The sequence below is a fragment of the Leisingera sp. UBA4491 genome, assembly GCF_002388965.1.
Classification (GTDB): domain Bacteria; phylum Pseudomonadota; class Alphaproteobacteria; order Rhodobacterales; family Rhodobacteraceae; genus Leisingera; species Leisingera aquaemixtae.
This window is the reverse complement of sequence record NZ_DGNN01000029.1, coordinates 169,780-225,106: the sequence shown is the minus strand read 5'-3', so window position 1 is coordinate 225,106 and position 55,327 is coordinate 169,780. Positions and strand designations below refer to the sequence as shown.

Genomic DNA, 55,327 nt, shown 5'->3' with positions numbered 1-55,327 from the left:
GTCCAACCCAGCCGACCGCGGCGCCTATACCATCTCGGTGCGGCGCGACGATCAGGGCCGCGGCGGCTCCAGGTTCATGCACACCAAGGTCAAGGAGGGGATGGAGATGGTGATCTCCAACCCGGTAAACCTGTTCTCGCTGGACCTGCGCGCGAAGAAACACCTGATGCTGGCCGGCGGCATCGGCATCACGCCATTCATGGCGCAAATGCATCAGCTCTCGATGATGGGCGGCCATTTCGAGCTGCACTACGCGGTCCGCACAGCCTCGCTCGGCACATATGCCAGGGAGCTCTCAGAGCGCTACCCCGGCAAGGTCCACATCTACCATGACGACCAGAACGAGGCGATTGATCTGAACACCCTGCTCGCCAACCAGCCGCTGGGCACCCATGTCTACGTCTGCGGCCCCAAGGGCATGATCAACTGGGTGCATGCCACCGCCGAGGAGATGGGCTGGCCGCGCGAGGCGGTGCACTCCGAGGAATTCCTGGCACCGGCCTCCGGCAAACCGTTTGAGGTCAAATGCGCGGTCTCCAACAAGATCGTGCAAGTCGGCGAACACCAGTCCTTGCTGGAGGCGCTGGAAGCAGCCGGCATCGACGCCCCCTACCTCTGCCGCGGCGGCGCCTGCGGCCAGTGCGAAACCAATGTCATCGGCTATGACGGCAAGTTCCTGCACTACGACCACTGGCTGACCGACGAGCAAAAAGCCGGCGGAAAACACATCATGCCCTGCGTGTCGCGCTTTGAAGGCAAGACACTGGTTCTGGACCGCTGAGGGAGAGAAAGATGACCATTCAATTCAACGACGAAACCTTCTACGGCGACTTCACCTTCAAGAACTCGGACTGGGCAATCAAACGCTTCCCCTTCCCGTTCCACGAAGACAGCTACATGTACTCCGTGAACATGGAGCCGCACAAATCCTACCGGCCCGGCTCGGTATTCGAACGCACCTTCGACGTGGATGAACACTACGTCTCGGAAATGAAGGACCGGGCCAGGGTGCTGGCCAATGACCCGCTGCGCTGCCAGTCGCTGCCGCATATGACGCTGGCGGGCTGGGATCTGGTCGAGCTGATCATGGAGGCCAAGGCGGCCGAATACCCGGACCTGTTCGAACTGCATAAAGACGGCAACCGCTGGCGCTGGATCAACAAGCCGCTGGGCATCGACGACACCTTCACCTTCCTCGATGAAAGCACCCTGCCCTACGGCCCGATGGAATATATCACCCGCCAGACCCAGGGCGACTTTGCGGTGCTCGACCAGCGCGATGACAACCTGTGGATGGACGCCGGCATGGTCACCACCCAGGCCGACTGGTCGCTGGACTTCGATATCGGCATGAACTTCTTCGAATGGCACGCCCCGGTCCCGAAGGCGCATGAGATGGGTATCTTCGTGCGCGCCCTGAAGTTCCTCCTGAACATCCAGCAGGGCCAGCCCGCCCGCCGCCTGAACTGGACGATGACCGTCAACCCGCTGCTCGATACCTCGCCCGAGAACTACCACAAATGGGGCGTGATGAAGCAAGGGCTGACGAGGGAGAACATCGGCGACAAGCAGCACCTGCGGGTCGAGCTGCAGACCTTCTTCCGGCTGCCGCGCTCCAACGCGCTGGTGTTCCCGATCCGCTGCTACCTGATCAGCTTCAACGATCTGGTGACGGTGCCGAAATGGGCCCGCCGCCTGCACCGGGTGATCCGCGACCTGCCGGAGGAGCTGGCGACCTACAAGGGCTTCATCGACAACCGCCCGCTGATGGTGGAGTGGCTCTCGCAATTTGACGACGGCAGCCCGACCTCGGACGGCATCTGGCCCGACGACGACTGATCCCGAGCGGACTTGCGGGCCGTCCCTACCCCTGTCACCTAGGCCCGCTTCACTGACTGCCGCTGCCCCTGGCTCCGGCAGTTTCTTTTTGCCCGCAGTGCGCGAAGCCCTCCCGCCCCCGCATCAGACGGCAGGCTGCGCCTGCCCCCTGCGCGGCGTTGGGCCGGGCAGCGCGCTTCGCGCACTGCGGGCGGCCCCGCAAGGCTTGCCGCAAAACGCAACTGCGCCGCGCATCGCGCGGCGCCGGGCCCAACTGTGCAGGGGCATCGTCAGATCGCCCGGAACAGGCGGGAGCCCGCCCCGCCGGTATCTCAGCTCGACTGCGGGTAGGAAATGACCGACAGATAACGCGCAGGCAGCTTGACCAGGCTTTCCGGCCCGTGCGGCGCATCGGCGTCGAAAAACAGCGTGTCGCCCGGCTTCAGCGCAAACACCTTGTCGCCGTGGCGGTAATCCACCTCACCTTCCAGCATGTACAGCATCTCGATACCGTCATGCTGGAAGGTCGGGAAGACATCCGACTCCTCGGTCAGGGTGATCATGTAAGGCTCCACCATCACGCCGGAGGCATTGGCGCCAAGATGGCCCAGAAGCTGATACTGATGCCCCGCCCGCGTGCCGGCCCGCTCGGTCTCCACTCCCGCGCCCGACTTGGTGTGCACCGCTTCCCGGGTTTCCTCAAACCGGCGGAAGAACGAGGTGATCGGCACGCTCAGCGCATTGGCCAGCAGTTGCAGCGTGGTCAGCGACGGAGAGGTGTTACCGTTCTCGATCTTCGACAGCATCCCGATCGACAAGCCGGTCAGATTGGCCAGATCCGCCACCGTGATCCCCTGCTGGCGCCGGAACGACCGCACTTCGCGGCCGATCGCCACCTCCAGCACTTTTTCGGAGCCCTCGCGGACACGGTGCGGATCTTGGGAAAGGTTATTTGCCACTGCGTCGGTATCGTCTTTGGGTTTAGCCACTGTGTTATCTTCCTTATTGACGGCCTCTGACAAGCGCGCAGCGGCGCATACGCAAAAACTTTTCCAGGCGCAAGAAACCACGCGAAAATTATTTTACTGCCGTTACAGGTTTTTCCCAAGCCCTTGCCGGGTGCGGAGGGAAAATAGTTGCCACGGGGCACCGGCCGGCATAGCCGCAACCGGCAAAACCCGGGCCATCCGGCCCGGGTTCCAGCGCCATGCGGCACAATCGCAGATTTAACTCAGCCGTCCAGCAGCAGCAGGCAGGCCCCCAGAACTTTGCGGGTGCCGTCAAACACCGTGGGCTTTTCGCCCCGCCAGCGGCTGGCGTGCCGGTGCAGCGCCGCCCGGCCCGAGGTCAGGTTGCGCAGCGTTTCCCCGGTCTCTGCCGCGATCCGCCCCACACGGGTTTTCAGATTGGCGTGGAACGTGTCGCGGTGCAGCGCCTCCATCCTCAGGTGAAACAGCGACGACCGGCTGCGCGGCGCAATCCGCATCGCCGCCACCTGCTCTGCCGCTCCGGCCCAGACCCGCAGGGCTCGCGCCTGCAGCCGCTCCGCCTCCGCCAGCGCACCGCGCCGGAAGTGCAGCACCGCCAGATTGGCAGGCGCCGCGGCCCGGCGCAGATCCGCGGCCGGAAATGCCGCCCGCGCCAGCAGATCCGCCAGCCGGAACAGGCGCATGGCTTGGCGCGAACGCCCTGCCGCGGCCGCTGCCAGCGCCCGTTCCATCAGCCGCTCCCAGGCCAGATCGGCCCGCGACCAGCCCGCCGCGCGCGCGGCCCGCAGCTCTGCAAATGGCCTAAAGCCCCAGATACGCGGCGCGGACGTGTTCGTTTCCGTGAAGCTCATCTGCAGGCCCCTCCATTGCTGCATTTCCGGTTTCCAGAACATAGGCGTAATCGGCCAGTTCCAGGGCCAGTTCGGCGTTCTGCTCGACCAGCACCACCGACAGGCCGTTTGCGTTGATCTCCTCAATAATCCGGGCGATTTCCTCGACGATGACCGGCGCCAGGCCCATCGACGGCTCATCCATCAGCAACAGCCGCGGCTTGGACATCAGCGCGCGCCCGATGGCCAGCATCTGCTGCTCGCCACCTGACATGGTCTTGGCCATCTGCGCGCGCCGCTCGCGCAGGCGCGGGAACCGCCTGAAGACATCCGCCAGATCCGCCTCGACCGCCGCTTTGTCCTTGCGCAGGAACGCCCCGGTGCGCAGGTTCTCCTCCACCGTCATATCCGGAAAGACCCGCCGCCCCTCCGGCACATGGGCAATGCCATTGGCCACCACCTTATGCGCGGGCAGATGGTCGATCCGCTTGCCTTCGAATGTGATCTCGCCCGCGGCGACCGGCAGCATCCCCGACATCGCCCGCAGCGTGGTGGTCTTGCCCGCCCCGTTGCCGCCGATGATGGTGACGATCTTGCCCTCTGGCACCGCAACCGAGATGTTCCGGATCGCGTTGATCTTGCCGTAGTTCACGGCGATGTTTTTCATCTCAAGCAACATGGCGTGCGCCTCCCAGATAGGCCTCGATCACCGCCGGATGGTTGCGGATCTCCTGCGGGCCGCCCTCGGCCAAGAACTTGCCAAAGCTCATGCAGGTGATGGTGTCGCACAGCCCCATGATCGCCTGCATGTCATGCTCCACGATCAGGATGGTGATCCCGTCACCCTTCAGCCGCTCCATCAGGCCCATCATCTGCCGGGTTTCCTCCGGGTTCATGCCGGTAAACGGCTCGTCCAGCAGGATCACGTCCGGATGGCTGGCATAGGCCACCGCCATGCCCAGCGCCCGCTGGTGCCCGTGGCTCAGGTCCCCGGCCCGTTCCCGCATCAAGTGATCCAGGCCGAAGAACTCCAGCGCCTCCCTGGCGCGCGCCTCAGCCCCGCTGCGGTCCTCCCGGTCCCAGCCGATGATCGCGGCAAAGATATTGGGGCGGAACGGCATATGGGTGCCGACCAGCGCATTCTCCAGAACCGTCAGTTCCGCAAACAGCGTTGAATGCTGGAAGGTCCGCACCACCCCGCGCCGGGCCACCTCATGCATCTGCAGGCCGGAGATATCCTCCCCGCGCAGCAGCACCTGCCCGCCGCTTGGCTTGTAGAAGCCCGAGATCATATTGAACGTCGTGGTCTTGCCGGCCCCGTTTGGGCCGATCAGGCCGTGGATCGTGCCATGCGCCACCTTGAACGACAGGCTGTCCACCGCCGTCAGCCCGCCGAACCGCATGGTCAGGTCTTTGACTTCCAGAAAATCGGTCATTCTGCCGGGCTCCGTTCCCGCGCGCCGTCCGGGGCGCGTCTTTGAGTGAATTTCTGCACGATGCTTTCCAGACCGTTGGGCAGGAACAGGATCGACAGGATCATGATGGCGCCATAGACCAGCGGCCGCATCTGCTCGAGCCCAAGCTCGCGCAGCACGATCTCGTTCAGCACCGTCAGCACCACGCAGCCCAGGATCGGCCCGTAGAAGGTGGCGGTGCCGCCGACAATCGCCCAGGTCAGCACAAAGACCATCAGGTCGATATCAAACGCGTTGGGATTGATGGTGCCGACATAATGCGCCAGCAGCGCGCCGGAGATCCCGGCAAAGCCCGAGGCGATGGCAAAGGCCAGCGTCCGGTAGGCGCGCACATTCACGCCCGAGGCCTGCGCCAGCTTGTCCTGCCAATGAACCGCATGGAAGGTAAGGCCAACGGGCGACTTCTCGATCCGCCACAGGATCCACAGGCAGAAGGCAACGATGACACCAGCAAAATAGTAGTAGGACGTGGGCTCGAAAAAATCGAACTGGTAAAAGCCGATTGAGAAATCCGGCATCGGGTCGATCCCCTTGATGCCCTTGGCGCCGCCAAACGGATCGCGGAACCGCTTCCACAGCAGGCGGATGATTTCACCGGCGGCAAACGACCCGATCAGGAAATAGAACCCTTTCATCCGGAACAGCGGGAACGACAGCAGCACTGCAATCAGTGCCGCAATCACTCCGCCCAGCAGCATCGAAACCGGCACATAGACCCCCAGCTTCTTGGTCAGCAAGGCCGAGGAATAGGCCCCCACCCCCATGATCACCACATGGGCCAGCGACCATTCACCGGTCAGCGTCAGCAGCCGGTAGCTGGCAACCAGCAGCACGTTGATGGTGAGGAACACCAGGATTTCCTGCTGCGAAAAACTGAGGCCATGCGGCAGGGCAACCAGCGCGGCCAGCGCCGCGGTCCAGATCAGGAACTTAGGCACGGTCCGCACTCCCGAACAGGCCGGTCGGCTTGACGATCAGCACAACCAGCATCAGCGACAGACCCACGATGTCGGCCAGAACACCGTCCCAGAAGGTGGTCACGAAGGTATGCACCAGCGCATAGGCGACAGAGGCGACGATGGCCCCCTCCAGCGAGCCGACCCCGCCGACGATGATCACAATGAACGCGGTGACGATCACCGAATGCCCCATATGCGGATTGACCGAGACCAGCGGCGCCGTAAGTGCGCCGGCAATCCCCGCCAGCCCTGCACCGATGAACATCGCGATGCGCGCGGTCTGGGTGATCGAAATCCCCTGCAGCGCCGCCGCCTCAGGATCCTGCGCCGAGGCCCGCAGTGCCCAGCCGAACCTGGTCCGCTTGAGGAAGTACCACAGCGCCGACAGCAGCGCGATTGCGGCAATGATCACATAGAGCCGCGCCACCGGCAGCCGCACTTTATCGCTGAAGGCAATCACCTCCTGCGTGACCGGCGGGATATGCACCATCCGCACGCCGAACCCCATCACCGCCAGCGCCTGCAGGATCATCAGGAACCCGATCGAGGCCACCAGCCCGCCCAGAGGATTATCCTTCAAAGGCCTAAACAGGGCCCGCTCCATCAGAAGGCCCAGACAGCCCACAAACAGAAGGCCCGCTGCCACGGCCAGAAAGAACGGCACGTTCAGCCCGGCATAAAGCGCCACAATCGCATAGGCACCCGCCATGAACAGTTCGCCATGGGCAAAGTTGATCACGCCCATGACGCCAAAAATCAGCACAAGCCCCACAGCAACAAGGGAAATATAGCTCGCAGCATACACGGCGTTGAGGCCGGTCTGCGCCAGAAGGTCCAGCATCGGATTGTCTCTTTGTTCGGTCGCTCTCGCGGTGCGGGGTCAGGTCCCGCACCGCCTGATGGCCCGGCTTGCAGGTCAGCTGCGCTGATCCCACATCTGGTCATAGGCCTTCATATGCTTGATCAGCAGATCGCCGTGCCTGGCGTACCAGTCGGGGATGGAGCGGAAGTCCTTGATCCGGGCCTTGCCCTTTTCGATGGCAACCACCGGCCAGTCGCCGACCAGCGCATTGTCGATGCCAAACAGCTCAGCGCCCCACCAGTCCGCATCGCCAAAGGCATGTTTGCCCTTGCCCTCCTTCAGCGCAGCCGCCACTGCATCCGGGCTGGCCGATCCGGCCTTTTCGGCGGCCGCCTTCCACAGATCCATGATCGAGGCATATTCCCAGCTCACCGCGCCCCACTGGCCCGGATGCCGCCTGTTGAACTCCTCGTAAAAGCCGTTCGGATCGGTGAAGTTGATGTTATCGCCATTCAGCGCCGGATCGTCGAAATCCGGGAACTGGAAGACAAAGCCTTCCATGAATTCCTCTGAGGTCTTGGCGATCATCTGGTCATAGAAATCCGCGGTGCAAGAGATGATCTGCCCCTTGAAGCCCTGCTGGAACAGCTGTTCGGCAATCGGATGCACATAGTCGCTGTAGCAGGTGTCCAGGCAGACAATATCCGGGCTCTTGCTGATCAGCCGGGTCACCACCGGCGCAAAGTCGGTGGTGGCCGGATCAAACAGCAGCGGCTCATCCAGCATCTCGATGCCCGCCGCCTCAAACGCCGCCAGATAGGTCGCGACGGACGGCAGCCCCAGCGCGTCATCCTGGGCGCACATCACCGCGGTCTTCAGCTCCGGCTTGTTCTCGGCCAGCCACTCGACACCGGTCACGTTGTAGATCGGATGCACCTCGGCCGGCGCGATCAGGGTGCTGGTGTCTGGCGACAGGTCCGACGGCAGCAGGGTGGAAAACAGCATCCCCGTCTTGTCCGCCACCGGCTGCACGCCCGGCCAGGTGTCGCCGCCCAGCATCATGATAAAGCTCACACCATCCTCGCGGATCAGCTTGGTCGCCCCGGTGCGCGCCTTGGCCGGATCGTATTCATTGTCGTAGGAGACGAACTCGACGCTGTAACTGCCGTCGCCCAGCGTGATGCCGCCCGCCGCGTTGACCCGCTCTGCCCAGATCTGGCAGCCGTCCAGCCCCGGCTTGCCCCAGGCCGCAACCGCGCCGGTCAGCGGCGCCAGAAAGCCGATCTTGATGGTCTTGCCCGCCGCCAGCGACGCGCCCGGCAGCCCGGCGCTCATCGCGGTGACCGCTGTCGACTTGAGGAACGTCCTCCGGGTCAGCCCCGATTTCACGATCTTGGAAATCATTTTCATCTCCCATGTTGGACCCGCCTGTTTCTGCGGCGGTGTGTTCTTCGGGATGGCCCCGGTGCGCTTCCCTGATACCGGCTCAAACCCACTGGACCAGTTGACGCAAATTGGACCCATCCTGGACCAAAGCTAGCAGCCAGATGGTTCACCTCCAAGAAATTTTCTTTCACCTTGCACACCAAAAAGGCACCAAAATAGGACCGGATGGATCGCTTTACGGCAAAAATCGCGTCAAAAACGGCATCAAAACATGATCTTACGCCTCACCTTAAAAACACGGCCGGAAAACCAATTTAAGAACCAATTCCCTCTGTTTTCTTGCCGTCCGGCGCAGGAACCGGTAGGCTCACAGCAAGTTTAAGCTGAGTCAGATGGTTGCGCACCGGCCGCCAAAACCGGTATTTGCACCCTTGGCACAGTGATCAGGAGCAGGGGATTCTCCCGCTCGTCCGGCCTGGAAAACAGATATGAGCTCAGCGGAAGAGACGACTTCGCAAATCCTGACCACGCATTCGGTGGGCGCCACCGTGCAGGTGGTGATCGACACGCTGTTTGCCCGCATAAAGGCAGGCACCTATCCGGTCGACACCCGCCTGCCATCCGAACGGACGCTGGCCTCGGAACTGGGGGTTGCCCGCAACACCGTGCGCGAAGCACTGGATGTTCTGGCCAGCCAGAACGTGATCCACCGCCGCCCCGGCTCCGGCAGCTTTGTCAAATTCCGCTCCGACCCCAAGCCCGAAACCTCCTATTCCTCGCTGGCCAAGGAAGTGTCGCCGCTCGACCACCTGGTTGTGCGCGGCATTCTGGAGCCGGAGATGATCCGCCTGGCGGTGATCAACATGACACCGCGCCAGATCGAGGAGCTGGATGAGATCCTGTCACGGGTCGAGGCCGTGCGCACCGATCCCGGCGACTTCATCGAGGCGGAGGAGGATCTCTACCGCAAGATCGCCGAGGGCACCGGGAACCCGCTGCTGCACTCCTGCTACGAGCTGACGATCGAGGCCTGCCGCCTGTCCTACCGCACCGCCCTGCGCCGCCGCCACCTGACGCCGCAGCGGATTCAGGACTACCAGAAGCGCTACAACACGCTGTTCAACGCCATCGCCTCACGCGATGTGGAATCCGCGGTGGAATTCATCAAGCTGCACCTGATCGACGAACAGAAGCTGCTGCTGCAGGATATCTGACCCCGCGCCGCTGCCGCCCTGCGCCTCCCGGCCGGGCACGCCAGCCACCCCGTCAGACTTGCACGGCGCGCGAGCCGACCTGGCTGCCCGGTGCGCCGCTTTCCAGACGCTGATGCCACAGTTGCCCCAGCGCCTCCATCTCTGCCTTCAACAGATTGGAGTGCTGTGCCAGCCAGGCAGGGATCGACCTGAACCCGGCGATCCGCGCCTTGCCGTCCTGGATGGTGACCACCGGCCAATCGCCGACCAAAGCATTGGAAATGCCGAAGATATCCTCGCCCCACCATTCCGCGTGGCCGAAGGCATGGGTGACATGGCCCAGCTGTTTCATCGCCGCCAGCACCGACAGCGGCTCAACCGATCCCGCCTTTTCCACCGCGCTGTGCCAGATATCCAGGATCGCCACATATTCCCAGCTCACCGCGGACCAGCTGCCCGGGAAGCGGCGGTTGTACTCCTCATAGAACACATGCGGACGGTTGAAGAAAAACGCCTTCTCCCGCAGCATTGGATCGTCGAAATCCGGGAACTGGAACACCACCCCTTCCATGAATTCGGCTGAGGTTTTCTCCACCAGCTGGCCGTAGCCATCCATGGTGCAGCTGATGATCTGCCCCTTGAACCCCTTGGCATAGGCGTATTGCGTCATCGCATGCACCATCGGCGCATAGGACGAGCACCAGCACAGGATATCGGCGCCGCTCTCCAGCATCGGGTCCACCACCGGCGCCGGATCGCTGGCGGCCGGATCATACTGCACTTCCCGCAGGATCTGCTTGTCCGCCGCCTTGAACGCCGCGCGGTAGACGGCCTGCGCGGGCAGCCCCAGCAGATCGGCCTGGCTGCACAGGGCGACGGTTTTCAGCTCCGGCCGGTTTTCCGCCAGCCATGCCACCCCGGTCACATTCTGGATCGGGTGCGCCTCGCTGGGCGCAATCAGATAGGGCGTGTCCGGCGACAGATCCGTGGGCAGCAGGGTCGATGTCAGCACCTTGTTGCGCATCAGAAAGCCGCGCACCGCCGCAAAGGTGTCCCCGCCCAGCATCAGCATCAGCTTGACGTTATGCTTCTGCACCAGCTCCACCGCGCCCTCCAGCGAGCGTTCGGGGTCATGGCCGCAGTCGTAAGAATGGATGCGGATCGGGTAACGGCGGCCGCCGATCAGCAGCCCGCCCGCCTTGTTCAGACCGTCCTCCCAGATCCGACAGCCGTTCAATCCAGGCAGCCCCCAGCTCTCGACCCGGCCCGAAAGCGGACCCAAAAAGCCGATATTCACTGATTCTGTCATCCCCACCGACAACCGGGGCAGCGCCGCGCGGGCGGCCAGCTGGTGCGCAAAACTCGTCGTCTTCATGTTCTGAATCCTAACGATAAATCTCCGCCCTGCCAGTCCAATCAGGGAAAAATAGTATTCCCTCCGTGAAAATATGTTGACTCGGCGGTGCAATTTTGGACCTTATTGGATCAGACCAAAAGAACCAAACAAACATATTGGTCCATACCAATGGGAGAGCCACATGACCAAGAAACGCATTGCCATCATCGGCGCCGGCCCCTCCGGCCTGGCCCAGCTGCGCGCATTCCAGTCTGCCGCCAACAAAGGCGAAGAGATTCCGGAGATCGTCTGCTTTGAAAAGCAGGACGACTGGGGCGGCCTGTGGAACTACACCTGGCGCACCGGCCTGGATGAAAACGGCGAGCCGGTGCACTGCTCGATGTACCGCTACCTGTGGTCGAACGGCCCCAAGGAAGGCTTGGAGTTTGCCGACTATTCGTTTGAGGAGCATTTCGGCAAGCAGATCGCCTCCTACCCGCCGCGCGCCGTGCTGTTCGACTATATCGAAGGCCGGGTGAAGAAGGCCGGCGTGCGCAAGTGGATCCGTTTCAACTCTCCCATCCGCTGGGTCGACTACAACGAGGACAAGGGCAATTTCACCGTCACCGTGCACGACCATGCCAAGGACAGCACCTATAAGGAAGACTTCGACCACGTGATCTGCGCCTCGGGCCATTTCTCGACCCCGAACGTGCCGTTCTACCCCGGCTTCGACACCTTCAACGGCCGCGTGCTGCACGCCCACGACTTCCGCGACGCCCGTGAGTTCAAGGACAAGGATATCCTGATCCTCGGCGCCTCCTACTCTGCCGAAGACATCGGCTCGCAGTGCTGGAAATACGGCTGCAAATCCGTCACCTCCTCCTACCGCTCGGCGCCGATGGGCTTCAAATGGCCCGACAACTGGGAAGAAAAACCGGCGTTGGAATCCGTCAGCGGCAACACCGCCACCTTCGTCGACGGCACCCAGAAGCAGGTCGACGCGATCATCCTCTGCACCGGCTACAAGCACTTCTTCAACTTCCTGCCGGACGATCTGCGCCTGAAGACCGCCAACCGCCTGGCCGCCGCCGACCTGTATAAAGGCGTGGTCTACGTGCATAACCCCAAGATGTTCTATCTGGGCATGCAGGATCAGTGGTTCACCTTCAACATGTTCGACGCCCAGGCCTGGTGGGTCCGCGACGCGATCATGGGCAAGATCGAAATCCCGTCGGACAAGGACACCCTGCTGGCCGACGTGAAAGAGCGCGAGGAGCGCGAAGAAGCCTCGGACGACGTCAAATACGCGATCAAATACCAGGGCGATTACGTGCTGGAGCTGATCGAGGAGACCGACTACCCGACCTTCGACGTGGCCGGCGCCTGCCAGGCCTTCTACGAATGGAAGGGGCACAAGGCCCAGGACATCATGGCCTTCCGCAACAACTCCTACAAATCAGTGATCACCGGCACCATGGCGCCCGTGCACCACACTCCGTGGAAAGACGCCCTGGACGACTCGCTGGAATCATATCTGCAAAACTAAGCAGATCCGCCCGCGCCGTTTTCCCCTTCCTGTACGGCGCGGGCACCCTTTCGCTGCTGTGCGAATCCCCTTTCGCAAGCTAAGATCAACCCCATGCAGCGCGACAACACCATGACTCTCGGATTTCTGATTTTTCCCGGCTTTCCAATGGCCTGCCTGACATCGGCCATCGAACCCCTGCGGGCGGCAAATGAAATTGCCGGCACCGAAACCTTCCGATGGAAACTGATCTCCGAAACCGGCGCCAGCGTGAATGCCTCCGCCAATGTGGCGTTCCAGCCCGACTGCTCCCTGGACCAGACCGAAGACATCGACACCCTGTTCCTGCTGTCCAGCCCGCAAGGCAAGTTTGAGGACCCCAAGGGCTCAAACGGCAAGCTGCGCCACCTGGCCCGCCACGGCACCAAGATGGGCGCGGTCTCCGGCGGCGTGTTCCCGCTGGCCCGCTCCGGCCTGCTGGACGGGCACAGCTGCTCTGTCCACTGGTGCTACAAGGCCGCCTTCACCGCCGAATTCCCGTCGCTGGCCACCGTTGACGACGTCATGGTGCTGGACCGCCGCCGCTTCACCGCCAGCGGCGCTGCGGCGATGTTCGATCTGTCCCTGAAACTGATTGAACAGACCCTGGGCGATGCAGTGATGACCGAAGTCGCCTGCTGGTTCCAGCACCCGATGGTCCGGGCCGAGGGCGTGCGCCAGAAAATCCCCGCCTTCAAGACCGACAGCACCGCCGACAGCCTGCCGCCGCCGGTCGCCAAGGCCGTCGAACTCTTTGCCGACAATCTGGAGCATCCGGTGTCGATCCGCGATGCCGCCAGCGAAATCGGCGTCTCGCCGCGCCAGCTGGAGCGCAGCTTCAAGGCCGCCACCGGCCAAAGCCCGGCGATCTATTACCGCACCCTGCGGATGAATGCGGCGCGGCAGCTGGTGATGTATTCCCGCGACTCGATCACCTCGATCGCCAATGCGGTGGGCTACGCCACCTCCTCCACCCTGTCGCAGCACTACCGCGAAAGCTTTGGCGTCACCCCGCAGGAGGAACGCCGCAAGGTGAACCTGTTCCGGGTCCAGGACAACCGGCCGATCCCGTCGGTCTGACGCCGCGGCCCTTTCTCGAAATAGCCCCTAGCAGCCGCAGAATGTCTGCGGCTGTTCTGGTTCTTTTCATCTTTCTGAAAATACTCCCGCCGGAGGCATCCGCCCCCTGCACGCAGGCCAGCCAGTTCCTTTGACCGCCTCCGGCCGCCAAAGGCAAACCGCCCGGCACTACGGCCGGGCGGCTTCAATCGTCGTGCAGATTTCTCAGATCACCGATTTCGCCGCCGCCACCAGTGCATGATGCAGCGATGCCGCCGAGGAACGCGGGCCGATGATCGAATATCTCTGCCCCGGCGCATGGCACAGCAGAAATACCCCCAGATGCTCCACCGAGGTGCGGGTGGCATCCCCCGCCTTGCCCGCACGAATATTGGCGTTGCACAGCCGCTCCAGCACGTCAAAGCAGCGCGGGCCTTCCATGCCGAAACAGCACCAGCCGTCGGTCTGCTCCACCACGGAGCCCGCGTCGCCGACTGCCTGTTTCAGCTCAGCCGCCAGCAGCTCGTGGCTGTCATGCGGGGCAGAGACCATCCACAGATCCGGCCCCATCCACCAGGCCGCAAGCTCCCCCGCCGCGCTCCAGCGGGCAGGCTCCGGCAAGAGACCGCCCAGATGCGATGCAGCCGCGGCTTTCACCGCCTCCGCCTGCCCCTGGCGTGCCGCCAGCGAGGCCAGCGCCCGGTCGGTGACTTCCCGGATCAGGAGGCCGGTGAAGGCATCCGCCCGCGGCTCATGCCCGCCCAGCGGAGAGATGGCTTTCAGCCCATGCTGATCAAACTTACCCACGGAGACGCTCCCCTTCCGGATCCACAAAATGCGCGCTGACAACCTCGACCCGGGTTTCCTTGCCCTCCAGCGGGTTGACTGCGCGGATCACCTCGCCCATCCGCGCGTCGCCGCGCTTCAGGAAGCCGATCCCGATCGAACAGCCCAGCACCGGAGAATAGGCGGCAGAGGTGATATAGCCCTGATCGGTGGCCGCGCTGACCTCGCCATCGGCGTTCATCAGATGCGCCCCGGCCTGCACCGGATCACCAGCATTCACAGGCCTGAAGCCCACCAGCTTCAGCGCGTCGTCCTGGTTCATGCCCGGCCGCTCACTCAGCACATTGCCGATGCAGTCCTTCTTCTTGCTGACCATCCGCCCCATGCCCAGGTTCAGCGCCGAGGTTGTCCCGTTCAGCTCGTTACCTGCCGCATGGCCCTTTTCGATCCGCATGACGCCCAGCGCCTCGGTGCCATAGGGAACAGCGCCGAACTCCTCGCCCGCCTCCATCAGCTTGCGGATCATCGCATCGCCGTACCGGGTCGGTACCGCGATCTCATAGGCCAGCTCGCCCGAGAAGGAGATCCGGAACAGCCGCGCCCGGCAGCCGCCCGCCACGGTCACTTCACCGCAGCCCATGAACGGGAACGCCTCGTTCGAGATGTCGAACTCGGGGTCCACGACCTTTTGCAGCAGCTTGCGGGCATTCGGACCCGCCACCGCGAACTGTGCCCAGGCCTCGGTGGTCGAGATCAGCTGCACATCCATGTCAGGAAACAGGCACTGGCGCGCAAATTCCATGTTGCGGTAGACCAGAACTGCGTTGGCGGTGGTGGTGGTCACCACGAAATGATCCTCGGCAAACCGCGCCGCGGTGCCGTCGTCATAGGCAATGCCATCTTCGCGCAGCATCAGCCCGTAACGGACCTTGCCCACCGGCAGCTTGGCAAAGGCATTGGCATACATCATGTTCAGGAACTCGGCAGCATCCTTGCCCTGCACATCGATCTTGCCCAGCGTGGTCACGTCGCAGATGCCGACCGAATTGCGGGTCTGCAGCACCTCGCGGTCCACCGACTGGCGCCAATGGGTTTCGCCCGCTTTGGGGAACCACTGCGCCCGCAGCCACTGGCCGACCTCGACAAACACCGCGCCCTGCTCCTCAGCCCATTTGTGGCTGGGGGTCTTGCGGGTCGGACGGAATTCCTCACCCACCGAGCGGCCAGCCATCACACCGAAAGACACCGGCGTGTAGGGCGGGCGGAACATGGTGGTGCCGACCTCGGGGATCTGCTTGCCCGCCAGTTCAGCCATGATCGCCAGACCGCCCATGTTGGAGGTCTTGCCCTGATCGGTTGCCATGCCCAGGGTGGTGTAGCGCTTCAGGTGCTCGACAGAGCGGAAGTTCTCCTGATGCGCCAGTTTCACGTCCTTGACGGTGACGTCGTTCTGCTGGTCCAGCCAGGCGCGGCCCTTGCCTTCCTTCACGTACCAGAAGGGGGTCACGTTGACGGGCGCGTCCTCGGCCTCGGGCAGATCACTCGCCTTGGCCTCGATCCCCAACTCCGACAGCGCAGCCACCGCGCCCTCGGCACCGGCCCGCAATGCGGCAGCGGTGGAGAGATCGCCATTGGCAGCTCCAGCCACGGACATGTTCTGCGGCAGCTCACCTGCGGGAACAAAGGCGGCAATATCCTCGCGCCAGGCCGGGCGGCCGCGCTGGTGGCAGGTCAGATGCACGTTGGGGTTCCAGCCGCCGGACACTGCCAGCGCGCCGCAAGGCACGTCGCGGGTGGTGCCGTTTGCCAGGCGCACCTGCGCCCATTCCAGACCCAGCCGGCCCTTCGTGTCGATCACCTGCGCCCCGGCAAACAGCTCGGCGCCTTCAACCTTGGGCGCATCCGCGCGGGTGTCGATCACCGCCGTGACCTTAACGCCCTTGGCAATCAGGTCGGCGGCGGTGCGGTGGCCATCGTCGTTGTTGGTGAAGACCGCAACCGTCTGATCCGGCGTCACCGCCCAGCGGTTGGCATAGGCGCGCACCGCACCCGCCAGCATCACGCCCGGACGGTCGTTGTTCTCAAACGCGATGGGACGCTCGGTGGCACCCGCCGCCAGCATTGCCCGCTTGGAGTAGATCCGCCACAGGATCTGCCGCGGCTTGCCCGTTTCCGGCGCCAGCACATGGTCGGCCACCCGCTCCACCGCGCCATAGATGCCGTGGTCAAAGGCGCCGATGATGGTGGTGCGCGGCATCACCCGCACATTCGGCATCGCCGCCAGTTCAGCTTGCACCTGCGCAACCCAGGCCGCGCCGGTCAGGTTACCGACGCCGAATGTCTCGGCATTCAGACGCCCGCCCAGCAGGAAGTCTTCATCCGCGATGATAACCTGCGCCCCGGCCCGGCCCGCGGTCAGCGCCGCCATCAGGCCGGTGGGACCAGCCCCGATCACCAGAAGGTCGCAATGCAGGAAGCCCTTGTCATAGGCATCCGGGTCGGCCTCGAAACTGATGCTGCCGAGGCCGGCCGCCTTGCGGATGATCGGCTCATACACCTTCTCCCAGAACGCCGCAGGCCACATGAAGGTCTTGTAGTAGAATCCCGCGGTCAGGAAGTTCGAGAACCGGTCATTGATCGCCATGAAGTCATGCTGCAGCGACGGCCAGCGGTTCTGAGAATTCGCCTCCAGCCCGTCATACAGCTCCGCCACGGTCGCTCGGGTGTTCGGCTCCTGCCGCCCGCCGCTGCGCAGCTCGACCAGCGCGTTCGGCTCTTCAGAACCAGAGGTCAGCACACCGCGCGGACGATGGTATTTGAACGACCGGCCCATCAGCCGAACGCCGTTTGCCAGGAGCGCCGAGGCCAGCGTGTCGCCCTCATGCCCTTCATAGCGCTTGCCGTCAAAGGTAAAGCCCAGCTTCCGGGCGCCGTTGATCAGCCCGCCGTCCAGACGGTTGACCTGCACCCCCTTGCGGGTGCCATTGCTGCCATCGGCGCGGAACGCCATGGCGCCGGCATTGATCACTGCGTCAGTCATTTGCTGCGCCCCCTTGCCCGGGCCACATCGCGGGCCAGTTCGACAGTCAGGATTTCATGGGTCACGGTGTTGCGGGTCACCACCAGCCAGGAGCGGTCGCCCTGCTCATGGAACCACAATTCGCGGTGCTCGCCCGCCGGGTTGTCGCGCAGGTACAGGTAATCGTGGAACTGGTCCGCCGCGTTTTCGGCCTGCCAGTCCGGCCGGTCGATCAGGCTGGCGTCCCCCAGGTAGGTGAACTCCTGGCTGTCCCGCGGCCCGAGGATCGGATGGTTGATAATCATCGTGTGCTCCTTTCCTCAGTGCAGGTTCGGCTGGGCGCCCTGGCCCTTTTCGTCGATCATGCAGCCGCGCCGGAACCGGTCGAGCCGGTAGGCCGCCGCCACCTTGTGCGGGGTATCAGTCGCCAGCAGATGCGCATAGCACCAGCCCGACGCCGGGGTCGCCTTGAACCCGCCGTAGCACCAGCCGCCGTTGAAATAGAGCCCGTCGATATGGGTCTTGTCGATGAAGGGGGAGCCGTCCATCGACATGTCCATGATGCCGCCCCAGCTGCGCAGCATCCGCACCCGGCCCAGCATCGGCATCAGCGCCATGCCGCCTTCCATCACATCCTCGACCACCGGCAGGTTGCCGCGCTGCGCATAGGAATTGTACATGTCCAGGTCACCGCCAAACACCAGCCCGCCCTTGTCCGACTGGCTGACATAGAAATGCCCCGCGCCGAAGGTGACAACGCCATCCAGCACCGGCTTTAGCCCCTCAGAGACAAAGGCCTGCAGAACATGGCTTTCGATCGGCAGGCGCATCCCCGCCTTCTGCATCACCCGGCTGGAGGAGCCGGCCACGCAGCTCGCCACCTTGTTGGCGCCGATGAAGCCCTTGGTGGTTTCCACACCCAGGCACTTACCGTTCTCGATCCTGAAGCCGGTGACTTCGCAGTTCTGGATGATGTCCACCCCGCGCAGGTCCGCTCCGCGGGCATAGCCCCAGGCCACCGCATCGTGCCGGACAGTGCCGCCGCGGCGGTGCAGCAGCCCGCCCTTGATCGGAAAGCGCGCGTCGTTGAAGTTCAAGAACGGGTACATTGCCCGCACGCCTTCGGTGTCCAAAAGCTCCGCGTCCGAGCCATTCAGGATCATCGCATTGCCCCGGCGCCGCGCCGCATCGCGCTGCGCATCGGTGTGCACCAGGTTCAGAATGCCGCGCTGGCTGACCATGGCGTTGTAGTTGAAGTCCTGCTCCAGCCCTTCCCACAGTTTCAGCGACAGCTCGTAAAACGGCTCGTTGCCGTCCAGCAGATAGTTGGAGCGGATGATGGTGGTGTTGCGGCCCACATTGCCGCCGCCGATCCAGCCCTTCTCGATCACCGCGACATTGGTCAGCCCATGGTTCTTGGCCAGGTAATAGGCCGTCGCCAGCCCGTGCCCGCCGCCGCCAATGATCACCACATCGTAGCTTTTCTTGGGTTCCGGATCACGCCAGGCGGGGCGCCATCCCTTGTGGCCCGTCAGGGCCTCCTTGATCACTTTCAGGCCGGAATACCGCATGATGTCCTCATCAACTGTCCTTGCAACAGTTGTTGAGAAACGCCGGTCTTCACAGAGCGATTTCGGACACCGGCCGCGCCATTTGCGTCAGCAGCGCGAATTCGCCCATTCAGCTGCAGCGGGACAACCGGCACCCAGAGGCTTCCATGCAAAATCAAGCAACTGATTTTATTCATAAAATCAAGAAACCACAGACAGGCACCGGAAAATTCTTACGCTGCCCGGTTTGCGTCACCCGCCCGGACATCCGCGCCAGATGCGGCAGCAGCGACTCACTCCGTCAGATCAATCTGGTCCAGCTCATTCAGCAGGTCCAAAAGCGCCTCATAGCGTTCAGGCCCCATCTTGGCCCGGGTCCGGTTCATCAACTCCAGACTCGCCTCGATGTTGTCGGCGATGACCTTCTCGCCCGCAGGCGCGATCCGCACCACCTGGCGGCGGCGGTCCTCCTTGTCGCGCACGCGGCTGATCAGCTGCTTTTCCTCCAGCTTCTGCAGGATCCGCGTCAGGCTTGGCAGCAGCAGGCAGGCCTTGTCGGCGATCTGGGTCGGGTCAATCGGCCCGTCTTCCTGCACCACCCGCAGCACCCGCCACTGCTGCTCGGTCAGACCCGCGCCGCTCAGCAGCGCCCGGATCGGACCCATCACACGTTCCCGCGCCCGGAGCAGAGCAATTGGCAGCGAACGGTCGGTGGCCGGCATCATCTTGGTCATAGCCGATTATCACCCCGCTGCAGGCTAAACGCAATTGCTGCTTGGATTTCTTCTGCTTGACCGGCGGCCCTCATTTTGCTACACATGTTAAGCAATTCAGGAGGACACTGGATATGCCGCACATCACGCTGGACTACTCCGCCAACATGGAGGACCGCACCGACATTGCCGCGCTCTGCCGCCATCTGCGGCAGGCGGCAGCGGAAACCGGCGTGTTCCCGCTGGCCGGGATCCGGGTGCGCGCCTTTGCCGCCAGCCATGTCTCGATTGCCGACGGCGATCCGCAGCACGGCTATATCGACATCTCCATCCGGCTGCGCGCCGGGCGCGATCTGGACACCCGCAAGCGCGCCGCCAAGGCCGTGTTCGCGGCAGCACAGTCCTTTCTGGAACCGGCCCTGCAGCAGCACTCCATCGCCCTGTCGCTGGAAATGCGCGACATCGACCCGGAGCTTTCCCCGAAATGCGGCACCATCCGCGACCACATGCAAAAGGCGGACCCGTGATGAGCGATCTGGACACCAACACCGAAACGCTGAACCGCCATCTGGCCCGCTTCCGCGAGACCGGCATTTTGAACCTGATCAACGGCGAAACCCGCCCCTCCGCCTCCGGCGCCTCCTTCGAAACACTCTCGCCGGTGGACGAAAGCGTGATCTGCTCCGTTGCCAAAGGCAGCGCTGAGGACATCGGCACTGCAGCTCAAGCCGCCAAGGCCGCCTTTCCCGCCTGGCGCGACATGCCGGCGCTGGAGCGCAAGAAGATCCTGCACCGCATCGCTGATCTGATCGTCGAACGCGCCGAGGAAATCGCGCTGTGCGAATGCTGGGACACCGGGCAAGCCATCCGTTTCATGTCCAAGGCCGCCCTGCGCGGCGCCGAAAACTTCCGCTTTTTCGCGGATAAGGCCGCATCCGCCCGCGACGGCCAGCAGCTGCAATCGCCAACGCTGATGAACGTGACCACCCGCGTGCCGATCGGCCCGGTGGGCGTCATCACCCCCTGGAACACGCCCTTCATGCTGTCCACCTGGAAGATCGCCCCCGCGCTGGCGGCGGGCTGCACCGTGGTCCACAAACCGGCCGAGTTCTCCCCCCTTACTGCCCGCATCCTGGCCGAAATCGCGCATGAGGCCGGCCTGCCTGCGGGCGTCTGGAACCTTGTGAACGGCTTCGGCGAGGACGCAGGGCGCGCGCTCACCGAACACCCGGACATCAAGGCCATCGCCTTTGTCGGCGAGTCGAAAACCGGCTCGATGATCATGAAGCAGGGCGCGGACACCCTGAAGCGCGTGCATTTCGAACTGGGCGGCAAGAACCCGGTGGTGGTCTTTGACGACGCCGACCTCGACCGCGCGCTCGATGCCGCCATCTTCATGATCTACTCGCTCAATGGCGAGCGCTGCACCTCCTCCTCGCGCCTTCTGGTGCAGGACAGCATCGCGGAGGCGTTCGAGGCCAAGCTGATCGAGCGCGTCAACAGCATCAAAGTCGGCCACCCGCTGGATCCCGCGACCGAGGTTGGCCCGCTGATCCACAAGGTGCATTTCGACAAGGTCACGTCCTACTTCGAGACCGCCAAACAGGACGGCGCCACCATCGCCGCCGGCGGCATCCGCGCAGGCGACAAGGGATGGTTCGTCCGCCCGACGCTGTTCACACATGCCACCAACGATATGACCATCGCACAGGAGGAAATCTTCGGCCCGGTCCTCACCGCGATCCGCTTCAAGGACGAGGAGGAGGCCCTGACACTGGCCAACGGCACCCAGTACGGTTTGACAGGCTATGTCTGGACCAACGACCTCACCCGTGCCCTGCGCTTCACAAACGCGCTGGAGGCCGGGATGATCTGGGTGAACTCGGAAAACGTCCGCCATCTGCCCACCCCCTTTGGCGGGGTCAAGTCCAGCGGCATCGGCCGCGACGGCGGCGAATGGTCGTTCGAGTTCTACATGGAGCAAAAGCACATCGGCTTTGCCACCGGCCGCCACAAGATCCCGCGCCTCGGCGCCTGATCCGCTCTTCTTCTGGCTCAAAATATCCCGGGGAGCGCGAGGGGCCGGCCCCTCGCTCCCGCACCCGGCCTCAAGCGAAAGGTCCAAACCATGCCCGTTCCCGCCCCGAACCTCTACCCGCCCTTCAACATCGTGCGGCTCAGCCATGTGGAATACGCCGTCACCGACCTCACCGCCTCCCGCGCCTTCTATGTGGATACCCTCGGCCTGCAGGTGACGCATGAGGACGACAGCCGCATCTATCTCCGCGCGATGGAAGAACGCGGCCACCATTGCATCGTGCTGGTCAAGGCGGACACGGCGTCCGTCGGCGTCCTCGGCTTCAAACTCTACGATGCGCCGGACCTGGACAAGGCGGCAGACTTCTTCACGTCCAAGGGTCTGCCGGCGGAATGGGTTGACCGCCCGCACATGGGCCGCACCTTGCGCACCCGCGACCCCTGGGGCATCCCGCTGGAATTCTACGTCAAAATGGACCGGCTGGAGCCGATCCACCAGAAATACAGGCTCTATAACGGGGTAAAACCGCTGCGCATCGACCATTTCAACATGTTCAGCGCGGATGTGGATGCCTCCGTCGCCTTCTATAACGAGATGGGGTTCCGCGTCACGGAGTTCACCGAGGATGACGACAGCGGCAAGATCTGGGCCGCCTGGATGCACCGCAAGGGCGGCGTGCACGACGTGGCCTTCACCAACGGCCTCGGCCCCCGCCTGCACCACACCGCCTTCTGGGTGCCGAACCCTTTGAACATCATCGACCTCCTGGACCTGATGTCGACCACCGGCTACGTCGGCAATATCGAACGCGGCCCCGGCCGCCACGGCATCTCCAACGCCTTCTTCCTGTATGTGCGCGACCCCGACGGCCACCGGATCGAGATCTACTGCTCCGACTACCAGACCGTCGACCCGGACCTGGAGCCGATCAAATGGTCGCTCACCGACCCGCAGCGCCAGACCCTTTGGGGTGCGCCTGCGCCGCGCAGCTGGTTTGAGGAAGGCTCGGTGTTTGAAGGCGCCACCCCGAAACCTAGCGCCTTGAACGCGCAGCCGATTATTGCACCCTGATGAAAAGGATCGCGCCCGGCCCCCGGCCGGGCACACTCCCAAAAGAACAAGGTAAGAAGAATGAAATGGGATGACTTCTCCGAATGGGGCCGCAGGGTCGCGGACTGGACGCAGGACTATCACCTGACCGTCGGCGACCGCCCGGTGCGCGCCAGGACCGAACCCGGCGAAGTGCTGAGCGCCCTGCCCCAGACCCCGCCCGAGGACGGCGAGGGGATGGAGGCGATCTTCCGCGATTTCGAGGACATCGTGATGCCCGGCATCACCCATTGGCAGCACCCGCGCTTCTTTGCCTATTTCACCTCCAACGCCGCCGCGCCCTCGGTGCTGGCGGAATTCCTCACCTCAGCCATCGCGCCGCAATGCATGCTGTGGCAGACCTCTCCCGCGGCGACGGAGATGGAGACCCGGATGATGGACTGGCTGCGCCAGGCGCTGGACCTGCCTGACCAGTTCCAGGGGGTCATCCAGGACTCTGCCTCCTCTGCCACCCTCGCCGCAGTGCTGACCATGCGGGAAAAGGCGCTGAACTGGCAAGGCAACAGCCAAGGCCTGTTCGGACAGAAAGCGCTGCGCATCTACTGTTCTTCTGAGGTCCACACCTCCATCGACCGCGCCATCTGGGTCGCGGGCATCGGCCAGCAGAACCTGATCCGGATCCCCATCAAGGGCGACTGGCGCGGCATGGACCCGGCAGCACTCGAAGCCGCCATCGAAGCCGACCTCGCCGCTGGCCATCAGCCCGCGGGCGTGATCCTCTGCGTCGGCGGCACCGGCGTTGGCGCCACCGACCCCGTCGATCAAGTGCTGGACGTGGCCGAAAAATACGGCCTCTACACCCATGTCGACGCCGCCTGGGCCGGCTCCGCGATGATCTGCCCGGAGTACCGCCATTACTGGCCGGGGGTGGAGCGCGCCGACAGCATCGTCTTCAACCCGCACAAATGGCTGGGCGTGCAATTCGACTGCTCCGCCCATTTTCTGAAGAACCCGGATGACTTGGTGCGAACCCTCGCCATCAGCCCGGAATACCTCAAAACCCACGGCCATGACGGCATCATCAACTATTCCGAATGGTCCGTGCCACTGGGCCGCCGCTTCCGCGCGCTGAAAATCTGGTTCCTGATCCGCACCTACGGGCTGGAGGGCCTGCGCCAGCGCCTGCGCAATCACATCACCTGGTCCAGCCAGCTGCATGACAAGCTGAAAGCCGAGCCTGATTTCCAGATCACCACCCCGCCGATGTGGTCGCTCTGGTCCTTCCGCTACGCGCCCGAGGGTGCCGCGAATCTGGACGATCTGAACCTAAGGCTGGTCAACGCCATCAACGATGACGGCCGCATCTACCTGACCCAGACCCGCCTCGACGGCGAGCTGGTGATCCGCTTCCAGGCGGGCCAGTTTGAAACCACCGAAGCGGACGTGATGATGGCTTTCGACGTCATCACCGAAATCGCAAGGAACCTGACCTGATGCGCTTTGCCACCTACTCCGCCGATGGCGAGACCTTCTATGGCGCTGTGACAGACGCAGGCATGATCGCCCTATCGCCGCATTTCCCGGACTGGCCCACCCTGCGCGAGGTGATCGCCGCCCAAGGCCTGCCCGAACTAGCCGAAGCCGCTGAGGGCAAGCCCGTCACACACACGGATTTTGTCTATGAGATCCCCATCCCCAACCCGGAAAAGATCCTCTGCGTCGGCGTCAACTTCCCTGACCGCAACGCGGAATACAAGGACGGCTCCGCCCAGCCCAAGCATATGTCCCTGTTCCCCCGCTTCCCGCGCTCCTTCACCGCGGCGGAGCGCCCACTGATCCGCCCGCCGGAAAACCACACGCTGGATTACGAGGGCGAGGTCGCCGTGGTGATCGGCAAAGCAGGGCGCCGGATCAAACCGGAAGACGCCTACGATCACATCGCGGCGCTGACGCTGGCGAACGAGGGCACCATCCGCGACTGGGTCCGCCACGCCAAGTTCAACGTCACGCAAGGCAAGAATTGGGACAACTCCGGCTCGATCGGCCCCTGGCTGGTGCCCTTCACGGATGCTGCCCAGCTGGATGAGGCGCGCATCCTCACCCGCGTGAACGGAGAGGTCCGCCAAGACGACACCCTGAGCCGGATGATGTTCCCGATCCGCGAGGAGATCGCCTATATCTCCACCTTCACCACCCTGCAGCCGGGTGACGTGATCATCACCGGCACCCCCACCGGGGCAGGCGCGCGGTTTGATCCGCCGAAATACCTGGTCCCCGGCGATGTGGTCGAGGTTGAGGTGGAGGGCATCGGCATCCTGCGCAACACCGTCGAGGATGAGTTCAACGGGGGGCAGGCATGACCCCCGAGCAGCACGAGGACGCCGCCGAAGTCCTGCTGAAAGCCGAGCAAACCGGCCAGCAATGCGGTCTGCTCTCACTGGCCTATCCCGGCATGACGCTGGACGATGCCTATGCGGTGCAACAGGCTCTGATACGGCGAAAACTGGCTTCCGGGCGCAGGAAAATCGGCTGGAAAATCGGCCTCACCAGCCGCGCCATGCAGCAGGCGCTGAACATCACCACCCCCGACAGCGGCGTGCTCTTGGATGACATGGCGTTCGAAAACGGCGGCACCGTCCCCGCAGGCCGCTTCATCCAGCCGCGGGTGGAGGCGGAGATCGCCTTTGTCATGAAATCTCCCCTCGCAGGCGCAGCCTGTACCCGCGCGGACGTGCTGGCCGCCACGGATTATGTAGCCCCCTCTCTGGAAATCCTCGACACCCGCATCCTGCGGGCGGACCCGGCAACTGGCCAGGCCCGCATCATCACCGACACCATCAGCGACAACGCCGCCAATGCAGGCGTCGTGCTGGGCGCGGAGCGCCACGCCGTGGACGCTCACGACCTGCGCTGGGTGGGTGCCATCGCCGCCCGCAACGGCACAGTAGAGGAAACCGGCCTCGGCGCGGGTGTTCTGAACGATCCTGTCACCTCGGTCCTGTGGCTGGCGCGGCGGATGGCGGAATATGGACAACAGATCGAGGCCGGGGATATCGTGCTCTCAGGCTCTTTCATCCGCCCCATCGAATGCCCGCCGGGCACGGAAATCGCCGCAGATTTCGGCCCCTTCGGTTCCGTATCCATCAATTTCGCCTGACAGGAGGCCCAGCCCATGCCCGCGCCCAAGAACACCTTCAAACAGGCTCTATCACAGGGCAAACGCCAGATCGGCTGCTGGATGAGCTTTGCCGACGGCCAGATCGCCGAGATCATGGGCACCTGCGGCTTCGACTGGCTGGTGATCGACGGCGAGCACGCGCCCAACGATATCCGCTCGATCCGCGACCAGCTGATGGCGCTGGCGGCCTCGCCCAGCCATCCGGTGGTGCGGGTGCCGGTAGGGGAGACCTGGATGATCAAGCAGGTGCTGGATGCCGGCGCCCAGACGGTTCTGGTGCCGATCGTCGAAAGCGCAGACCAGGCCCGCGAGCTGGTCCGCGCCTGCCACTACCCGCCCAAGGGCGTGCGGGGCGTCGGCGCCACCGCCGCCCGCGCCACCCTGTTTGGCACTGTCAGCGAATACATCCAGACCGCCGATCAGGAGGTCTGCCTGCTGGTGCAGGTGGAAAACCGCGCCGGAATGGCCGCGCTGGACGAGATCCTTCAGGTCGAGGGCATCGACGGCGTGTTCATCGGCCCGGCGGATCTGTCCACCGACATGGGCCATCAGGGCAACTCCGCCCACCCGGAGGTGCGCGAAGTGATCGCCGATGCCATCGCCCGCATCAAGGCGGCAGGCATCGCCCCCGGCATCCTCGGCACCACGGATGAGGCCACCCAAGCCTACGCAGACATGGGCGCACAGTTTCTTGCGGTCGGAATCGACGTGATGGTGCTGGCCAGAAACGCCCGCGATCTCGCCGCCAAGTGGAAGGCAGACTAAAGCCGAAGCGCCAGCCGCAACAGGCAGCCCTCCCGCGCCCGCCCGCAGCCCTGGCTTCGCCAGCGCAGCGGCAGCGGCCTTGGGCGTGGCACCGCGCCTTGCGCGGTGCCACGCCCAACGGGAGGAAGGTATTTCCAATACCTGACGACGGGCGGGAGCGTTCCCCTGCCGCTAGGCGCCGCGCCCGGATCAGGCCCGGATCAGGCCACGATCAGCGCAGCACCATGCCTTCGGGCCAGTTCAGCGTGGTGTCCAGCCGGATCGTGCGGCTTTCACCCGCCGCCAGTTCCAGATCCCAGGCCAGAATGCCGCGCTGCTTCTCCACATCCTCCTCCGCAGGCCTCGGTTTGGCGCTCCAGCCGATCTCCAGATCGTCCTGCTGCGAATAGGGCACCCGGTCCAGCACCCGCACCGCCCAGTCCTGCCCGGTCAGGTTCTCCACCTCGATCTCCACCGCCTGCACCTGCTGGCTGCTGCGCGAGATCAGGCCCTGGCCGCCTTCGCTCTGATCCAGCACATCGCGGCGCAACTGCAGGCCTTCGACCGGGCCGAACCCGGCCTCCATCTCCGCACCCGGCGCCAGCCCCGCAAACCGTTCCACCGCAATCAGCTTGCCATCGGCAAAGCGCGGCACCTCAGCCGCGCCCAGCAGCTGCTCGCCAAAGCTGTTGGTGAATTTAACCACCCTGTAGGCGGTCTCGTCCCGCAACGGCACTGCCACCGCCCTCAGCTCAGCCGCGGCAGTCAGGCTGTCCATCTCCAGCCGCAGCAGATCGGCGCCGGAGGCCACGGTGACAGGCGCGCCAAACCGGTAAGTGACGGCGGCACCGCTGCGATCCGCGCTCCACTCAAGCGCCTCCTCCGCAACCGCGGCCGCCTCTGCCGCCGGCGCCGCCAGCGCGCCAAGTTCAGAGTCGAACGATTGCAGCCGCTTCTGCGGGCGCGGCAGCTCCGGCGCTTCAACCCGGCGCAGCCAGGGATGCAGCGCGGAGGGGCTGCCCTGCCCCGAAGGGGCTGCCGTCGACAGCGTCAGCGCCACATCCTGCCAGTTCTCGCCGGTGTCCTGAACCAGCAGCACCGCCCGCTTCAGGGTGAGTTCAGCCTCACCCGCGGCCTCACCCATTGTGCTGAGGTGCATTTCATAAGACGGCTGCCAGCCGATGTTTCCGGCCCCTTCCGTGAGATAGCGGACCGTCACCGCGCCGTCTCCCGCCTGCTCTGCCTCGATATCCACCGCAATGAACAGCCGGTCCCGGTCTTCCAGCGAAATCGCCGCCAGCGCCGCGCGGGCCTCTGCCAGGTCTTCCTCCAGATCCTCCAGCTGCAACCCGATCCGCCGCGCCTCAGCCTCGGCGGCCACCGCCGCCTGGCTGGCGCCCGCGGCCTCCTCCGAAATCATCCGGGCAATCGCGCTCAGCGCCGCGGCATCGGCCTGCGCCAGCCCCTCGTTGCCGCCCAGCTGCTGCAGGAAACCGATCGAGGCTTCCGCCGCCCGGACGCCGGCCCGCGCCCGCTCCGCCTCATCGCGGACCGCAGCGATGCGGGCCTCCGCCGCGCGGACACGCGCCTCGGCGGCCTCGATCTCCGGGTCATTGGCATCGCGCGGCGGCGCGTAATCCTGGCGCAGCTGCGTGGCAATGCGGCGCGCCCCGGCAATCTCAACTTGCAGGGTGCTCAGCCGCGCAGAGTGCGGCACGTTCTGCAGGATCAGCCGGTGCCGCCCTTGCTTCAGCGTCAGCGCTGCGCTGCGGGTCACTTCGGCCAGGCCCGGGTAAAGCGTCACTTCAGACACCCGGCTGCTGACCGGAATTTCGTCCGCCGCCGCCGGTGCGGCAGCCAAGGCGCAGCAGGACAAGGCAAAAGCCATCAAGGAAAATCGCATTGGCATCTCTCACTCAGGAAATGAAGGCGGGCAAAAACGCCCGCCTGGTGCCAAACCTATCCTTCCGTCCCCGGCGTGGCCAGCACGCTCAGGCCGCCTGGGCAGAGGGCCGCTGCGGCTGCGACGGGCCAAAGCGCAACTCCAGCTCCATCGGGTCGATCCCCAGATCCTCGCAGGAGGAAATCGCGGTGAGGCTGGCCGCATCGAACAGCCACAGATCCTCGCCGCGCATCCGCAGGCACAACCCCTTGCGGCGCAGCGCGCGGCACAGTGTGAACCAGTCTCCGGCAGCGCTGAACGCGCTGGCGACATGCTGCTTCAGTTCCGCCGCCGTCACGCAGCTCAGCCCGGGCCTGCGTTCGGGCTCAGGGCGCGCAGCGGCCGCAGACCGCTGCGGCAAATGCATTGGGGCAAAGGACGGAAGCATCTGCGTTGCGGGGGTGGCGGTGCTGAAGTCCTGCAGTGCGATCATGGCGTTTTCCTCTGTCTGCGGCGGCTGATTAACTCTCCATTTGAAATTACCGGACCCGTGCGCGCCCCGGCAGCCGTGCAAAAGAAAAGGGGCCGTCTCTTCCGAAGCGGCCCCCTCACCAAAAGGATATAAGGCTCAGCCTTTCTTCAGGACCTCGCGGCCCAGCAGCTCGGCAATCTGCACCGCGTTCAGCGCCGCGCCCTTGCGCAGGTTGTCGCTGACGCACCACAGGTTGATGCCGTTGTCGATGGTCGAATCCTGACGGATGCGGCTGATGAAGGTGGCGAAATCGCCAACGCATTCCACCGGGGTCACGTAGCCGCCGGCTTCGCGCTTGTCGATCACCATGATGCCGGGCGCCTCGCGCAGGATGTCGCGGGCCTCGTCCTCGTCCAGGAAGTCCTCGAACTCGATGTTGATGGATTCGGAGTGGCCGACAAACACCGGCACCCGCACGCAGGTTGCGGTGACCTTGATCGACGGGTCGACGATCTTCTTGGTCTCGGCCACCATCTTCCACTCTTCCTTGGTCGAGCCGTCGTCGAGGAAGACGTCGATATGCGGAATGACGTTGAAGGCGATCTGCTTGGGATAGACTTTCGGCGGCACGTCCTGGGTCGGGTTATAGACGGACTTGGTCTGGTCCCACAGCTCGTCAATCGCGTCCTTGCCGGAGCCGGACACCGACTGGTAGGTCGACACCACAACGCGCTTGATCCGGGCGCGGTCATGCAGCGGCTTCAGCGCGACAACCATCTGCGCGGTGGAGCAGTTGGGGTTTGCGATGATGTTCTTGTTCTTGTAGCCGTGGACCGCCTGCGGGTTCACTTCCGGCACGATCAGCGGGATTTCCGGGTCGTAGCGGTACAGCGACGAGTTGTCGATCACCACACAGCCGGCCGCTGCCGCCTTGGGCGCGTATTTCTTGGTCGCGTCAGAGCCGATGGCAAACAGCGCCATGTCCCAGCCGGCAAAATCGAAGGTGTCCAGATCCTTGGTAGTGAGTGTCTTATCGCCAAAGCTGACTTCAGTGCCGAGAGACTTGCGGCTTGCCAGCGCAGCGACCTCGTCCACGGGGAACTGGCGCTCGGCCAGGATGTTCAGCATTTCGCGGCCCACGTTGCCCGTGGCGCCGACAACGGCGATGCGGTAACCCATTTTTCTGTTTCTCCAGTATTGCCCGGCCCCATGGCCGGCGCGGGAGTGATAATGCCTCCGGGCAAAAGTTTAAAGGGGGCGGATCAGTCCATGCTGTCGCGGCTGAGCAGATAAACCGCGCACCCCGCCGCCAGGCACACCAGAAAGAAGCCGAAAATGCCGGTGTAGGGCAAAGCCGGATCGGCTCCCGCCATTTCCGCGTGAATGCGCCCGGTCGCAAACTGCATGATTCCCACCCCGCCAATGCCGAACAGGTTCAGCAGGGTCACCCCGCGCCCCGCCAGATGCGGCGGCACAAAGGCCCGGCCATGCGCCATGATCACCGGGAAGGAGGCTCCGAAAAACCCCACCGCCGCCATCATCGCAACCGGCACCCAGACCGGCGCGCCGGTGGCCATAATCAGCCCCCCCAGGGCAAGGCAGGCCAGCAGGTTGCCGCCCAGGATCACCCATTTGCGGGTGCCCAGCATCCGGTCCAGCGGCCCATAGGCAAAGGTGCCCGCAATCATCGCCGCGCCCATCACCAGCGTCGCCAGCCCCACGGCCTGGGTGCTGAGCCCGTAAAGATCGCTCAGATAGGGTCCGATCCACAGCCCCCGCAGCGCGCCCGAGGGCGCATAGGCCACCAGCATCAGCGGAAAGACCGCCCACATCGCCGGCATCTTCAGCAGGTCAAAGACCGATCCCTTCAGTTCGCCATCGGGCTTGTCCGGGTCGCTCACGGTCACGAATATCCCCGCCGCCACCGCAACCGAGACCGCCGCCAGCCCCGCCAGGGTGCCGCGCCAGCCGAACAGGTCCACCGCCAGCGCGGTCGGGTAAGAGGCCACCAGATTGCCTGCCGACCCCACCCCCAGCATCAGCGCCGCCAAAGTGGCAAATCGGGCGGGCGGGTACTGGCGGGCAAAGATGTAATAGGACGCCATCAGCACCGGCGAGCAGCCAATGCCGATCAGGAACATCGCGATGCTCACGTGCAGGGGCGTGGTGGCCGCGGCAAACAGCGCCGCGCCGCCGCCGCCGCCCAGAAGCAGCAGCACCGCCGCCGTCCGGCGCGGGCCCGCATGGTCCAGCGCCCAGCCCACCGGCAGCTGCATCGCCGCAAAGGACAGGAACCACATGCCCGAGGCAAACGCCAGATCATCCGGCGCCGCGCCGATGTCCTGCCCCAGCACCCCCGACAGCACCGCCAGAAAGGCGCGGAAAAACTGGCTCAGCACATAGGCCAGGCACAACAAGACCAATCCCGCCTGCATTTTCCCTCCCCGCTTTTTTGTGTCTGCCGCACAGCTTGCATGTTTGGCCCCGGCGCACAATTTGTTTAGGTAGAAACCGCAGGTCACACGGCCAGACCAGTGGGCCAGACCAGTGGGGCACGCCATTGGTGCAGATCACTGTGGCAGGCCACTGGGGCCAAGGACCGGAGCGGAACCGCATGACGACGGACAGTTTCTATACCAGCCTCCCCAGGGTCCGCAGCTTTGACAGCTTGTCCGCCCCGGAGGCATTTGTGCCGCTGCCGCCGGACTGGCACCTGTGCTGCACCGATATCGTCAACTCCACCGCGCTGATTGCGGCGGGCCGCTACAAGACCGTCAACATGATCGGCGCCGCGGTGATTGCCGCGATGCGCAATGCGCTGCAGGGCGAGGCGTTCCCCTATATCTTCGGCGGCGACGGCGCCGCCTTTGCGGTGCCGCCGCGCCACCGGGAGACCGCACAGCGCGTTCTGGCCTCCTTGCGCAGCTGGACCGGGGCGGAATTCGGCGTCCCCCTGCGCGCCGCCATGGTGCCGCTGCGCTGGATCCGGGCAGAGGGGCTGGACGTCACCATCGCCCGCTATGCGGTGTCGGATCACGCCGATTTCGCGATGTTCAGCGGCGGCGGCCTGGCCTGGGCCGAGTCGCAGATGAAAGCGGGCGCCTTCGAGGTGCCGCCGGACCCGCAGGCCGCACCGCCCGATCTCTCCGGCCTCTCCTGCCGCTGGAGCAACACGCCCGCCCGCAACGGCATTATCCTGTCGGTGGTCGTGCAGCCTGCTCCGGGCGCGGACCCGCGGGCGTTTGCCCGATTCTCCTCCCGCCTGCTGGCTCTGGCAAGCGAACTGAAAGACAACGGCCACCCGGTCCCCGCCACCGGGCCGAAACTGGGCTTTCCGCCTGCCGGGCTGGCGCTGGAAGCGCAGTCGTCGCGCGGCAAAACCCCTCTGATTTTACGGAAGCTTTATCTTTTGGCGCACAGCGCCCTCGCCGGGCTGATCTTCCTCGCCAAACGGCGCGCCGGCGGGTTTGACCCGGTGCATTACCTGTCCGTGCTCAAGGCCCATTCGGACTTCCGCAAATTCGATGACGGGCTGAAGATGACGCTGGACTGCACCGCGGACATCCGCGACCGGATCCGCCGCCATCTGGAGCGGGCGGCAGAGGCCGGGCTGGTGCAGTTCGGCCTGCATGAACAGGACGCCGCTCTTGTCACTTGCATCGTGCCTTCCCCGGTTGAGGACAGCCACGTGCATTTTGTCGACGGGGCGGCGGGCGGCTATACGCAAGCAGCCGCCAATCTGGCGGCCGCATTCGGTTCCGGCAAAGGCCAGGCTTAAGCTCAGACCGGCAGGAAGGCCCCGGCCTTGGGGTCATAACATTCCAGCCCGCCCTCGCCGATATCGGTCCACAGCCCGTGCAGGCTCAGCTCCCCGGCCTTGACCGCCGATTCGATGAACGGGAAGGTCATCAGGTTTTCCATCGACGCGACAACGGCTTGGCGCTCGAACTGGCGCGCCTGATCCACCGGGTCCTCGATATCCGCCACCCCTTCGAACTTGGGCTTCAGGATCTCCATCCAGCGGCCCACAAAACTGGTCTTCTGTTCCAGCTCCGGCGCCTGGCCCTTGCACATGTCGATGCAGCCCTGCACACCGCCGCACTGCGAATGGCCCAGCACGATCAGATGCGCCACCTTCAGCGCGGTCACCGCGTATTCCACCGCCGCCGAGGTGCCGTGATGGTCGCCGTCGGGCGCATAGGGCGGCACCAGGTTGGCGATATTGCGGTGAATGAAAAACTCGCCCTGGTCGGCCCCGAAGATCGAGGTCACATGCACCCGGCTGTCGCAGCAGGAGATCACCATCGCCCGCGGCCGCTGGCCCTCGGTTGCCAGGCGGCGGTACCAGCCCTGATTCTCCTCATAGGATGTGGCCTTCCACCCATGGTAGCGGGTCACCAGATAACTGGGCAGGGGTTTGGCAAATTCCATTGTCATGTCCTGTCAACATTCGTGTTGCCGGGCTTGATACCCTGCATTGTCCGCAAATTCGAGAGATTTGAACACCCCGCCGGAAACCTTTTGAAAACCTGTGGGGCGCACATTGGCAGACGTGCCGTGGGGGCATAAAGAATTTGGGTGAAAGTGGTGGCCAATATACTAACAGTAATGCACTCCGAAACAGTGCGCCTCGATCCTGACAAACTCACCGCGCTGTATGAGCAGCTTGGCGAAACCGGCGCCGAGGACGTCGTGTGCCGTGCGGTCGAAGAAATGGCTGTCCGCCTGACGCATTGCGAGCGTCTGTGGCGGCAGAATGAAATGGCGAGCCTGCGCAAGAGCGCCCGGTCGCTGATCGCGATTGCCGATCAGATCGGCATGACGGCGCTCGCGTCGATTGCCAGCGATGTGACCGCGGCCATCGACGCCGAGGATGCGCCGGCGGTTGCCGCGATTCTGTTCCGGCTGATGCGGGTGGGGGAACGCTCGCTGACCGCGGTCTGGGACCAGCAGGACATGACGATCTGATCTCAACGCAACCCGCAGGGCTTGCAGGCCGCGCTGCGGCGGCTACTCTGGCGCATCAGAACCGATTGCAACCGGAGTATTTCGATGCCGCCAGTCTTTGCCGCACCCGGCGCGGACGCCTGCCCTGTGCATGTGATCGCAAGCGACACTTTCGACAGCTGGCTCTCGGGCCAGCCGCAGCGCGTTCAGGCCTGGGCAACGGCGCATGGGTTTACCGGCGCCTGCGGCCAGGCGCTGGCAGTGCCGGGCGCCGATGGCGCGGTTGAAATGGCCTTGGCCGGATACGGCAGCGCCGCCCAGCGCGCGCGCCGCCGTTTCGTGCTGGCCGAAGCAGCGCAGAAACTGCCCGCGGGCCAATACCGGATCGCCTCCGGCCTGCCGCAGGCGGACGCCGCGGCTGAGGCCCTGGGCTGGCTGCTGACCGGCTACCGCTTCGGCCGCTACAAGGACGGCAAGGACACCGGCGCCGTGCTGGCGGCCCCCGATGGGGTGGATGCCGCCGCCGTCGAATCGCTGGCCGCCGCCGAATGCCTGACCCGCGACCTGATCAACACGCCCGCCTCCGACATGGGCCCGGCAGAGCTTCAGGCCGCGGCGGAAGCCCTGGCCGAAGAGTTCGGCGCAGAGGTGTCGGCGATTCTCGGCGAGGACCTGCTGGCGCAGAATTTCCCGCTGATCCACACCGTTGGCCGCGCCTCGGACCGCGCCCCGCGGCTGATCGAGATGCGCTGGGGCAGCTCCGGCCCCAGGCTCACCCTGGTGGGCAAGGGCGTCTGCTTCGACACCGGCGGCTTGAACCTGAAACCCGGCAGCAGCATGGCGCTGATGAAAAAGGACATGGGCGGTGCCGCCAACGTCCTGGGCCTTGCCCGCATGATCATGGCCGCCGGGCTGGAGTTGCAGCTCAGGGTGCTGATTCCGGCGGTGGAGAATTCCGTCTCCGGCCCCGCCTTCCGCCCCGGCGACGTGCTGACTTCGCGCAAGGGGCTGACGGTGGAGGTCAACAACACCGACGCCGAGGGCCGGCTGGTGCTGGCCGATACGCTGGCCCTGGCGGCAGAGGACGCGCCGGACCTGCTGATCTCCATGGCCACCCTCACCGGCGCTGCCCGGGTTGCGGTCGGCCCGGACCTGTCGCCATTCTACACCGACCGCGACCCCGACGCCGCGGCGCTTGCGGCCAGCGCCGCCCGCACCGCCGACCCGGTCTGGCGGCTGCCCTTTCACGAGCCTTACGAGGCCATGATCGAACCGGACATCGCCGACCTCGACAACGCGCCTTCCGGCGGCTTTGCCGGGTCGATCACCGCCGCCCTGTTCCTGCGCCGCTTTGCCGGTGACACGCGCTACATGCATTTCGACATCTACGGCTGGACCCCCGCCGCCGCGCCGGGCCGGCCCAAGGGCGGCGCCCTGCAGGGGGCCCGCGCCCTCTTTGCCGCGCTGCCCGGCATGCTGGCGCTGTGATCCGATGACGGACCGCCGCCGCTTGCCGATGAACGCCCGCGTGGCTGCCGCGCATCTGGAGAACGCGCCGGAAGATCTTGAGAAAGTAACAGGCACCGCCGCCCGCATCGGGGTGCCGGTGGCGGACCTTGCGCGCGCGCCGGACGGCGCCCGCGACCGCCAACTGGTCTATGGCGAGCCGGTCACGGTGTATGAGGACCGCGGCGGCTGGTCCTTCCTGCAAGCGGCCAAGGATGGCTATGCGGGCTATGTGCCCAGCGCCAGCCTGACGGCCCCGTTCGAGGCGACCCATTGGGTCAGCGCCCCCGCCACCCATGCCTACAGCGCGGATGACTTCAAATCCCCCGAAACCCATGCCCTCAGCCACGGCAGCCGGGTGCAGGTGCTGGGCGGCACAGGCCGGTTCCTGCAAACCAACCTGGGCTTCATCCCGGCGTGCCACCTCGCGCCGCTGGGCGTCCATCCGGGCGATCCGGCGGCAGTGGCGGAACTGTTCCTCGGCACGCCCTACCTCTGGGGCGGCAACAGCCGCTTTGGCATCGACTGCTCCGGCCTGGTGCAGGCGGCGCTGCTGGCCTGCGGCACCCCCTGCCCCGGCGACAGCGACATGCAGGAGGCCGAACTGGGCAGCCCGGCACCCGCCGCAGACTACCAGCGCGGCGACCTGCTGTTCTGGAAAGGCCATGTGGCCCTGGTGCGCGATGCTGAGACGCTGATCCACGCCAATGCCCATGACATGGCTGTGGCCATTGAACCGATCGCGGCGGCCATCGCGCGGATTGAAGCCCAGGGCGACGGCCCGGTCACTGCGCATAAAAGGCTGGGGTGACACCCGCCCGCCGCCGCAGGCGGCAAAAATCTTTCAAAGATTTTTGGCCGGAAAATTTGAATTTTCCGGTCCCCGCTCCGCCGCAAGACTTGCGGCTACTCCACGGAGCGGATCAGCTTGCGCTCCAGCACCCTCAGCACGGTCTTCAGATCCGCCCCGCGCTTCAGGATATGCCCGTCCATGCCGACCACCGAATACTGCCCCTGCCGCTGCCGCAGCTTGGGGCGCTTTTCGATCCGGTAGAGCGGATGCTCTGCCGTGCGCCGGAAGACGGAGAAGACTGCCAGATCACGCAAGGAGGATATCCCGTAATCGCGCCATTCCCCCGCCGCCACCATCCGTCCGTACAACGTCATGATGACCGACAGTTCCCGGCGGTCAAACGCGACTTGCTGAGGTATGGGAGATCCGGGAAAAGGCTGCACCTGATCAAAGCTCATAATTAAAAGGTTGCGTCTTTCCCCCCGCAAATCAAGGTTTTTAACATTCGATTTTTGCTGTGATGCAGCAGGCGCACAGGCGCGGCAGGCCTGTCTTGGCCGGTTTTCACACCGCTCAGGCCTCCGCCAGTGTGCCGCACTGCAAGCCCAGAATCTGCTCCAAAGCCACCCGCCCCGGCGCCGTCAGCATCAGCCCGCGCTTGTGCCGGTGCCGCTTGACCCAGCCGCTGTCCAGCGCGTGGTCCAGGATCTGCCGCCCCATTGGCCCGGCGACATGCAGCTTGCGCTCGGTCCAGTCCAGGCAGGGCCGGGCAAAGGGCTGGCGGCCCGGCCGCTCCGGCAGCACCACCCCCAGTTTCAGCCACTGCGCGGCGGGTTCGGCGCGAAAGGCGCCGTGCGCCTCCACCAGCATCCCCCGGTCCAGCAAGGCCCGGGTCATCGCCACCGCCAGCGGGCCGGCCAGATGGTCGTAACAGCTGCGCAGCTGCGCCAGCCCGCCCGCTTTGCGCTGCTGGGCGCGGTGCAGGCTGTCCGCGGGCGCAATCGCCGCCAGCTGCTCCAGCGCATGGGCCACCTCTGCGCCAGCCAGCCGGTGGTAGACGCAGCGGCCGCGCTTCTCCGCCACCACCAGCCCAGCGTTCTGCAGCAGCCGCAAATGGGCCGAAGCGGTCTGCGGCGTCACCCCGGCAGCCGCCGCCAGCTCCTTGTTGGTATAGGCGCGGCCCTCCATCAGCTCGCACAGCATCTGCGTGCGGCTGGCGTCGCTGATGGCCTGGCCCAGAATGTCAAAGCGCGGTGTGATCATGGCGCCACTCTACGCGCGTCCTTGTTGCCGGCCCAAGCAAAACCCTTCGCCGCGCAGCGAACTGTTGCGCAGCCCCTCACGCAAACGAGCCATGACAGAACCAGCCCGGCGACAGCGCGCCGCCATGGGCGAAGAACAGCCACAGCCGCGTGCCGCAGTCCGTCACCACCACCCAGTAATCGCGCACGCCGCTGCGCCAGGCCGGATCCTCCAGCCACCACTCGGGCGCGATCCGCTCCGGCCCCTCCGCCTCTGCCAGCTGCCAGTCGCGGCCGCGCCAGCGGAAGCGCTCCGGCACCTCAGGCCGCTCCGGCGCATGGACCAGCTCGGGCTGCCAGATCAGCAGCGGCCGCGGCCGCGGCGGCAGCGGCCATGCGCCGGCCGCAGGCTCCGACCAGGCGGCGGCCTGCACGGTGAAGGTCTTTTCCGGAATGTGGCTCTCCGCCGGGTGATAGCGGGTGATCGCCTCCAGCCCCAGCCGCGCGCCCAGGCGGCCGATCAGATCCTCCAGCGCCGCGCCATCCTCCTGCCGTGCCCGCGCTGCGGCGCCCGCTTCGGCATGGCCCGCAGGCGTGCGGGCGTGGATCGCTTCCGCCTGCAGCACCTCCAGCCGCAGCATGTCGATGCCATAGCCCGCATCAATCTGCTCCAGCTTCATCTCCAGCAAGGGCCGGATGCGGTCCGGCGCGCGGCTGGCGCGGGCCAGGCCCACGGTCACCGCTTCCATTGCCTGATCGCAGCGGTGCGCCTCCAGCCGCAGGACACGGGCGCCCTTGCCGCGCGCCTCCAGCCGGGCGCACAGCCGCGGCAGCATCCGGTCGATCCCCGCCAGCAGATCCTCCATCAGCCCGATCGGCTCCGGCAGGGTCAGCCGCACCGCGAAATGATCCGGGCTGCGCGCGGGCGAGACCGGCTCCGGCGCGCTGCCCATCGCCTGATCCAGCCGCAAGACCAGCCCGCGCCCGAACCGGCGCGCCAGACTGGCCCGCGGCTGCCCCAGAAGGTCGCCGATCCGCCGCAGCCCCAGCCGGTTCAGCTGTGCCACCGTGGCGCCATCCAGCCGCAACGCCGCCACCGGCAGCGGGGCCAGCGCGCCATAGGCCTGCCCGGGTTCGGCAATCCGCCCCAGCTGCGGCACCACCGCCTGCAGCTGCGGCGCGGCGCCGCCCCGGGTCCAGTGGCGGCGCTTAACGCTCTGGCGCTTCTGCGCCCGGGCGCGGGTGGCGCGCGCCTCCTGGTCGATGGCGTCGCCGCTGCGGTCCGGCGCCGCCTCCTCGCCTGCGTAACGCGCCAGCGCCCAGGCCGCGCCCAGGGTATCGGCCAGCCCCATCTGCACGCTCAGCCCCATTTCCGCGCAATCGCGCCCCGCCGCCTCCATCAGCGCCGCCTCGCTGCCGAACAGATGCGCGCAGCCAGTGAGGTCGATGGTCAGCCCGTCGCGTTCCGCCTCCGCCACCCAGGGGCTGAACTTGCCCGCCCAGCGCCTCAGCGCGGCCAGGAACGCCGCCTCCGCCGCCGGGTTGCGCGGCCGCACCGTCAGACCTGCGCACATCGCATGGGCATCGCGCAGCGGCTGGCCGGGCTGCAGCCCCTCCGCCAAAGCGGCGGCGTTTAACGCGGAAATAACCTGCGTGTTGGAGACTTCCTCGGCAACGGCCAGCGGCCCGCCGATGCCGCCGCGCTCTGCCCGCAGAATACGCTCCGCCCCAAGGCGCGGAAACCAAAGCGAAAGAATGCGGCGGTGGGGCATGGCAGCAGGCGCAGGGCAACGGTCAGGACAACAGGGCAGGCAAGGGGCAGCAGGGCCGGAAGGCCGCCAGATAACGGGAGGCACATACGGCGTGTTCTTATTTTGTTCTCATTTCTCGATTCGGTCAATCCGTGCGGAGGCATCGTGACATCTTTCCGCCTGCACAAAGCCGTGGCGCTGGTCGTGGTGATCATCGCCCTGGCCATCGGCAGCACCGCCCCGGTGACCGCCCGGGACAGCAGCAGCACCAGCAAGCATGTGGCCAAGCGGATTGCGCTGATGACTTCGCAAAAGGCCGCCATGGACGTGCTGACCGGCATGGCTGCCGGGCGCAGCACCTTTGACCGCAGCCAGGCGCGCGCGGCCCGCAAGCAGCTGATCCGGTCCACCGGCAGCATCCGCAAGCACTTCCGCAAGCCGCATCTGGACCCGCGGTCCAACGCCCGGCCGCTGATCTGGCACGCGTGGAAGGATTTCAAGGCCCGCGCCGGCACCGCCGAAGCCGCGGCCAAGGACCTCAACACCGGCTCGCTCAGCGGTCTGCGCCGCACCCTGCCCGGCCTGATGCAAAGCTGCCTCAGCTGCCACGAAACCTATCGCAGCACGCCCAACAGCTTCACAACCCACTGACCGGACCGCCGCCCCCGCGGGGCCGGTCTCTCAGGCGCCGAACCGCGCCAGGAACGTGTCGATGGCGCCGCTGATCACCCGCTCGCGCTCGGCCTCGGTGAACTCGGTGTCGATCTTGAACAGGAACCGCAGGAAAACATCCGCCTTGCAAAGCTCGATGAATTGCGCGGCGGCCAGATCCGCATCCTCGATCTTCAGCTCGCCGCGCGCCGCAGCGGCCTCCATATAGTCCTGGATCTCCCCGTGCAGCGTCATCGGACCGCTTTCGTAGAACATCGGCCCCAGCTCCGGGAACCGGTCGGCCTCGGCCACGAAGATGCGGAACAGCTGCAGGCTGAAGCCGCCCAGCAGCACCCCGTGCACCCGCTCCGCCGCCGCCCGCAGCACCTCCCGCGGCCCGCGGCTGCCCGGCGCCAGCTCCAGCGAAGCGTCCGCCTGCTGCACGCAGGCAGAGCGCACCACCTCCATGAACAGCACCCGCTTGTCGGGGAAATAGCTGTAGAGCGTCGCCTTGGAGACCCCCGCCGCCCTGGCGATGTTGTCGACGCTGGCGCCTTCAAATCCATCCGCCAGGAACACCTCGCGCGCGCCCTCCAGGACCTGGTCGAATTTCCGGCCGGTGCGCAGGACGCTGGCTTGCTGGTTCATAAGGGCTCCTCGGGATAGGGGCTGCGGCTCGCAGGATCTGTCTCTAATGTAATCCGCACCGCCTCTTTGCAACAAGGCTGGCGCGCCATCTTGCGGCGGCACAGCGATCCGCTATATTTAGAATAATTCTAAAAGAGGGCGGATTATGCGGTTTTTCACACAGCGCAAGCACTTTTCGGACCTGACCGGGCAGGAGGTCCTGGCCCTGGCGATTGCCTCCGAGGAGGACGATGCGCGCATCTATCGCAGCTATGCGGCGCGGCTGCGGGCGGACTACCCGGCAACCGCGGCGATGTTCGACGGCATGGCCGCCGAGGAGGACGAGCACCGCGCCCGGCTCATTGCCCTGCACGAGGACCGGTTCGGCCCGGCGATCCCGCTGATCCGGCGCGAGCATGTGGCAGGCTACTACGCCCGCCGCCCGGTCTGGCTGATGGAGAACCTGAGCCTCGACCGCATCCGCGACGAGGCCCGCGCGATGGAACGCGACGCCGAACGCTTCTACACACACGCCGCCGCCCGCACCCAGGACGCCGCCACCCGCAAGCTCCTGGGCGACTTGGCCGCGGCTGAGGCCGGCCATCAGGCCCGCGCCGGCGCGCTTGAGGAGGCGCATCTGGACGCCGATACCCGCGAAGATGAAGACCGCGCCGCCCACCGCCAATTCGTGCTGACCTGGGTGCAGCCGGGGCTGGCCGGGCTGATGGACGGCTCGGTCTCCACCCTGGCGCCGATCTTCGCCACCGCCTTTGCCACCCAGGACACCTGGACCACCTTTCTGGTCGGCATGGCGGCCTCGGTCGGGGCCGGCATCTCGATGGGCTTCACCGAGGCCGCCTCGGATGATGGCGAGCTTTCGGGCCGCGGCTCTCCCATTAAACGCGGGCTGGCTTCCGGCATCATGACCACCGTGGGCGGCCTTGGCCACGCCCTGCCCTATCTGATCCCGGAATTTTGGACCGCCACCACGCTGGCCCTGCTGATCGTGTTTGTGGAGCTGTGGGCGATCGCCTGGATCCAGAACAAATTCATGCAAACCCCGTTCTGGCGCGCCACCATGCAGGTGGTGCTGGGCGGCGCCCTGGTGCTGGGCGCAGGCGCGCTGATCGGCAGCGGCTAGAAACGCAGCGAGGCCCTCCCGCCCGCTCCGGAGCAGCCAAAGGCTGCCCCTCCCCGGTTGGGCCCGGCAGCGCTGACGCGCTGCGGGGGCGTATTCCCCCACTGGGCTTTCTTGGGTCAAGGGCGGCGCCGCCGCCGCGCCTTAGCGCGGTTCACCCTTGACGCAGGAAAGCCCGGTCACACAATTGACCAGGCGCTCTCAGCAAAAACCCTGCCCCGTGCGCAGCACGGGGCCACGCCCAACTGCGAAGGGCATTCTTCGAATGACCATGAACAGGCGGGAGCACGCCCCTCGCCTGCTCAAAGCCAGCTTAAAAAACAGCCTTTGCCAATTGGTCAGCCCTTGTTACCAATCCCCCATGGCCGAGATCTTTTTCCGCACCCTGCCCTTCTTCGCAATCATCGGCCTTGGCTACTGGGCCGGGCGCAGCCGCTTCTTCACCGAAGACGCCACCGCCTATCTCACCCGCTTCGTGTTCTACTTCCCGCTGTCGGCGATGATCTTCGGCTTTGCCGCCAACCTGTCCTTTGCCGAGGTCTTCGACCCCACGCTGATCCTCGGCTATCTGGCGGGCACCCTGGCGGTCTACCTGCTGGTGACGGCCGTCGCCGTGATCCGCGGGCTGGACGTGCCCACCGCCGCGGTGGAGGCGCAATGCGCGGCGATCGGCAATGTGGGGTTTCTGGGGCTGCCGATGATGGCGATCCTGTTCGGCCCGGCCTCCGCGGCGCCGATGATGGTGGTGCTCAGCGTCGATCTGGTGGTGTTCTCCTCGCTGATCGTCATTCTGATCAACGCGGGCCGCGGCCAGGGGCTTGGTCTGGCGACCCTGAAACTGGTGGGGCTGGGCCTGCTGAAAAATCCGATGATCCTGTCCATCGTTGCGGGCCTTGCCTGGTCAGCCTCCGCGCTGCCGATCCCGGAGCCTGCAAACGATTTCCTCACCATCCTCGGCGGCGCCGCCACGCCCGGAGCCCTCTTCGCCATCGGCGCGTCGCTGGCCTCGAAATCGGCGGAGCGGGTGCAGGTCGCGGGCTGGCTCAGCTTTGCCAAGCTGGTGCTGCACCCGGCCTGCGTCGCCCTCGCGGTGCTGTGGCTGATCCCCGCCGCACCATTCTCAGCCGCCGTTGCCATCGCTGCTGCATCGCTGCCGGTGGCGGGCAATGTCTATATGCTGGCGCAGCACTACGGCGTGGCCCCGCACCGGGCCTCCGCCGCCATCTTCATCTCCACCATTCTGTCGATCGTCACCGTGCCGGCGGTGATCGCCTGGGTTTCCTAAAGCCGGATCACATAGTCCTTGCGGGTGGTCTCGATCACCTCCCAGGTGCCGCTGAAGCCGGGCCGCAGGATGAAGCTGTCGCCTGCCGCCAGCGGGTATTCGGTGCCGTCGTCGCTGGTGATCACCGACCGCCCCGCCAGGATCCGGCAGTATTCCCATTCGTCATAGGATATCCGCCACTTGCCCGGCGTCGACTGCCAGATGCCGCAGTACAGCCCGTCTAGCTCCTCCGCGTTCCAGGTGGTGAACACCGGATCGCCCGCAAGCACCTTCTCCGGCGACGGGCGCTCCACCTCCGCCTCCGCAGCCTCCGGTGTCAGCCTCAGAAAATCGCTCATGGCCCTTGGCCTCCCTGTTGTTCTGGCGGCAGACTGTCCCGGTTTTCGCCGCCGCTGTCCAGAACCCCAGGCGCGGCGGCTGCCGCCGCCAGCCGCCCAAAGCCCCGGATGTTTGCGGTTTCGCAAGCCTTCTGCCGCAAAAACCGGCCTTGCCGCCGCCCTCCCGCTGGACGCTGCGGCAATCTGCGGATAGCGATAGGGCTAACAGATTTGAGGAGCCTCACCCATGGAAACCGTTTCCGAGAACCGCGCCTTTGGCGGCACCCAGGGCGTCTACAAACACGCCAGCAGCGCCACCGGCGGCGACATGACCTTCGGCCTGTTCCTGCCGGAGGAGGCCAAGGACGGCCCGGTGCCGGTGCTGTGGTATCTCTCGGGCCTCACCTGCACCCATGAAAACGCGATGACCAAGGCAGGCGCCCAGGCCTGGTGCGCCGAGCAGGGCATCGCCATCGTCTTCCCCGACACCTCCCCCCGCGGCGAGGGCGTGGCCGATGATGAGGCCTATGATCTGGGCCAGGGCGCAGGCTTCTACGTGAACGCCACGCAACAGCCCTGGGCGCCGCATTTCCAAATGTGGGACTATGTGGCGGAGGAACTGCCGGCACTGCTGGGCGACACTTTCGCAATCGACCTGGACCGCCAGGCGATCACCGGCCATTCCATGGGCGGCCACGGCGCGCTGACCCTGGCGATGAACCTGCCGGGCCGCTACAAATCGGTCTCTGCCTTCGCGCCGATCTCCCACCCGACCCAGTCGGACTGGGGCCGCAAGCAGCTGAACGCCTACCTGGGCGACGATGAATCCGCCTGGGCCAAGCACGACGCCACCCTGCTGATGCGGGACAAGGGCTTTGACGGCCCGCTCCTGATCGACACCGGCACCTCCGACCAGTTCATCGACCTGCTGAAGCCCGAAGCGCTGGCCCATGCGGTGGCCGAGCGCCGCCAGCAAGCCATCCTGCGGATGCAGCCGGGCTATGACCACAGCTATTTCTTCGTGTCGACCTTCATGGAGGAGCATATCTCCTTCCACGCCGACGCGCTGTACCAGAACTGAACACAAGGAACGCGGCCATGAGTGACGAATTTGATTATGACCTGATCATCATCGGTTCCGGCCCCTCGGGCCGCGCCGCCGCCATCCAGGCGGGCAAGCTGCACCGCCGGGTGCTGGTGATCGACCGCAAGGACCGGCTGGGGGGCGTGTCGGTGCACACCGGCACCATCCCGTCGAAGACCCTGCGCGAAACCGTGCTGAACCTCTCCGGCTGGCGCGAGCGCTCGTTTTACGGCCGCTCCTACCGCGTCAAAGACCAGATCGGCGCCGAGGATCTGAAGGCGCGCCTGCACATGACCCTCGATTACGAGGTTGACGTGCTGGAGCACCAGTTCAACCGCAACCACGTCGACACCCTGAACGGGCTGGCGAAATTCATCGGCCCGAACGAGGTCGAGGTGGCCACCGAGGCCGGCGAATCCACCCGGCTGACGGCAGAGAAGTTCCTGATCGCTACCGGCACCCGCACCTACCGCCCGGACTACGTGCCCTTCAACGGCAAGACCGTCGTCGACGGCGACGAGTTCCTGGAAATGGCCGGGATCCCGCGCTCGCTGGTGGTCATTGGCGCCGGCGTCATCGGGGTGGAATATGCCACCATGTTCTCCGCGCTGGACGTGCGCGTCACCCTGATCGAGCCGCGCGAGACCTTCCTCGACTTCATCGACAAGACCCTGATCCAGGACTTCACCCACCAGATCCGCGAAAACGGCGTCGACCTGCGGCTGGGGTCTGCGGTGGAAAGCATCGAGGACGCGGGCGAGCATATCGAGGTGTCGCTGGCCAACGGCCGCCACGTGCGCGCCGAAATGCTGCTGTTCGCGGCCGGCCGCATGGGCGCCACCGAGGCGCTCAACCTCGATGCCGTGGGCCTCAAGACCGACCACCGCGGACGCCTGTCGGTCGACCGCAAGACTTACCAGACCGCGGTGCCGCATATCTACGCCACCGGCGACGTGATCGGCCACCCGTCGCTGGCCTCCACCTCGCTGCAGCAGGGCCGCGTCGCCGCCTGCCACGCGCTGGAAACCCCGACCCTGCCGGAAAGCCCCTGGTACCCCTACGGCATCTATTCGGTGCCGGAAATGTCCACCTGCGGAATGTCCGAGGAAGAGCTGAAGGAGCGCGGCATTCCTTACGAGGTCGGCGTCGCCCGCTTCCGCGAAACCTCGCGCGGCCACATCATGGGGCTGGAGCACGGCATGCTGAAAATGCTGTTCTCGCTGAAAACCCGCCGGGTGCTGGGCGTGCAGATCGTCGGCGAAGGCGCGACAGAGCTCATTCACATCGCCCAGGCCGTTCTGAACCTCAAGGGCACGGTGGATTACTTCGTGCAGAACACCTTCAACTACCCGACCCTGGCCGAGGCCTACAAGATCGCCGGTCTCGACGCCTTCAACCGGATGCCAATCCCGGAGGAATTCAAGGTCAGGAAACCCGCCCGCAAGGCCAAACCGGCCTCCAAGGCAGAGGCTAAGGCAGACGCCAAACCCGCGGCTGACAAAAAGGCGGCAGAGTGACCGCCCTCTACATCGACGCCGACGCCTGCCCGGTGAAGCAGGAGGCCGAACGGGTCGCCACCCGCCACGGGCTGCGCATGTTCGTGGTCTCCAACGGCGGGTTGCGCCCCTCGCAGAACCCGCTGGTCGAAAATGTGATCGTGGCCGAGGGCGCCGATGTGGCCGACATGTGGATCGCGGACCGCTGCGGCCCGGGCGATGTGGTGGTGACGGGTGACATTCCGCTCGCCGCCAAATGCATCGAGGCCGGCGCCCGCGTGCTGCGCCACAACGGCGAGCGCTTTACCGAAGCCAACATCGGCCAGCAGCTGGCAATGCGCGACCTGATGGCCGACCTGCGCGCCGCCAACCCTCTGGGCGCAGGCGGCAGCGGCAAGGGCTTCACCAAGGCCGACCGCTCCCGCTTCCTGGATGCGCTGGAGCGTGAGCTGCGCGCCGCCAAACAGGCCTGATCCCGGGTCAAGGCTCCGCGCCAGCGGACCGTGCGCAGCACGGCTTGGCCTTGAGGCGGGCGCAGGCCGTCGAACACTCGGGCAGGCGCGTTCGGGGGCAGACCTGCCCCTGAACCGCTTCTCAGCAAATCACTAAGCCTTTTCCCACAGCTGCCACTCAGCGTTCTGCGGCCCAAAATTCCGGCCCGGAATTTTGCCCGGAAAAATTGCATTTTTACGCCCCCTCCCATTGCCCGGCCACACCAAATCCGCCACTGATCAAACTCAGGGAGCAGGAGGCGGCACAGATGAACGCAGAGGTCAAAGTCAGCGTCCCCGGCCTGTTTGCCGCGGCAGGCGCAGGCATTGCCTTCTCCGTCATCGACATGATCTTCAAATTCCTGTCCGGCGATTACCCGCTGTACGAGGTCGTCCTGTTCCGCTCCGTCATCGCGGTGGCAGTGATGCTGGCCATCATCGTGCCGCTTGAGGGCGGCTACCACCTGTTGCGCACCCACCAGCCCAAGCTGCACCTCGCGCGCTGCCTTGTGGTGTTCTTTGCCAACATCTTCTTCTTCACCGGAATCGCCATCCTGCCGCTGGCCGAGGCTGTGGCCATCGCCTTTGCCACCCCGCTGATCGTCACCGCCCTGTCAGCGCTGTTCCTGGGCGAGCGCCCCGGCCCCTGGCGCTGGGGCGCGGTCTTTGCCGGTTTTCTGGGCGTGCTGATCATCATGCGCCCCGGCCCCGGCAGCTTCCAGCCCGCCGCCATCCTGCCGCTCCTCGGCGCCTGCGGCTATGCCACCCTGCACGTGCTGACCCGCCGCGCAGGCGGGACAGAGGCCGGCGCGACGCTCGCCTTCTACCCGATGATGGGCTTCCTGATCCTCAGCGCCCTGGCCGGGCTGATCTTTGGCGACGGCCGCTTTGCCACCGGCGGCAGCCCCGCCTTCGGCTTCCTCCTGCGCGCCTGGATCTGGCCTGCCCCCCAGGACTGGCCCTACCTGATCGGGGTCGGCTTGGCCGGCTCCATCGGCGGCTACCTGGTCAGCCAGGCCTACCGCATGAACGAGGCCGCACTGGCCGCGCCTTTTGAGTACATCGCGATGCCGATGTCGGTCCTCTGGGGTGTTTTGATCTTCAACGAATGGCCGGATCCGGCGGTCTGGGCCGGCAGCGCCCTGATCATCGCCTCCGGCCTGGTCTCCGTCTGGCGCGAGACCCGCCGCAACCGCCCCGCCCCGCGGCCCCGCCCGCGCGCAGAAGGATGACCGCGATGCCCATCAAAGCCGTCGTCTTCGACATCGGCCGCGTGCTGATCGAGTGGGAGCCGGAACGCTTCTACGACAGCCGCATCGGCGAAGCCCGCCGCCGCCAGCTGTTCGAACAGGTCCCCCTGCACGAAATGAATCTGAACGTCGACCGCGGCCACCCCTTCCGCGGCAGCGTCTATGCGCTGGCGGACCAGCACCCGGACTGGGCCGTGGAAATCCGCTGGTGGCACGATTGCTGGCTGCAGATGGTGCCGCGCGCTATCCCCCGCACCGTCCGCCTGATGCAGGCGCTGCAGGCGCGCGGCACGCCCGTTTTTGCCCTCAGCAACTTCGGGGCGGAGACGTTTGAGCTGGCCTGCGAAACCTACCCCTTCCTGCGTGGCTTTGACCGCACATTTGTCTCCGCGCATCTGAAATGCGTCAAGCCAGAGCCGGAAATCTATGCCATTCTCGAACGCGAAACCGGGGTGGCGCCGCAGCATCTGCTGTTCACCGACGACCGCCCCGAAAACATCGAGGCCGCCCGTGCGCGCGGCTGGCAGACCCATCTGTTCACCGCCCCCGCGCCCTTCGCGGCCCGGCTGGTGCAGGCCGGGCTGCTGACAGACCAAGAGGCCGCCTGAGACGGCACATGCAGAAGGACAACAGGCACATGACCATCCCGTTCATCCCCTTTGAAGAGGGCGAGGCGCTGCTCGATTGGGTCAGCTTCACTGATGCGCTGGCCGCCAGCCACAATCTGCCCAAGGCAGAGATCGGCGATACCTTCCTCTACCGCGACCCCGACACGCTGCTCAGCCGCTCCGCCTGGATCGACGGGCTGGGCCTGGCGGTGAAAACCGCCAACATCTTCCCGCGCAACCCGGACGCGGGCAAGCCGATGGTCAACGGCTCCGTCTGCCTCTACTCCGACACCGACGGCACCCTTGAAGCCCTCGTCGACTTCCACCTCGTCACCAAGTGGAAGACCGCCGGCGACAGCCTGCTCGGCGCCTTGCGGCTGGCCAACCCCGACGCGCAGGAGGTGCTGATCGTCGGCGCCGGAACCGTCGGCGCGTCTCTCATTGAGGCGTTCGGGGCCGGTTTCCCGCAGGCGCAGATCCGCGTCTGGAACCGCACCGCCTCCAAGGCGCAGGAGCTTTGCGCCCAGTATCCCGGCACCAACCACGCGCCCGATCTGGAACCCGCCGTCAAGGCTGCCGACATCATCGTCACCTGCACCATGTCGTCCCAGCCGGTGATCCAGGGCGGCTGGCTCCGCCCGGGCCAGCACCTCAACATGATCGGCGCCTACCGCCCCGACATGCGCGAGGCCGATGACGCGGCGCTGAAACGCGCGCAGATCTACTGCGACAGCTTCGACACCACCCTCGACCACATCGGCGAATTCAAGATCCCGCTGGCCGCAGGCACCATCCAGCGCAGCGACGTGCTGGCCGATTTCTACGCCCTGGACAGCTTCCCGGCCTATGACCCGTCCCGGATCACCCTGTTCAAGAACGGCGGCGGCGCCCACTTGGACCTGATGACCAGCCACCACATCCTGCAGAAGTGGCAGAGCAAGCCATGACCTGGCTGCTGCTTTCCGCGGCAGCCCTTCTGATCCTGATCCTTGCCCCGCCGCTGCGCGAACGGCTGCGCAAGCCGATGAACGCGGCGGCGCGGCAAACCGCGCCCGGCGCCTTTGCCCGGCTTTCCGGCGGCCTCACCCATTACCGCTGGCAGGGGCCGTTGCGCGGCCCCGTTGCGGTCTGCGTTCACGGGCTCACCACGCCTTCCTATGTCTGGAACGGCGTCGCCTGGGGTCTGGCCGCCATGGGCTACCGGGTGCTGACCTACGACCTCTACGGGCGCGGCTTCTCGGACCGGCCCGGCGGCCCGCAGGACCGCGCCTTCTTCCTCACCCAGCTGGAGGAGCTGCTGGCGGATCAGGAGGCGGGTAATGACGTTACCCTGATCGGCTATTCCATGGGCGGCGCCATCGCCACCGCCTTTGCCGCCGCCCATCCCGGCCGCCTGCGCGAGCTGATCCTGCTCGCCCCGGCCGGCTTCGGCCGCAGCCCGGACCGGCTCACCCGGATCATCCGCGATGTTCCCCTGATCGGAGACTGGCTGATGCACGCCCTCTACCCGGCCCTGCACATCCGCGGCACCCGGGCCGGGCGCAATCTGCCCTCCTCCATCCCCGGCATCACCGCTTTGCAGCAGCAGGAGCTGCGCTACCGCGGCTTCATTCCCGCGGTGCTCGCCTCGCTGCGCGGCATCCTGAACCAGGATTTCACCGAAGAGCTGCGCAGCCTGCACAGCAAGGGTGTGCCGGCCCTGGCCATCTGGGGCCAGGAGGACGCGGTGATCCCGCCGACCTCCCCCGGCCGCCTGGCCGAACGCGCCCGCTCGGTCCGGCAGGAGGAAATCGCGGGCGCAGGCCACGGCCTGCCCTATACCCACACCGATGAGGTGCTGGAGATCATCGCCCAAAACCACCGCCGCGGCCTCGGCTGACCCAACCCGCCAGTTTCATCTTTCCGGAAATACTCCGGGGGCTGCCATTGGTGCGCCATTGGTTCAAGCCCAATGGCAGCGGGCCGGCCCCGGTCCCGCCGAAGCCCCGGAACAGACCGCTGGCGTTATGCCGCCAGCGCCGCCGGCGGCAGCGGCCGTTCCTTCACCGGCAGATGCACAATCGCGCTGAACGCCCCGACCGCCACACCGATCCACCAGACCATGGTGTAATCGCCATAGGTGTCATACATCCGCCCGCCCAGCCAGACGCCCAGAAAACTGCCCAGCTGGTGGCTGAAGAACACGATGCCGTACAGCGTGCCCATGTAGCGCAGCCCGTAGATATGCGCGACCAGGCCCGAGGTCAGCGGCACCGTCGCCAGCCACAACGACCCCATCGCGACCGAGAAGACGATGACGCTCAGCGGCGTGACCGGGAACAGGATGAAGGCTGCCGCCGCAATAGTCCGCCCGGTATAGATCGCCGCCAGCAGGTATTTCTTGGAATACCGCTTGCCCAGATAGCCCGCCAGCAGCGTACCCCCTACATTGGCCGCCCCGATCAGCGAAATCGCCGCCGCCCCCAGCGCCGAGGTGGTGGTGATCCCGATCGCATGCAGCGCCCCGCCCGGCAGGATCGGCCCGCACATCTCGGTCACGAAGGCCGGGAAATGCGCGGTGATAAAGCCCAGCTGATAGCCGCAGCTGAAAAAGCCCAGGAAGATCAGCGTATAGGACGGATCCTTGAACGCCTTCATCAGGATCGCGCCCATGCTCTCTTCCAGCTCCGCCTTGCTGGCCGCTTCCGGCGCCCGCATCAGCGGCAAGGTCAGGATAAGCGCCAGCACCACACCGGCAAAAATCAGGAACACGCTCTGCCAGCTGAGGAAGCCCAGCATCCACTCCGCCGCCGGCGCCCCGAAAATCTGCCCCGCCGAGCCGGCAGCGGTGACCACCGCCAGCGACATCGAGCGGTTCTCATCGGAACTTGCCCGCCCCACAACCGCCAGCACGACGCCAAACCCGGTGCCCGCAATGCCAAACCCCACCAGCCACTCATAGGCCTGCATCTCAAACGGCGTCGTGGACCAGGCGCTCAGCACAAGGCCTGCGGCATAGACGATGGCCCCCATGACAATCGCCTTGCGGTCGCCGATCTTCTCGGCAATGGCGCCGAAAATGGGCTGCCCGATGCCCCAGGCCAGGTTCTGAATGGCAATCGCCAATGAGAACTCCGACCGCAGCCAGCCGAACTCCTCGGCAATCGGGATCTGGAACACGCCAAACGACGCGCGCACCGCAAAGCTCACCATGATGATGATGCAGCCCACGATCAAAACGGGGGTAAACAGCGGCGCGGAACGGTCCATCGGCTTTCTCCTGACAAGCTGCGGAACACTCAGGGAAATTTGCCGGCCGGTCAAATCAGGAATTTTGCGCACATGATTAAGAATATTTGATGCGAGGCGCACAAACTCCCCGGACCCGCCGCTGTTTCAATCTTGATTGCCCCGCTTCCCATCCCCCGCGCCCCGCGCTATCCCTTCTCCCATGACCCATCTGACCACGCTGTACCGGCAGAAGATTGACGCAGGCGACCTGAAGCCGGACCCGGCGCAGGAAGCCGTGCTTCCCCATTTCGACCGCATTGCCGAAGGCCTCAGGGCGCCGCCGGTGAAACGCGGCTTTTTCCGCAAGGCGGAATATGAGCCGGTCAAGGGGCTCTACCTCTGGGGCGGTGTCGGCCGCGGCAAGTCGATGCTGATGGACCTGTTTGTCGACAGCCTCGACGGCATCCCCGCGCGCCGGGTGCATTTCCACGCCTTCATGCAGGAAATCCACGCCCAGATGCACGAAGCCCGCAAGAACGGGGTGGAGGACGCGCTGGCGCCGGTGGCCAAGGGCGTGGCGGAGTCGGTGCGGCTGCTGGCCTTTGACGAGATGCAGATCACCGACATCACCGACGCGATGATCGTCGGCCGCCTGTTCGAGGCGCTGTTTGCCGGCGGGGTCACCGTGATCACCACCTCCAACCGGGTGCCGGACGACCTTTATAAGAACGGCCTGAACCGGCAGCTGTTCCTGCCCTTCATCGGCCTGATCAAGGCGCAGATGGACGTGCATGAGATGGCCAGCGCCACCGATTACCGCCAGGACCGGCTGACCGGCGCGCAGGTCTATTTCTCGCCGGTGGACGCAGAGGCCCGCGCCCAGATCCGCGCGATCTGGGAGGATCTCTCGGGCGGCCCGGCGCAGCCGCTGACGCTGGAGGTGAAGGGCCGCGAAGTCACCCTGCCCGCCTTCCGCAACGGCGTGGCGCGGGCCACGTTCTATGACTTGTGCGGCAAGATGCTGGGGCCGGGCGACTACCTCGCCATCGCCGAGGAAGTGAAAGTGCTGGTGATGGAGGACATCCCCCGCCTCTCGCGCAACAACTTCAACGAGGCCAAGCGGTTCGTCACCCTGATCGACGCTTTGTATGAGGCCAAGGTGCGGCTAATCTGTTCGGCGGCGGCGCAGCCCGAGATGCTTTATGTTGAGGGCGAAGGCACCTTTGAATTCGAACGCACCGCCTCGCGCCTCAGGGAAATGCAGGACAAGGACTGGGGAAGCGGCGGGTAACTTCCGGCCGCCACGGCCGGGGAGATTGCAATCTTCGCGTGTCGCGCTTATCCTTGGCGGCCTGAACGGAGGTTGATCATGACCACCCAAACAAGCCCGCGCTGGACCGACGCACAGGCCGCCTGCGGGCGCGAGATGTACAGCTCCACCTGGCAGGACGTCCTGGCAACCCTTGGCGGTGCCGCTTCCGGCATCGTTGCCAGCCTCGTTTTTGTTGCCGCCTACAAACCTGCACCCGATCCTCTGGTCGCGGTGCCCGCCGTCCTGATCCTGGCCGCGGCGGTCAGCCTGATCGCCGCCGTGTCATCCAGATACCGCAAACGGCGCCAGGCCCTTGTTGCTCAGGAAACCTCCCGGCGCATTGCCAAGCTGATTGCAGAACAGGCGCCGGAGGCCAGCTCTCCTGAGGGTGCGGCCAAGGGCGCAGCAAAAGTCAAATCCAAACTCCGCAGCCTGCGCCAAGCCAGCTAGGCCGCGTTTCCGTGCGTCTGCCGCAGCCCGATGCCTTCAGCCCCGAGGACCTGGACGATGGCGTCGGCATGCTGTCGGCGGATCCCTCGCAGATTCTGGAATGGAGCGGCACTGACCGCCCGCGTGCCGAATGGGATTATGAGGAAGTGGAAGGGTGGCGGCAGTTCCTGGCTCAGGCCCGGGCGCGGGAAAACGAGAAGGCGCCGCCGCTCTCCGACTATGTAATCACTGGCATCGGCGTCACGGCAATAGTGATCGGCGTCGGACTGACGGCGCCCGTCACCGGTGTGCCTGCTCTGGTCGGCCTCTGGGTGGGCGGCGCCGGATCTCTGGCCACACTCGCGGGCGCGGTCAAACTTGTGCGCCACAACAACCGCTCAAACACCCGCTTGTGCATTATTGATCAGGCACAGCGCCTGCTGGAGGCGCGGCTGCTTTCGCACAACGCACCGCCCGAATCCTAGGATCAGCCGTTTTCGCGCAGGATGTGGCCGGCCAGATACAGCGAGCCGCAGATCAGCACCCGCGCCTGCGGGTCCCTGGCGATGATCGCCTGCAGCGCCGCCAGCGGGCTTTCCGAAGTGCCCGCCTCGATGCCCACCGATCTGGCCGCGGCCTCGGTCTCCCCGGCGCTCAGCGTGTTCACCTCATCGGGGATCGAGATCGCCGTCAGGCTTGCAACATGCGGGGCCAGCGGGGCCATGTAGCCGCGCACATCCTTGGTGTTCAGCATGCCGCAGATCAGATGCGTGGGGCGCTCCGGCAGCTTGGCCAGAACATCCGCCAGCGCCACGCCCGCCGCGGCGTTGTGGCCGCCGTCCAGCCACAGCTCCGCCTCCGGCGCGGCCTCAACCAGCGGGCCGGTCTTCAGTTTCTGCATCCGCGCGGGCCATTCGGCGTGCAGCATCGCCGCTTCGCAAGCCGCCTCATCGGCACCCAGATGGCGCAGCGCCGCCAGCGCCGCACCGGCGTTCTGGATCTGATGCGCGCCCAGCAGAACCGGCAGCGGCAAATCCAAGAGGCCGGTTTCGTCCTGAAACACCAGCCTCCCGCGCTCCTCCCAGACATGCCAGTGCTGGCCATAGGCGATCAGCGGCGCGCCGAGGCGTGCAGCAGTGGCCTCGATCACCTCCATCGCCTCGTCAGGCTGCGGGCCAACCACAACCGGCACGCCGCGCTTGATGATGCCCGCCTTTTCGCCTGCGATCTTCGCCAGCGTGTTGCCCAGGAACTGTTCATGGTCAATCGAAACCGGGGTGATCACGCTGAGCGCCGGGGTGATCACATTGGTCGCATCCAGCCGCCCGCCCAGGCCGACCTCCAGCAGCGTGTAATCCGCAGGCGTGCGGGAAAACGCCAGCAGCCCCGCCACCGTGGTGATCTCGAAATAGGTGATGTTTTCGCCGCCGTTCCTGGCATAGCACTCGTCCAGCACCTCGGTGAGATGCTCTTCCGAGATCAGCTCGCCCGCCAGCCGGATCCGCTCGTGAAAGCGCGCCAGATGCGGCGAGGTATAGGCATGAACGCGCTTGCCCATCCCCTCCAGCCCCGCCCGGATCATCGCCTGGGTCGAGCCTTTGCCGTTGGTGCCCGCCAGATGGATCACCGGCGGCAGCTTGTCCTGCGGGTTGTCCAGCGCTTCCAGCAGCCGCCAGACCCGGTCCAGCGTCAGGTCGATGATCTTGGGGTGCAGCGCCATCATGCGGGCGAGGATCGCGTCGGAGGTCTGGGTCATCAGCCTGGTCCTGTCAGATCGGAAAGTCTTGGGTGGCAAAAAACAGCGCCCGCCCTGAAAAGGACGGGCGCGGCCCGGCCAGGCGGCCAGGCGATTCACTATAGGCCGGGTTACTCGGCAGCTTCTTCACTGGGAGCGCCATCGGCCGGCGCATTTGCGGCCTTGGGCGCCTCTTCCTTCTCCGGCACCGGCAGATCGCCCACCACCTGCGGCGGCAGGCCCATCAGCATCCGGATGATGGTGATCAGCTCCTGGCGCATTTCGGTGCGCGGGGTCACCCGGTCCAGCATGCCGTGGTCCAGCAGGTACTCGGCCCGCTGGAAGCCGTCGGGCAGCTTCTCGCGGATGGTCTGCTCGATCACCCGGGGGCCCGCAAAGCAGATGAGCGCGTTCGGCTCGGCGATATGCACATCGCCCAGCATCGCATAAGACGCCGTCACCCCGCCGGTGGTTGGATGGGTCAGCACCACGATATAGGGCAGGCCCGCCTCTTTCAGCATTTCCACCGCAACGGTGGTGCGCGGCATCTGCATCAGCGACAGGATGCCTTCCTGCATCCGGGCGCCGCCGGCCGCAGAGAACAAGACCA

General features: G+C 65.5%; 55 protein-coding genes (2 of these 55 running past the window's edge). 29 read left to right on the top strand and 26 right to left on the bottom strand.

The features are described 5' to 3' along the window. Together B2P87_RS18760 and B2P87_RS18755 are read left to right on the top strand one after the other, a co-directional pair. A protein-coding gene (locus B2P87_RS18760; RefSeq protein ID WP_058285449.1) for a PDR/VanB family oxidoreductase crosses the window boundary here: on the top strand, window positions 1-781 show its 3' portion. 185 nt of this gene lie to the left of the window's left edge; the window shows 781 of its 966 coding nt (coding positions 186-966); its start codon lies beyond the left edge, outside the window; it ends in the stop codon at window positions 779-781. A gap of 11 nt (window positions 782-792) precedes the next feature. Beyond that, window positions 793-1,839: a heme-dependent oxidative N-demethylase family protein gene (locus B2P87_RS18755; protein WP_141891920.1), complete on the top strand. Its 1,047-nt coding sequence runs from the start codon at window positions 793-795 to the stop codon at window positions 1,837-1,839. A gap of 311 nt (window positions 1,840-2,150) precedes the next feature. Here the strand turns inward: B2P87_RS18755 and B2P87_RS18750 are convergent, their stop codons facing one another. The 7 genes from B2P87_RS18750 to B2P87_RS18720 form a co-directional block, all read right to left on the bottom strand. Next, window positions 2,151-2,807 carry a helix-turn-helix domain-containing protein gene (locus tag B2P87_RS18750; protein ID WP_141891919.1) on the bottom strand — a complete coding sequence of 219 codons (657 nt, stop codon included), beginning with the start codon at window positions 2,805-2,807 and terminating at the stop codon, window positions 2,151-2,153. 242 nt (window positions 2,808-3,049) lie between these two features. Further along, the gene (locus B2P87_RS18745) at window positions 3,050-3,658 is read right to left on the bottom strand and encodes a tetratricopeptide repeat-containing protein (protein ID WP_141891918.1); all 609 of its coding nucleotides are present in this window, start codon (window positions 3,656-3,658) and stop codon (window positions 3,050-3,052) included. Next, window positions 3,609-4,316 (bottom strand): ABC transporter ATP-binding protein, encoded by a 708-nt coding sequence (locus B2P87_RS18740; RefSeq protein WP_141891917.1) that lies wholly within the window; start codon window positions 4,314-4,316, stop codon window positions 3,609-3,611. Before B2P87_RS18740 ends, B2P87_RS18745 begins: the two co-directional genes overlap by 50 nt. Continuing rightward, complete coding sequence (locus B2P87_RS18735; RefSeq protein ID WP_141891916.1) at window positions 4,306-5,073, bottom strand: ABC transporter ATP-binding protein; 768 nt, start codon at window positions 5,071-5,073, stop codon at window positions 4,306-4,308. The genes B2P87_RS18740 and B2P87_RS18735 overlap by 11 nt, the downstream gene beginning before the upstream one ends. Next, window positions 5,070-6,050 (bottom strand): branched-chain amino acid ABC transporter permease, encoded by a 981-nt coding sequence (locus B2P87_RS18730; RefSeq protein ID WP_141891915.1) that lies wholly within the window; start codon window positions 6,048-6,050, stop codon window positions 5,070-5,072. The genes B2P87_RS18735 and B2P87_RS18730 overlap by 4 nt, the downstream gene beginning before the upstream one ends. Then, the gene (locus B2P87_RS18725; RefSeq protein WP_141891914.1) at window positions 6,043-6,912 is read right to left on the bottom strand and encodes a branched-chain amino acid ABC transporter permease; all 870 of its coding nucleotides are present in this window, start codon (window positions 6,910-6,912) and stop codon (window positions 6,043-6,045) included. The genes B2P87_RS18730 and B2P87_RS18725 overlap by 8 nt, the downstream gene beginning before the upstream one ends. Before the next feature lie 75 nt (window positions 6,913-6,987). Next, window positions 6,988-8,277 (bottom strand): ABC transporter substrate-binding protein, encoded by a 1,290-nt coding sequence (locus B2P87_RS18720; protein WP_141891913.1) that lies wholly within the window; start codon window positions 8,275-8,277, stop codon window positions 6,988-6,990. A 470-nt stretch (window positions 8,278-8,747) separates the two neighbouring features. On the opposite strand from B2P87_RS18720, the gene B2P87_RS18715 reads away from it, so the two are divergent. Next, the gene (locus B2P87_RS18715) at window positions 8,748-9,473 is read left to right on the top strand and encodes a FadR/GntR family transcriptional regulator (protein ID WP_058285442.1); all 726 of its coding nucleotides are present in this window, start codon (window positions 8,748-8,750) and stop codon (window positions 9,471-9,473) included. Window positions 9,474-9,525: 52 nt separating this feature from the next. On the opposite strand, the gene B2P87_RS18710 is transcribed toward B2P87_RS18715, so the two are convergent. After that, on the bottom strand, window positions 9,526-10,827 hold the full coding sequence (locus B2P87_RS18710) for an ABC transporter substrate-binding protein (RefSeq protein WP_058285441.1): 1,302 nt from the start codon (window positions 10,825-10,827) through the stop codon (window positions 9,526-9,528). A gap of 163 nt (window positions 10,828-10,990) precedes the next feature. On the opposite strand from B2P87_RS18710, the gene B2P87_RS18705 reads away from it, so the two are divergent. Both B2P87_RS18705 and B2P87_RS18700 read left to right on the top strand, forming a co-directional pair. After that, complete coding sequence (locus B2P87_RS18705; protein ID WP_058285440.1) at window positions 10,991-12,337, top strand: NAD(P)-binding domain-containing protein; 1,347 nt, start codon at window positions 10,991-10,993, stop codon at window positions 12,335-12,337. 93 nt (window positions 12,338-12,430) lie between these two features. Continuing rightward, window positions 12,431-13,435 (top strand): GlxA family transcriptional regulator, encoded by a 1,005-nt coding sequence (locus tag B2P87_RS18700; protein WP_141891912.1) that lies wholly within the window; start codon window positions 12,431-12,433, stop codon window positions 13,433-13,435. A 204-nt stretch (window positions 13,436-13,639) separates the two neighbouring features. On the opposite strand, the gene B2P87_RS18695 is transcribed toward B2P87_RS18700, so the two are convergent. The 5 genes from B2P87_RS18695 to hpaR all read right to left on the bottom strand — a co-directional run bounded on the left by B2P87_RS18695 (window position 13,640) and on the right by hpaR (window position 19,503). After that, window positions 13,640-14,221: a sarcosine oxidase subunit gamma gene (locus B2P87_RS18695; protein WP_141891911.1), complete on the bottom strand. Its 582-nt coding sequence runs from the start codon at window positions 14,219-14,221 to the stop codon at window positions 13,640-13,642. Beyond that, on the bottom strand, window positions 14,214-17,210 hold the full coding sequence (locus B2P87_RS18690) for a sarcosine oxidase subunit alpha family protein (RefSeq protein ID WP_208764544.1): 2,997 nt from the start codon (window positions 17,208-17,210) through the stop codon (window positions 14,214-14,216). Before B2P87_RS18690 ends, B2P87_RS18695 begins: the two co-directional genes overlap by 8 nt. A gap of 26 nt (window positions 17,211-17,236) precedes the next feature. Beyond that, window positions 17,237-17,524 carry a sarcosine oxidase subunit delta gene (locus B2P87_RS18685; protein WP_141891909.1) on the bottom strand — a complete coding sequence of 96 codons (288 nt, stop codon included), beginning with the start codon at window positions 17,522-17,524 and terminating at the stop codon, window positions 17,237-17,239. A gap of 15 nt (window positions 17,525-17,539) precedes the next feature. Continuing rightward, the gene (locus B2P87_RS18680) at window positions 17,540-18,790 is read right to left on the bottom strand and encodes a sarcosine oxidase subunit beta family protein (RefSeq protein ID WP_141891908.1); all 1,251 of its coding nucleotides are present in this window, start codon (window positions 18,788-18,790) and stop codon (window positions 17,540-17,542) included. A gap of 272 nt (window positions 18,791-19,062) precedes the next feature. Next, complete coding sequence (gene hpaR, locus B2P87_RS18675; protein WP_141891907.1) at window positions 19,063-19,503, bottom strand: homoprotocatechuate degradation operon regulator HpaR; 441 nt, start codon at window positions 19,501-19,503, stop codon at window positions 19,063-19,065. Window positions 19,504-19,616: 113 nt separating this feature from the next. Between hpaR and B2P87_RS18670 the strand changes: the two genes are divergently transcribed. The 7 genes from B2P87_RS18670 (at window position 19,617) to B2P87_RS18640 (ending at window position 26,513) form a co-directional block, all read left to right on the top strand. Next, the gene (locus B2P87_RS18670; protein ID WP_141891906.1) at window positions 19,617-20,009 is read left to right on the top strand and encodes a 5-carboxymethyl-2-hydroxymuconate Delta-isomerase; all 393 of its coding nucleotides are present in this window, start codon (window positions 19,617-19,619) and stop codon (window positions 20,007-20,009) included. Continuing rightward, window positions 20,009-21,520, top strand: a complete 1,512-nt coding sequence (gene hpaE / locus B2P87_RS18665; RefSeq protein ID WP_141891905.1) for a 5-carboxymethyl-2-hydroxymuconate semialdehyde dehydrogenase — start codon at window positions 20,009-20,011, stop codon at window positions 21,518-21,520. The genes B2P87_RS18670 and hpaE overlap by 1 nt, the downstream gene beginning before the upstream one ends. A gap of 90 nt (window positions 21,521-21,610) precedes the next feature. After that, entirely contained in the window at window positions 21,611-22,591 is a 981-nt protein-coding gene (gene hpaD, locus B2P87_RS18660) for a 3,4-dihydroxyphenylacetate 2,3-dioxygenase (RefSeq protein WP_141891904.1), read from the top strand. Window positions 22,592-22,651: 60 nt separating this feature from the next. Then, window positions 22,652-24,064 carry a pyridoxal phosphate-dependent decarboxylase family protein gene (locus B2P87_RS18655; protein ID WP_141891903.1) on the top strand — a complete coding sequence of 471 codons (1,413 nt, stop codon included), beginning with the start codon at window positions 22,652-22,654 and terminating at the stop codon, window positions 24,062-24,064. Continuing rightward, window positions 24,064-24,930, top strand: coding sequence for a fumarylacetoacetate hydrolase family protein (locus B2P87_RS18650; RefSeq protein ID WP_141891902.1), 867 nt, complete (start codon window positions 24,064-24,066; stop codon window positions 24,928-24,930). Before B2P87_RS18655 ends, B2P87_RS18650 begins: the two co-directional genes overlap by 1 nt. After that, on the top strand, window positions 24,927-25,727 hold the full coding sequence (hpaH, locus tag B2P87_RS18645) for a 2-oxo-hept-4-ene-1,7-dioate hydratase (RefSeq protein WP_141891901.1): 801 nt from the start codon (window positions 24,927-24,929) through the stop codon (window positions 25,725-25,727). Before B2P87_RS18650 ends, hpaH begins: the two co-directional genes overlap by 4 nt. A gap of 15 nt (window positions 25,728-25,742) precedes the next feature. Further along, window positions 25,743-26,513, top strand: a complete 771-nt coding sequence (locus tag B2P87_RS18640) for an aldolase/citrate lyase family protein (protein WP_141891900.1) — start codon at window positions 25,743-25,745, stop codon at window positions 26,511-26,513. 211 nt (window positions 26,514-26,724) lie between these two features. Here B2P87_RS18640 and B2P87_RS18635 read toward each other — a convergent pair whose 3' ends face one another. The 4 genes from B2P87_RS18635 to B2P87_RS18620 form a co-directional block, all read right to left on the bottom strand. Beyond that, entirely contained in the window at window positions 26,725-28,395 is a 1,671-nt protein-coding gene (locus B2P87_RS18635; protein ID WP_141891899.1) for a DUF4139 domain-containing protein, read from the bottom strand. A gap of 88 nt (window positions 28,396-28,483) precedes the next feature. Beyond that, on the bottom strand, window positions 28,484-28,867 hold the full coding sequence (locus B2P87_RS18630; RefSeq protein ID WP_141891898.1) for a hypothetical protein: 384 nt from the start codon (window positions 28,865-28,867) through the stop codon (window positions 28,484-28,486). A gap of 135 nt (window positions 28,868-29,002) precedes the next feature. Beyond that, the gene (locus tag B2P87_RS18625) at window positions 29,003-30,025 is read right to left on the bottom strand and encodes an aspartate-semialdehyde dehydrogenase (RefSeq protein ID WP_141891897.1); all 1,023 of its coding nucleotides are present in this window, start codon (window positions 30,023-30,025) and stop codon (window positions 29,003-29,005) included. An 83-nt stretch (window positions 30,026-30,108) separates the two neighbouring features. Continuing rightward, a complete protein-coding gene (locus B2P87_RS18620) occupies window positions 30,109-31,281 on the bottom strand; it encodes an MFS transporter (RefSeq protein WP_141891896.1) in 1,173 nt (390 codons plus the stop codon). A 179-nt stretch (window positions 31,282-31,460) separates the two neighbouring features. On the opposite strand from B2P87_RS18620, the gene B2P87_RS18615 reads away from it, so the two are divergent. Next, window positions 31,461-32,624 (top strand): DUF3095 domain-containing protein, encoded by a 1,164-nt coding sequence (locus tag B2P87_RS18615; RefSeq protein ID WP_141891895.1) that lies wholly within the window; start codon window positions 31,461-31,463, stop codon window positions 32,622-32,624. Window positions 32,625-32,626: 2 nt separating this feature from the next. Here the strand turns inward: B2P87_RS18615 and B2P87_RS18610 are convergent, their stop codons facing one another. Next, window positions 32,627-33,277, bottom strand: a complete 651-nt coding sequence (locus B2P87_RS18610; RefSeq protein ID WP_141891894.1) for a carbonic anhydrase — start codon at window positions 33,275-33,277, stop codon at window positions 32,627-32,629. Between the two features lie 177 nt (window positions 33,278-33,454). Here B2P87_RS18610 and B2P87_RS18605 point away from each other — a divergent pair, with 177 nt between their 5' ends. The 3 genes from B2P87_RS18605 (at window position 33,455) to B2P87_RS18595 (ending at window position 36,110) form a co-directional block, all read left to right on the top strand. After that, window positions 33,455-33,814, top strand: a complete 360-nt coding sequence (locus tag B2P87_RS18605; protein WP_141891893.1) for a hypothetical protein — start codon at window positions 33,455-33,457, stop codon at window positions 33,812-33,814. An 84-nt stretch (window positions 33,815-33,898) separates the two neighbouring features. Then, window positions 33,899-35,281 carry a leucyl aminopeptidase family protein gene (locus B2P87_RS18600; RefSeq protein ID WP_141891892.1) on the top strand — a complete coding sequence of 461 codons (1,383 nt, stop codon included), beginning with the start codon at window positions 33,899-33,901 and terminating at the stop codon, window positions 35,279-35,281. 4 nt (window positions 35,282-35,285) lie between these two features. Then, window positions 35,286-36,110 carry a C40 family peptidase gene (locus B2P87_RS18595; protein WP_141891891.1) on the top strand — a complete coding sequence of 275 codons (825 nt, stop codon included), beginning with the start codon at window positions 35,286-35,288 and terminating at the stop codon, window positions 36,108-36,110. Window positions 36,111-36,205: 95 nt separating this feature from the next. Here B2P87_RS18595 and B2P87_RS18590 read toward each other — a convergent pair whose 3' ends face one another. The 3 genes from B2P87_RS18590 to B2P87_RS18580 form a co-directional block, all read right to left on the bottom strand. Then, window positions 36,206-36,550, bottom strand: coding sequence for a DUF2794 domain-containing protein (locus tag B2P87_RS18590; protein ID WP_039185371.1), 345 nt, complete (start codon window positions 36,548-36,550; stop codon window positions 36,206-36,208). Window positions 36,551-36,665: 115 nt separating this feature from the next. Further along, the gene (locus B2P87_RS18585; RefSeq protein WP_141891890.1) at window positions 36,666-37,355 is read right to left on the bottom strand and encodes an ArsR/SmtB family transcription factor; all 690 of its coding nucleotides are present in this window, start codon (window positions 37,353-37,355) and stop codon (window positions 36,666-36,668) included. 76 nt (window positions 37,356-37,431) lie between these two features. Continuing rightward, window positions 37,432-39,105 (bottom strand): Y-family DNA polymerase, encoded by a 1,674-nt coding sequence (locus B2P87_RS18580; RefSeq protein WP_141891889.1) that lies wholly within the window; start codon window positions 39,103-39,105, stop codon window positions 37,432-37,434. Between the two features lie 144 nt (window positions 39,106-39,249). Between B2P87_RS18580 and B2P87_RS18575 the strand changes: the two genes are divergently transcribed. Beyond that, on the top strand, window positions 39,250-39,735 hold the full coding sequence (locus B2P87_RS18575; RefSeq protein ID WP_058285416.1) for a c-type cytochrome: 486 nt from the start codon (window positions 39,250-39,252) through the stop codon (window positions 39,733-39,735). Window positions 39,736-39,765: 30 nt separating this feature from the next. Here the strand turns inward: B2P87_RS18575 and B2P87_RS18570 are convergent, their stop codons facing one another. Then, window positions 39,766-40,383, bottom strand: coding sequence for a TetR/AcrR family transcriptional regulator (locus B2P87_RS18570; RefSeq protein ID WP_141891888.1), 618 nt, complete (start codon window positions 40,381-40,383; stop codon window positions 39,766-39,768). Window positions 40,384-40,528: 145 nt separating this feature from the next. Between B2P87_RS18570 and mbfA the strand changes: the two genes are divergently transcribed. After that, complete coding sequence (gene mbfA, locus B2P87_RS18565) at window positions 40,529-41,503, top strand: iron exporter MbfA (protein WP_082649476.1); 975 nt, start codon at window positions 40,529-40,531, stop codon at window positions 41,501-41,503. Between the two features lie 358 nt (window positions 41,504-41,861). Next, a complete protein-coding gene (locus tag B2P87_RS18560; protein WP_141891887.1) occupies window positions 41,862-42,785 on the top strand; it encodes an AEC family transporter in 924 nt (307 codons plus the stop codon). On the opposite strand, the gene B2P87_RS18555 is transcribed toward B2P87_RS18560, so the two are convergent. Then, entirely contained in the window at window positions 42,782-43,123 is a 342-nt protein-coding gene (locus B2P87_RS18555; RefSeq protein ID WP_141891886.1) for a cupin domain-containing protein, read from the bottom strand. The two genes, B2P87_RS18560 and B2P87_RS18555, sit on opposite strands and share 4 nt — an antisense overlap. Window positions 43,124-43,349: 226 nt before the next feature. On the opposite strand from B2P87_RS18555, the gene fghA reads away from it, so the two are divergent. The 7 genes from fghA to B2P87_RS18520 all read left to right on the top strand — a co-directional run bounded on the left by fghA (window position 43,350) and on the right by B2P87_RS18520 (window position 49,910). Continuing rightward, a complete protein-coding gene (gene fghA / locus B2P87_RS18550) occupies window positions 43,350-44,183 on the top strand; it encodes an S-formylglutathione hydrolase (protein ID WP_141891885.1) in 834 nt (277 codons plus the stop codon). A 17-nt stretch (window positions 44,184-44,200) separates the two neighbouring features. Then, a complete protein-coding gene (gene sthA, locus B2P87_RS18545) occupies window positions 44,201-45,703 on the top strand; it encodes a Si-specific NAD(P)(+) transhydrogenase (protein WP_141891884.1) in 1,503 nt (500 codons plus the stop codon). Next, complete coding sequence (locus tag B2P87_RS18540) at window positions 45,700-46,155, top strand: YaiI/YqxD family protein (RefSeq protein ID WP_141891883.1); 456 nt, start codon at window positions 45,700-45,702, stop codon at window positions 46,153-46,155. The genes sthA and B2P87_RS18540 overlap by 4 nt, the downstream gene beginning before the upstream one ends. A 287-nt stretch (window positions 46,156-46,442) precedes the next feature. Then, window positions 46,443-47,405, top strand: coding sequence for a DMT family transporter (locus B2P87_RS18535; RefSeq protein ID WP_141891882.1), 963 nt, complete (start codon window positions 46,443-46,445; stop codon window positions 47,403-47,405). 5 nt (window positions 47,406-47,410) lie between these two features. Continuing rightward, window positions 47,411-48,031: an HAD family hydrolase gene (locus B2P87_RS18530; RefSeq protein ID WP_141891881.1), complete on the top strand. Its 621-nt coding sequence runs from the start codon at window positions 47,411-47,413 to the stop codon at window positions 48,029-48,031. 29 nt (window positions 48,032-48,060) lie between these two features. Beyond that, window positions 48,061-48,978, top strand: coding sequence for an ornithine cyclodeaminase family protein (locus B2P87_RS18525; protein ID WP_141891880.1), 918 nt, complete (start codon window positions 48,061-48,063; stop codon window positions 48,976-48,978). Continuing rightward, window positions 48,975-49,910, top strand: coding sequence for an alpha/beta fold hydrolase (locus B2P87_RS18520; RefSeq protein WP_141891879.1), 936 nt, complete (start codon window positions 48,975-48,977; stop codon window positions 49,908-49,910). The genes B2P87_RS18525 and B2P87_RS18520 overlap by 4 nt, the downstream gene beginning before the upstream one ends. Before the next feature lie 125 nt (window positions 49,911-50,035). Here the strand turns inward: B2P87_RS18520 and B2P87_RS18515 are convergent, their stop codons facing one another. Beyond that, window positions 50,036-51,280 (bottom strand): MFS transporter, encoded by a 1,245-nt coding sequence (locus B2P87_RS18515; protein WP_141891878.1) that lies wholly within the window; start codon window positions 51,278-51,280, stop codon window positions 50,036-50,038. A gap of 181 nt (window positions 51,281-51,461) precedes the next feature. Here B2P87_RS18515 and zapE point away from each other — a divergent pair, with 181 nt between their 5' ends. The 3 genes from zapE (at window position 51,462) to B2P87_RS18500 (ending at window position 53,467) form a co-directional block, all read left to right on the top strand. Continuing rightward, the gene (gene zapE, locus B2P87_RS18510) at window positions 51,462-52,532 is read left to right on the top strand and encodes a cell division protein ZapE (protein ID WP_141891877.1); all 1,071 of its coding nucleotides are present in this window, start codon (window positions 51,462-51,464) and stop codon (window positions 52,530-52,532) included. Between the two features lie 78 nt (window positions 52,533-52,610). Then, complete coding sequence (locus tag B2P87_RS18505; protein ID WP_058285403.1) at window positions 52,611-53,003, top strand: hypothetical protein; 393 nt, start codon at window positions 52,611-52,613, stop codon at window positions 53,001-53,003. A gap of 11 nt (window positions 53,004-53,014) precedes the next feature. Further along, window positions 53,015-53,467 carry a hypothetical protein gene (locus tag B2P87_RS18500; protein ID WP_141891876.1) on the top strand — a complete coding sequence of 151 codons (453 nt, stop codon included), beginning with the start codon at window positions 53,015-53,017 and terminating at the stop codon, window positions 53,465-53,467. A gap of 2 nt (window positions 53,468-53,469) precedes the next feature. On the opposite strand, the gene B2P87_RS18495 is transcribed toward B2P87_RS18500, so the two are convergent. Next, on the bottom strand, window positions 53,470-54,738 hold the full coding sequence (locus B2P87_RS18495) for a bifunctional folylpolyglutamate synthase/dihydrofolate synthase (protein ID WP_141891875.1): 1,269 nt from the start codon (window positions 54,736-54,738) through the stop codon (window positions 53,470-53,472). A gap of 110 nt (window positions 54,739-54,848) precedes the next feature. Next, window positions 54,849-55,327, bottom strand: partial view of an acetyl-CoA carboxylase, carboxyltransferase subunit beta gene (accD, locus tag B2P87_RS18490; protein ID WP_058285400.1) — the 3' portion only. The gene runs 472 nt beyond the window's last position; the window shows 479 of its 951 coding nt (coding positions 473-951); its start codon lies off the right edge, out of view — the gene reads right to left on this strand; the stop codon is at window positions 54,849-54,851.

Excerpts from the sequence above, each read along its gene's own strand:
- B2P87_RS18715 (WP_058285442.1), top strand. The coding sequence starts at position 8,748 with ATGAGCTCAGCGGAAGAGACGACTTCGCAAATCCTGACCACGCATTCG.
- B2P87_RS18625 (WP_141891897.1), bottom strand. The coding sequence starts at position 30,025 with ATGGGTTACCGCATCGCCGTTGTCGGCGCCACGGGCAACGTGGGCCGC.
- B2P87_RS18720 (WP_141891913.1), bottom strand. The coding sequence starts at position 8,277 with ATGATTTCCAAGATCGTGAAATCGGGGCTGACCCGGAGGACGTTCCTC.
- B2P87_RS18685 (WP_141891909.1), bottom strand. The coding sequence starts at position 17,524 with ATGATTATCAACCATCCGATCCTCGGGCCGCGGGACAGCCAGGAGTTC.
- hpaD (WP_141891904.1), top strand. The coding sequence starts at position 21,611 with ATGCCCGTTCCCGCCCCGAACCTCTACCCGCCCTTCAACATCGTGCGG.
- B2P87_RS18745 (WP_141891918.1), bottom strand. The coding sequence starts at position 3,658 with ATGAGCTTCACGGAAACGAACACGTCCGCGCCGCGTATCTGGGGCTTT.
- B2P87_RS18585 (WP_141891890.1), bottom strand. The coding sequence starts at position 37,355 with ATGATCACACCGCGCTTTGACATTCTGGGCCAGGCCATCAGCGACGCC.
- B2P87_RS18610 (WP_141891894.1), bottom strand. The coding sequence starts at position 33,277 with ATGGAATTTGCCAAACCCCTGCCCAGTTATCTGGTGACCCGCTACCAT.
- B2P87_RS18740 (WP_141891917.1), bottom strand. The coding sequence starts at position 4,316 with ATGTTGCTTGAGATGAAAAACATCGCCGTGAACTACGGCAAGATCAAC.
- B2P87_RS18755 (WP_141891920.1), top strand. The coding sequence starts at position 793 with ATGACCATTCAATTCAACGACGAAACCTTCTACGGCGACTTCACCTTC.
- hpaH (WP_141891901.1), top strand. The coding sequence starts at position 24,927 with ATGACCCCCGAGCAGCACGAGGACGCCGCCGAAGTCCTGCTGAAAGCC.
- B2P87_RS18570 (WP_141891888.1), bottom strand. The coding sequence starts at position 40,383 with ATGAACCAGCAAGCCAGCGTCCTGCGCACCGGCCGGAAATTCGACCAG.
- sthA (WP_141891884.1), top strand. The coding sequence starts at position 44,201 with ATGAGTGACGAATTTGATTATGACCTGATCATCATCGGTTCCGGCCCC.
- mbfA (WP_082649476.1), top strand. The coding sequence starts at position 40,529 with ATGCGGTTTTTCACACAGCGCAAGCACTTTTCGGACCTGACCGGGCAG.
- B2P87_RS18635 (WP_141891899.1), bottom strand. The coding sequence starts at position 28,395 with ATGCGATTTTCCTTGATGGCTTTTGCCTTGTCCTGCTGCGCCTTGGCT.
- fghA (WP_141891885.1), top strand. The coding sequence starts at position 43,350 with ATGGAAACCGTTTCCGAGAACCGCGCCTTTGGCGGCACCCAGGGCGTC.
- hpaR (WP_141891907.1), bottom strand. The coding sequence starts at position 19,503 with ATGACCAAGATGATGCCGGCCACCGACCGTTCGCTGCCAATTGCTCTG.
- B2P87_RS18580 (WP_141891889.1), bottom strand. The coding sequence starts at position 39,105 with ATGCCCCACCGCCGCATTCTTTCGCTTTGGTTTCCGCGCCTTGGGGCG.
- B2P87_RS18655 (WP_141891903.1), top strand. The coding sequence starts at position 22,652 with ATGAAATGGGATGACTTCTCCGAATGGGGCCGCAGGGTCGCGGACTGG.
- zapE (WP_141891877.1), top strand. The coding sequence starts at position 51,462 with ATGACCCATCTGACCACGCTGTACCGGCAGAAGATTGACGCAGGCGAC.
- B2P87_RS18495 (WP_141891875.1), bottom strand. The coding sequence starts at position 54,738 with ATGACCCAGACCTCCGACGCGATCCTCGCCCGCATGATGGCGCTGCAC.
- B2P87_RS18555 (WP_141891886.1), bottom strand. The coding sequence starts at position 43,123 with ATGAGCGATTTTCTGAGGCTGACACCGGAGGCTGCGGAGGCGGAGGTG.
- B2P87_RS18615 (WP_141891895.1), top strand. The coding sequence starts at position 31,461 with ATGACGACGGACAGTTTCTATACCAGCCTCCCCAGGGTCCGCAGCTTT.
- B2P87_RS18505 (WP_058285403.1), top strand. The coding sequence starts at position 52,611 with ATGACCACCCAAACAAGCCCGCGCTGGACCGACGCACAGGCCGCCTGC.
- B2P87_RS18640 (WP_141891900.1), top strand. The coding sequence starts at position 25,743 with ATGCCCGCGCCCAAGAACACCTTCAAACAGGCTCTATCACAGGGCAAA.
- B2P87_RS18595 (WP_141891891.1), top strand. The coding sequence starts at position 35,286 with ATGACGGACCGCCGCCGCTTGCCGATGAACGCCCGCGTGGCTGCCGCG.
- B2P87_RS18735 (WP_141891916.1), bottom strand. The coding sequence starts at position 5,073 with ATGACCGATTTTCTGGAAGTCAAAGACCTGACCATGCGGTTCGGCGGG.
- B2P87_RS18525 (WP_141891880.1), top strand. The coding sequence starts at position 48,061 with ATGACCATCCCGTTCATCCCCTTTGAAGAGGGCGAGGCGCTGCTCGAT.
- B2P87_RS18630 (WP_141891898.1), bottom strand. The coding sequence starts at position 28,867 with ATGATCGCACTGCAGGACTTCAGCACCGCCACCCCCGCAACGCAGATG.
- B2P87_RS18650 (WP_141891902.1), top strand. The coding sequence starts at position 24,064 with ATGCGCTTTGCCACCTACTCCGCCGATGGCGAGACCTTCTATGGCGCT.
- B2P87_RS18520 (WP_141891879.1), top strand. The coding sequence starts at position 48,975 with ATGACCTGGCTGCTGCTTTCCGCGGCAGCCCTTCTGATCCTGATCCTT.
- B2P87_RS18600 (WP_141891892.1), top strand. The coding sequence starts at position 33,899 with ATGCCGCCAGTCTTTGCCGCACCCGGCGCGGACGCCTGCCCTGTGCAT.
- B2P87_RS18515 (WP_141891878.1), bottom strand. The coding sequence starts at position 51,280 with ATGGACCGTTCCGCGCCGCTGTTTACCCCCGTTTTGATCGTGGGCTGC.
- B2P87_RS18705 (WP_058285440.1), top strand. The coding sequence starts at position 10,991 with ATGACCAAGAAACGCATTGCCATCATCGGCGCCGGCCCCTCCGGCCTG.
- B2P87_RS18620 (WP_141891896.1), bottom strand. The coding sequence starts at position 31,281 with ATGCAGGCGGGATTGGTCTTGTTGTGCCTGGCCTATGTGCTGAGCCAG.
- B2P87_RS18725 (WP_141891914.1), bottom strand. The coding sequence starts at position 6,912 with ATGCTGGACCTTCTGGCGCAGACCGGCCTCAACGCCGTGTATGCTGCG.
- B2P87_RS18710 (WP_058285441.1), bottom strand. The coding sequence starts at position 10,827 with ATGAAGACGACGAGTTTTGCGCACCAGCTGGCCGCCCGCGCGGCGCTG.
- B2P87_RS18670 (WP_141891906.1), top strand. The coding sequence starts at position 19,617 with ATGCCGCACATCACGCTGGACTACTCCGCCAACATGGAGGACCGCACC.
- B2P87_RS18605 (WP_141891893.1), top strand. The coding sequence starts at position 33,455 with ATGCACTCCGAAACAGTGCGCCTCGATCCTGACAAACTCACCGCGCTG.
- B2P87_RS18530 (WP_141891881.1), top strand. The coding sequence starts at position 47,411 with ATGCCCATCAAAGCCGTCGTCTTCGACATCGGCCGCGTGCTGATCGAG.
- B2P87_RS18700 (WP_141891912.1), top strand. The coding sequence starts at position 12,431 with ATGCAGCGCGACAACACCATGACTCTCGGATTTCTGATTTTTCCCGGC.
- B2P87_RS18680 (WP_141891908.1), bottom strand. The coding sequence starts at position 18,790 with ATGCGGTATTCCGGCCTGAAAGTGATCAAGGAGGCCCTGACGGGCCAC.
- B2P87_RS18535 (WP_141891882.1), top strand. The coding sequence starts at position 46,443 with ATGAACGCAGAGGTCAAAGTCAGCGTCCCCGGCCTGTTTGCCGCGGCA.
- B2P87_RS18590 (WP_039185371.1), bottom strand. The coding sequence starts at position 36,550 with ATGAGCTTTGATCAGGTGCAGCCTTTTCCCGGATCTCCCATACCTCAG.
- hpaE (WP_141891905.1), top strand. The coding sequence starts at position 20,009 with ATGAGCGATCTGGACACCAACACCGAAACGCTGAACCGCCATCTGGCC.
- B2P87_RS18560 (WP_141891887.1), top strand. The coding sequence starts at position 41,862 with ATGGCCGAGATCTTTTTCCGCACCCTGCCCTTCTTCGCAATCATCGGC.
- B2P87_RS18690 (WP_208764544.1), bottom strand. The coding sequence starts at position 17,210 with ATGGCGTTCCGCGCCGATGGCAGCAATGGCACCCGCAAGGGGGTGCAG.